This window comes from Flavonifractor plautii ATCC 29863 (genome assembly GCF_000239295.1).
GTDB classification, from domain to species: Bacteria; Bacillota; Clostridia; order Oscillospirales; family Oscillospiraceae; genus Flavonifractor; species Flavonifractor plautii.
Genome location: NZ_JH417639.1, coordinates 1 through 56,284 on the forward strand (window position 1 = coordinate 1; position 56,284 = coordinate 56,284).

48 protein-coding genes, 1 tRNA gene, 3 pseudogenes and 1 riboswitch are annotated in these 56,284 nt (G+C 59.6%); of the genes and pseudogenes, 33 read left to right on the top strand and 19 right to left on the bottom strand.

All coding sequences use genetic code 11. The annotated features are described in order from the left end of the window. Positions 1–233, top strand: a pseudogene (locus HMPREF0372_RS19930) (N-acetylmuramoyl-L-alanine amidase); the annotation flags it as partial. 1 nt (position 234) lies between these two features. Further along, positions 235–714, top strand: coding sequence for a phage holin family protein (locus tag HMPREF0372_RS01120; protein WP_007488214.1), 480 nt, complete (start codon positions 235–237; stop codon positions 712–714). 227 nt (positions 715–941) lie between these two features. On the opposite strand, the gene HMPREF0372_RS01125 is transcribed toward HMPREF0372_RS01120, so the two are convergent. From HMPREF0372_RS01125 to HMPREF0372_RS01135, 3 genes are read right to left on the bottom strand one after another with little or no spacing between them, the layout of a single operon-like run. Continuing rightward, positions 942–2,789 (bottom strand): heavy metal translocating P-type ATPase, encoded by a 1,848-nt coding sequence (locus HMPREF0372_RS01125; protein ID WP_007488215.1) that lies wholly within the window; start codon positions 2,787–2,789, stop codon positions 942–944. Positions 2,790–2,847: 58 nt separating this feature from the next. Beyond that, entirely contained in the window at positions 2,848–3,066 is a 219-nt protein-coding gene (locus tag HMPREF0372_RS01130; RefSeq protein WP_007488217.1) for a cation transporter, read from the bottom strand. Positions 3,067–3,084: 18 nt separating this feature from the next. Next, on the bottom strand, positions 3,085–3,468 hold the full coding sequence (locus HMPREF0372_RS01135; protein WP_007488219.1) for an ArsR/SmtB family transcription factor: 384 nt from the start codon (positions 3,466–3,468) through the stop codon (positions 3,085–3,087). Positions 3,469–3,616: 148 nt separating this feature from the next. Here HMPREF0372_RS01135 and HMPREF0372_RS01140 point away from each other — a divergent pair, with 148 nt between their 5' ends. Together HMPREF0372_RS01140 and HMPREF0372_RS01145 are read left to right on the top strand one after the other, a co-directional pair. After that, positions 3,617–4,078, top strand: coding sequence for a pyridoxamine 5'-phosphate oxidase family protein (locus tag HMPREF0372_RS01140; protein WP_007488220.1), 462 nt, complete (start codon positions 3,617–3,619; stop codon positions 4,076–4,078). A gap of 12 nt (positions 4,079–4,090) precedes the next feature. Continuing rightward, positions 4,091–4,948: an EamA family transporter gene (locus HMPREF0372_RS01145; protein WP_007488222.1), complete on the top strand. Its 858-nt coding sequence runs from the start codon at positions 4,091–4,093 to the stop codon at positions 4,946–4,948. A gap of 46 nt (positions 4,949–4,994) precedes the next feature. On the opposite strand, the gene HMPREF0372_RS01150 is transcribed toward HMPREF0372_RS01145, so the two are convergent. From HMPREF0372_RS01150 to HMPREF0372_RS01160, 3 genes are read right to left on the bottom strand one after another with little or no spacing between them, the layout of a single operon-like run. Further along, entirely contained in the window at positions 4,995–8,165 is a 3,171-nt protein-coding gene (locus tag HMPREF0372_RS01150) for a hypothetical protein (RefSeq protein WP_007488225.1), read from the bottom strand. A gap of 4 nt (positions 8,166–8,169) precedes the next feature. Next, positions 8,170–10,602 carry an efflux RND transporter permease subunit gene (locus HMPREF0372_RS01155; protein ID WP_007488226.1) on the bottom strand — a complete coding sequence of 811 codons (2,433 nt, stop codon included), beginning with the start codon at positions 10,600–10,602 and terminating at the stop codon, positions 8,170–8,172. 18 nt (positions 10,603–10,620) lie between these two features. After that, entirely contained in the window at positions 10,621–11,190 is a 570-nt protein-coding gene (locus tag HMPREF0372_RS01160) for a TetR/AcrR family transcriptional regulator (RefSeq protein WP_024723102.1), read from the bottom strand. 355 nt (positions 11,191–11,545) lie between these two features. Between HMPREF0372_RS01160 and HMPREF0372_RS01165 the strand changes: the two genes are divergently transcribed. The 11 genes from HMPREF0372_RS01165 to HMPREF0372_RS01210 all read left to right on the top strand — a co-directional run bounded on the left by HMPREF0372_RS01165 (position 11,546) and on the right by HMPREF0372_RS01210 (position 25,083). Then, on the top strand, positions 11,546–12,205 hold the full coding sequence (locus HMPREF0372_RS01165) for a vitamin B12 dependent-methionine synthase activation domain-containing protein (RefSeq protein WP_007488230.1): 660 nt from the start codon (positions 11,546–11,548) through the stop codon (positions 12,203–12,205). After that, positions 12,195–14,555 (top strand): homocysteine S-methyltransferase family protein, encoded by a 2,361-nt coding sequence (locus tag HMPREF0372_RS01170; protein WP_007488231.1) that lies wholly within the window; start codon positions 12,195–12,197, stop codon positions 14,553–14,555. The genes HMPREF0372_RS01165 and HMPREF0372_RS01170 overlap by 11 nt, the downstream gene beginning before the upstream one ends. Then, a complete protein-coding gene (locus tag HMPREF0372_RS01175; RefSeq protein ID WP_007488232.1) occupies positions 14,552–16,330 on the top strand; it encodes a bifunctional homocysteine S-methyltransferase/methylenetetrahydrofolate reductase in 1,779 nt (592 codons plus the stop codon). The genes HMPREF0372_RS01170 and HMPREF0372_RS01175 overlap by 4 nt, the downstream gene beginning before the upstream one ends. 397 nt (positions 16,331–16,727) lie before the next feature. Beyond that, the gene (locus tag HMPREF0372_RS01180; protein WP_007488234.1) at positions 16,728–18,017 is read left to right on the top strand and encodes an O-acetylhomoserine aminocarboxypropyltransferase/cysteine synthase family protein; all 1,290 of its coding nucleotides are present in this window, start codon (positions 16,728–16,730) and stop codon (positions 18,015–18,017) included. A gap of 340 nt (positions 18,018–18,357) precedes the next feature. Beyond that, complete coding sequence (locus tag HMPREF0372_RS01185) at positions 18,358–19,545, top strand: M20 metallopeptidase family protein (RefSeq protein WP_039996442.1); 1,188 nt, start codon at positions 18,358–18,360, stop codon at positions 19,543–19,545. Continuing rightward, on the top strand, positions 19,542–20,567 hold the full coding sequence (locus HMPREF0372_RS01190) for a methionine ABC transporter ATP-binding protein (protein ID WP_007488238.1): 1,026 nt from the start codon (positions 19,542–19,544) through the stop codon (positions 20,565–20,567). Before HMPREF0372_RS01185 ends, HMPREF0372_RS01190 begins: the two co-directional genes overlap by 4 nt. Further along, the gene (locus HMPREF0372_RS01195; protein WP_007488239.1) at positions 20,567–21,247 is read left to right on the top strand and encodes a methionine ABC transporter permease; all 681 of its coding nucleotides are present in this window, start codon (positions 20,567–20,569) and stop codon (positions 21,245–21,247) included. The genes HMPREF0372_RS01190 and HMPREF0372_RS01195 overlap by 1 nt, the downstream gene beginning before the upstream one ends. Before the next feature lie 45 nt (positions 21,248–21,292). Then, positions 21,293–22,150 (top strand): MetQ/NlpA family ABC transporter substrate-binding protein, encoded by an 858-nt coding sequence (locus HMPREF0372_RS01200; RefSeq protein WP_007488240.1) that lies wholly within the window; start codon positions 21,293–21,295, stop codon positions 22,148–22,150. Between the two features lie 4 nt (positions 22,151–22,154). Continuing rightward, positions 22,155–23,261, top strand: a complete 1,107-nt coding sequence (mnmA, locus tag HMPREF0372_RS01205) for a tRNA 2-thiouridine(34) synthase MnmA (RefSeq protein ID WP_039996443.1) — start codon at positions 22,155–22,157, stop codon at positions 23,259–23,261. A gap of 273 nt (positions 23,262–23,534) precedes the next feature. Continuing rightward, positions 23,535–23,690, top strand: a complete 156-nt coding sequence (locus HMPREF0372_RS19540) for a hypothetical protein (protein WP_155116943.1) — start codon at positions 23,535–23,537, stop codon at positions 23,688–23,690. A gap of 271 nt (positions 23,691–23,961) precedes the next feature. Then, complete coding sequence (locus tag HMPREF0372_RS01210) at positions 23,962–25,083, top strand: cysteine desulfurase family protein (RefSeq protein WP_039996445.1); 1,122 nt, start codon at positions 23,962–23,964, stop codon at positions 25,081–25,083. 421 nt (positions 25,084–25,504) lie between these two features. Here the strand turns inward: HMPREF0372_RS01210 and HMPREF0372_RS01215 are convergent, their stop codons facing one another. Next, positions 25,505–25,936, bottom strand: coding sequence for an RrF2 family transcriptional regulator (locus HMPREF0372_RS01215; protein ID WP_007488247.1), 432 nt, complete (start codon positions 25,934–25,936; stop codon positions 25,505–25,507). A gap of 119 nt (positions 25,937–26,055) precedes the next feature. Between HMPREF0372_RS01215 and HMPREF0372_RS21265 the strand changes: the two are divergent. Continuing rightward, positions 26,056–26,214, top strand: a pseudogene (locus HMPREF0372_RS21265) (pyridoxal-phosphate dependent enzyme); the annotation flags it as partial. A gap of 344 nt (positions 26,215–26,558) precedes the next feature. On the opposite strand, the gene HMPREF0372_RS18940 reads toward HMPREF0372_RS21265, so the two are convergent. Then, positions 26,559–28,868 carry an S-layer homology domain-containing protein gene (locus HMPREF0372_RS18940; RefSeq protein WP_007488250.1) on the bottom strand — a complete coding sequence of 770 codons (2,310 nt, stop codon included), beginning with the start codon at positions 28,866–28,868 and terminating at the stop codon, positions 26,559–26,561. 81 nt (positions 28,869–28,949) lie between these two features. Beyond that, a pseudogene (locus HMPREF0372_RS21270) lies at positions 28,950–30,020 on the bottom strand (leucine-rich repeat domain-containing protein); the annotation flags it as partial. A 360-nt stretch (positions 30,021–30,380) separates the two neighbouring features. Between HMPREF0372_RS21270 and HMPREF0372_RS01230 the strand changes: the two are divergent. After that, positions 30,381–31,175, top strand: coding sequence for an IclR family transcriptional regulator (locus HMPREF0372_RS01230; protein ID WP_007488253.1), 795 nt, complete (start codon positions 30,381–30,383; stop codon positions 31,173–31,175). Between the two features lie 85 nt (positions 31,176–31,260). Next, a riboswitch (cobalamin riboswitch) is annotated at positions 31,261–31,486 on the top strand. Positions 31,487–31,828: 342 nt separating this feature from the next. Here HMPREF0372_RS01230 and HMPREF0372_RS01235 read toward each other — a convergent pair. Then, a tRNA-Ser gene (locus HMPREF0372_RS01235) sits at positions 31,829–31,920 on the bottom strand. A gap of 192 nt (positions 31,921–32,112) precedes the next feature. Between HMPREF0372_RS01235 and HMPREF0372_RS01240 the strand changes: the two genes are divergently transcribed. From HMPREF0372_RS01240 to HMPREF0372_RS01260, 5 genes are all read left to right on the top strand, one after another. After that, complete coding sequence (locus tag HMPREF0372_RS01240) at positions 32,113–32,916, top strand: cell wall hydrolase (RefSeq protein WP_024723080.1); 804 nt, start codon at positions 32,113–32,115, stop codon at positions 32,914–32,916. Between the two features lie 253 nt (positions 32,917–33,169). Further along, positions 33,170–33,985: a cell wall hydrolase gene (locus HMPREF0372_RS01245; RefSeq protein WP_007488256.1), complete on the top strand. Its 816-nt coding sequence runs from the start codon at positions 33,170–33,172 to the stop codon at positions 33,983–33,985. Between the two features lie 218 nt (positions 33,986–34,203). Further along, on the top strand, positions 34,204–35,055 hold the full coding sequence (locus HMPREF0372_RS01250; RefSeq protein WP_039996447.1) for an undecaprenyl-diphosphate phosphatase: 852 nt from the start codon (positions 34,204–34,206) through the stop codon (positions 35,053–35,055). A 47-nt stretch (positions 35,056–35,102) separates the two neighbouring features. Further along, positions 35,103–37,760: an FtsK/SpoIIIE family DNA translocase gene (locus tag HMPREF0372_RS01255; protein ID WP_007488259.1), complete on the top strand. Its 2,658-nt coding sequence runs from the start codon at positions 35,103–35,105 to the stop codon at positions 37,758–37,760. Between the two features lie 5 nt (positions 37,761–37,765). Beyond that, positions 37,766–38,173 (top strand): GNAT family N-acetyltransferase, encoded by a 408-nt coding sequence (locus HMPREF0372_RS01260; protein WP_007488260.1) that lies wholly within the window; start codon positions 37,766–37,768, stop codon positions 38,171–38,173. 91 nt (positions 38,174–38,264) lie between these two features. Here the strand turns inward: HMPREF0372_RS01260 and HMPREF0372_RS01265 are convergent, their stop codons facing one another. The 4 genes from HMPREF0372_RS01265 to gltX form a co-directional block, all read right to left on the bottom strand. Then, a complete protein-coding gene (locus HMPREF0372_RS01265; protein ID WP_007488261.1) occupies positions 38,265–39,446 on the bottom strand; it encodes an iron-containing alcohol dehydrogenase in 1,182 nt (393 codons plus the stop codon). A gap of 131 nt (positions 39,447–39,577) precedes the next feature. Continuing rightward, positions 39,578–40,936, bottom strand: coding sequence for a PepSY1/2 domain-containing protein (locus HMPREF0372_RS01270; RefSeq protein ID WP_007488262.1), 1,359 nt, complete (start codon positions 40,934–40,936; stop codon positions 39,578–39,580). Between the two features lie 66 nt (positions 40,937–41,002). Next, on the bottom strand, positions 41,003–41,566 hold the full coding sequence (locus HMPREF0372_RS01275) for a CD3072 family TudS-related putative desulfidase (RefSeq protein WP_007488263.1): 564 nt from the start codon (positions 41,564–41,566) through the stop codon (positions 41,003–41,005). 12 nt (positions 41,567–41,578) lie between these two features. Further along, positions 41,579–43,063: a glutamate--tRNA ligase gene (gene gltX, locus HMPREF0372_RS01280; protein ID WP_050810467.1), complete on the bottom strand. Its 1,485-nt coding sequence runs from the start codon at positions 43,061–43,063 to the stop codon at positions 41,579–41,581. Between the two features lie 147 nt (positions 43,064–43,210). Here gltX and trpS point away from each other — a divergent pair, with 147 nt between their 5' ends. Genes trpS through HMPREF0372_RS01300 form a run of 4 tightly spaced genes read left to right on the top strand, consistent with a single transcriptional unit; the run spans position 43,211 to position 47,272 of the window. Then, on the top strand, positions 43,211–44,212 hold the full coding sequence (gene trpS / locus HMPREF0372_RS01285; RefSeq protein WP_007488265.1) for a tryptophan--tRNA ligase: 1,002 nt from the start codon (positions 43,211–43,213) through the stop codon (positions 44,210–44,212). Positions 44,213–44,231: 19 nt separating this feature from the next. After that, positions 44,232–45,326 (top strand): MraY family glycosyltransferase, encoded by a 1,095-nt coding sequence (locus tag HMPREF0372_RS01290; RefSeq protein WP_007488266.1) that lies wholly within the window; start codon positions 44,232–44,234, stop codon positions 45,324–45,326. Beyond that, on the top strand, positions 45,323–46,471 hold the full coding sequence (gene wecB / locus HMPREF0372_RS01295; protein WP_007488268.1) for a non-hydrolyzing UDP-N-acetylglucosamine 2-epimerase: 1,149 nt from the start codon (positions 45,323–45,325) through the stop codon (positions 46,469–46,471). Before HMPREF0372_RS01290 ends, wecB begins: the two co-directional genes overlap by 4 nt. A gap of 30 nt (positions 46,472–46,501) precedes the next feature. Next, complete coding sequence (locus HMPREF0372_RS01300) at positions 46,502–47,272, top strand: immunoglobulin domain-containing family protein (RefSeq protein ID WP_007488270.1); 771 nt, start codon at positions 46,502–46,504, stop codon at positions 47,270–47,272. 29 nt (positions 47,273–47,301) lie between these two features. Here HMPREF0372_RS01300 and HMPREF0372_RS01305 read toward each other — a convergent pair whose 3' ends face one another. The 3 genes from HMPREF0372_RS01305 to HMPREF0372_RS01315 are packed head-to-tail and all read right to left on the bottom strand — an operon-like array spanning position 47,302 to position 48,364. Beyond that, the gene (locus HMPREF0372_RS01305; RefSeq protein WP_007488272.1) at positions 47,302–47,595 is read right to left on the bottom strand and encodes a hypothetical protein; all 294 of its coding nucleotides are present in this window, start codon (positions 47,593–47,595) and stop codon (positions 47,302–47,304) included. After that, on the bottom strand, positions 47,588–48,058 hold the full coding sequence (locus HMPREF0372_RS01310; protein WP_007488273.1) for a hypothetical protein: 471 nt from the start codon (positions 48,056–48,058) through the stop codon (positions 47,588–47,590). The genes HMPREF0372_RS01305 and HMPREF0372_RS01310 overlap by 8 nt, the downstream gene beginning before the upstream one ends. Positions 48,059–48,085: 27 nt before the next feature. Further along, positions 48,086–48,364: a hypothetical protein gene (locus HMPREF0372_RS01315; protein WP_007488275.1), complete on the bottom strand. Its 279-nt coding sequence runs from the start codon at positions 48,362–48,364 to the stop codon at positions 48,086–48,088. Positions 48,365–48,438: 74 nt separating this feature from the next. On the opposite strand from HMPREF0372_RS01315, the gene HMPREF0372_RS01320 reads away from it, so the two are divergent. The 3 genes from HMPREF0372_RS01320 to HMPREF0372_RS01330 are packed head-to-tail and all read left to right on the top strand — an operon-like array spanning position 48,439 to position 51,080. Then, a complete protein-coding gene (locus HMPREF0372_RS01320; RefSeq protein WP_110503314.1) occupies positions 48,439–48,906 on the top strand; it encodes a metallophosphoesterase family protein in 468 nt (155 codons plus the stop codon). A gap of 17 nt (positions 48,907–48,923) precedes the next feature. After that, the gene (locus HMPREF0372_RS01325; protein WP_007488278.1) at positions 48,924–49,697 is read left to right on the top strand and encodes a type III pantothenate kinase; all 774 of its coding nucleotides are present in this window, start codon (positions 48,924–48,926) and stop codon (positions 49,695–49,697) included. Positions 49,698–49,718: 21 nt separating this feature from the next. Further along, the gene (locus HMPREF0372_RS01330; RefSeq protein WP_007488279.1) at positions 49,719–51,080 is read left to right on the top strand and encodes an MATE family efflux transporter; all 1,362 of its coding nucleotides are present in this window, start codon (positions 49,719–49,721) and stop codon (positions 51,078–51,080) included. A gap of 61 nt (positions 51,081–51,141) precedes the next feature. Here HMPREF0372_RS01330 and nth read toward each other — a convergent pair whose 3' ends face one another. Next, positions 51,142–51,780, bottom strand: a complete 639-nt coding sequence (nth, locus tag HMPREF0372_RS01335; protein WP_007488280.1) for an endonuclease III — start codon at positions 51,778–51,780, stop codon at positions 51,142–51,144. A 151-nt stretch (positions 51,781–51,931) separates the two neighbouring features. Here nth and HMPREF0372_RS01340 point away from each other — a divergent pair, with 151 nt between their 5' ends. From HMPREF0372_RS01340 to HMPREF0372_RS01355, 4 genes are all read left to right on the top strand, one after another. Then, a complete protein-coding gene (locus HMPREF0372_RS01340; RefSeq protein WP_155116944.1) occupies positions 51,932–53,158 on the top strand; it encodes a serine hydroxymethyltransferase in 1,227 nt (408 codons plus the stop codon). 146 nt (positions 53,159–53,304) lie between these two features. Beyond that, on the top strand, positions 53,305–53,661 hold the full coding sequence (locus HMPREF0372_RS01345; protein WP_007488283.1) for a DUF3796 domain-containing protein: 357 nt from the start codon (positions 53,305–53,307) through the stop codon (positions 53,659–53,661). Continuing rightward, positions 53,658–53,861, top strand: coding sequence for a helix-turn-helix transcriptional regulator (locus HMPREF0372_RS01350; RefSeq protein WP_009256741.1), 204 nt, complete (start codon positions 53,658–53,660; stop codon positions 53,859–53,861). The genes HMPREF0372_RS01345 and HMPREF0372_RS01350 overlap by 4 nt, the downstream gene beginning before the upstream one ends. Positions 53,862–53,931: 70 nt before the next feature. After that, positions 53,932–55,203, top strand: coding sequence for a replication-associated recombination protein A (locus tag HMPREF0372_RS01355; RefSeq protein ID WP_007488285.1), 1,272 nt, complete (start codon positions 53,932–53,934; stop codon positions 55,201–55,203). Between the two features lie 33 nt (positions 55,204–55,236). On the opposite strand, the gene HMPREF0372_RS01360 is transcribed toward HMPREF0372_RS01355, so the two are convergent. Next, the gene (locus tag HMPREF0372_RS01360; protein ID WP_039996453.1) at positions 55,237–56,178 is read right to left on the bottom strand and encodes a S1 RNA-binding domain-containing protein; all 942 of its coding nucleotides are present in this window, start codon (positions 56,176–56,178) and stop codon (positions 55,237–55,239) included. Positions 56,179–56,284 lie beyond the last annotated feature (106 nt).

Consider the following 56,284-nt stretch of genomic DNA (forward strand, 5'->3'; position numbering starts at 1 on the left):
ACGGCAAGGACTGTCCCAAGACCATCCGGGCCACCGCCGGGGCCTGGGAGGCGTTCCTGGCGCTCTGCCGGGGAGAGACGGCGAATGTGTCCAAGTTGGACACCGACGTGGACACGCTGGCTAATGTCGGCATTATCGACCAGCCCGACTACTGGAAAGCCGGGAACTACTCCAAGGATACTGTGGAGGCCCTGATCGGGAAAACGGCGGATTATGTAAGGGAGGACGATTGATATGGAGCATATCAACGGATTCAAGGCGGCGGTCGCCGCCGTGCTGGGCGGTCTGACGGCCCTGTGGGGCTGGTTTGGCTGGCTGGTGCTTGCTTGGCTGCTCTGTATGGCGCTCGACTACGGCACCGGCACCGCCGCCGCCCTCCGGGCCGGGGAGTGGTCGTCCAAGGTGGCAAGGGACGGCCTGTGGCACAAGCTGGGGGCCGTGGTGGCCGTCCTGGTGGCCGCTATTCTGGACGGGGTGATCGGTTTGATTCTAGCCAACATCCCCGCCCTGGAGATGCCCTTCCAGTATGAGGTATTTGTGAGTGTTCTGGTGCTGGTCTGGTATATCATGACCGAGCTGGGGAGCATTGTGGAGAACATCGGTGCCCTCGGCGCCCCCGTGCCCGCATGGCTCCGCAAGGCCATCGCCGCGCTGGAGTCCACCGTGGACGGCGCCGGGGACAAGCTGGGAGACGGACAGGACGACGAAAAGTAAATCGCCAAACGATTGTGAATATCAACGCCCCAGCCCGATTGTACCGGGTTGGGGCGTTAAGTTTTCCCTTATATTTTCCCTTACAAGGATCTGAGCGTATAATACTCTATCAAACTATTTCCGAAGAAATGTCGCTTATGAACCATATAAAACTGGCAAAACTGAAACTATATGAGCGAATCGGGAGTATCGTCCGGAACCATGTGGTTCCAGGCATTTCTTATTGCTTATTTTACCGTTTTCAGCGCCCGCATGGCGTTGAGAATGGCGATGACGGACACGCCCACATCGGCGAACACCGCCTCCCACATATTGGCCGCACCGGCGGCGCTGAGCGCCAGCACCAGGAACTTGACGGCCAGGGCGAAGACAATGTTCTGACGGACGATGGCCAGGGTGCGCCGGGCGATTCGAATGGCGTCGGCAAGCTTGGAGGGCTTGTCATCCATCAGCACGATGTCGGCGGCCTCGATGGCGGCATCGGAGCCCAGGCCGCCCATGGCGATGCCGATGTCGGCCCGGGAGAGCACCGGGGCGTCGTTGATGCCGTCGCCCACGAAGGCCAGGGCCCCCTTGGGGGAAACCTCACCCAGCAGAGCCTCCACACGGGTCACCTTGTCGGCGGGGAGGAGCTGGGTGTGTACCTCGTCCAGGCCCAGCTCCTGTGCCACTGACTCACCCACGGCTTTGGCGTCGCCGGTGAGCATGACGGTTCTGCGCACACCACAGGCCTTCAGCGCGGTGATGGCCTCCTTCGCGTCGGGCTTCACCTCGTCGGAGATGACGATGTGGCCCAGGTAGACCCCATCGGAGGCCACGTGGACGGTGGTGCCTACCCGGTGACAGGGGTGCCAGCTCACGCCGATGTCCTCCATCAGCTTGTCGTTGCCGGCGCAGATCTGGCGGCCGTCCACTGTGGCCCGCACGCCCCGGCCGGACAGCTCCTCCACATTGGATACCCGGGAGGCATCCAATTCCTTGCCGTAGGCCTCCTTGAGAGAGCGGGAGATGGGGTGGTCGGAGTAGCTCTCCGCCAGGGCGGCCAGCTCCAGAAGCTGCGCCTCGCCGCAGTGGTCGGGATGGATGGCGGTGACGTTAAACACGCCGCGGGTCAGAGTGCCGGTCTTGTCAAAGACCACCAGTTCCGTTTTGGCCAGTACCTCCAGATAGTTGCCGCCCTTTACCAGAATACCGTTTTTAGAGGCCCCGCCGATGCCGCCGAAGAAGGACAAGGGCACGGAGATGACCAGGGCGCAGGGGCAGGAGACCACCAGGAAGTTCAAAGCCCGCTGGATGGAGTCCACCCATTGGATGGAGGTAAACAGGGGGGGCAGGAGGGCCAGAGCCACGGCGGCCAGCACCACGGCGGGGGTGTAGTACCGGGCGAACTTGGTGATGAAGTTTTCTGCCTTGGCCTTCTTGCTGGAGGAGTTCTCCACCAGATCCAGAATTTTAGCCACAGTGGACTCCTCAAAGGCCTTGGTGACCCGAACCCGCAGCAGGCCGGACAGGTTGACACAGCCGGAGATCACATCGTCGCCGGGCTGGGCCTCCCGGGGGAGGGACTCGCCGGTGAGGGCCGCAGTGTCCACGTTAGAGGTGCCCTCCAGCACCACGCCGTCCAGGGGGATGCGCTCGCCGGCCTTGATGACGATGGTGTCACCCACCGCCACATCCTCGGGCTCCACCTGCCGGAGCTGACCGTCCACCTCAATGTTGGCGTAGTCGGGCCGGATATCCATCAGGGAGGTGATGGACTTGCGGGACTGGTCCACGGCATAGCTCTGGAAGAGCTCGCCCACCTGGTAGAACAGCATGACGAATACGGCCTCGGGGTATTCGCCGGTGGCCAGGGCGCCCACAGTGGCCAAGGACATCAGAAAGTTTTCATCAAAGACCTGGCCGTGGGCGATGTTGCGCACGGCCCGCCACAGGACATCCCAGGCAATGACGGCATAGGGGATCAGAAAGGTGAACAGCCGCAGCCATCCCTCCGTGGGCAGGAGAAGTGCGACCGCAAAGAGCACTGCGCTGGCGAGGACGCGGAAGAGCATTCGCTTCTGCTTCTTGGACATAGGACATCGCTCCTTTGAAAAAATCCGGGACGGCCGCCGTAGGCCGTCCCTGGTGCGGTCAGCGGACGATGGTACAGTCTGGCTCCACCTTTTTGCACACCTTGACGACCTCGTTCAGAATTTCATCGAACCGGGTGTCGTCGGCGTCCAGAGTCAGCTTCTGGGTCATGAAGCTGACGGTGGCGTCGTGGACGCCGTCCAGCTTCTTGATAGCGGCCTCCATCTTGGCGGCGCAGTTGGCACAGTCCAGATCAATGAGCTTAAAGTGCTTTTTCATGGTAAAGTCTCCATTTCTTTATAGAATATGCAGAGGCAGCAGCTCCGCCACGTGCTCCATCCCCTGGTCCAATATGGTGCGCACGTGCCCGTCGGCCAGAGAATAGAATACGGTCTTGCCCTCCCTGCGGGCCTTGACCAGCCTGCTCTGCTTGAGAGAGCGGAGCTGGTGGGAGATGGCGGACTGGGTCATGCCCAGGAGCTGGGCGATGTCGCAGACGCACATCTCTGATTCAAAGAGGACGTACAGGATTTTAATGCGGGTGGAGTCGCCGAAGATTTTGAACAGCTCCGCCAGGTCGTAGAGAACCTCCTCATCCGGCATGTTCTGGTTGACCTGGTTCACGATGGCCTCATGCACATGCATGTACTCGCAGCGTTCCACATCCTTGGGTTCCGGCATCCGATCACATCCGTTCTAAAACATATGAGCTATTGTTCATGTGTTATTATATGCTTGATTGTTCAAATGTCAATAGGTTTTGCAAAAATATTTTTATTGCCCACCAGGTGATCTGGCGGTATGATTAGAAAAAAGGAGGGAAACACGAATGAAGCGAGACGCAAATCCGGAGAAGGGGCTGGAGGCTCTGGATCAGTGTGAATACATGGTTCTGGCCATGACCGATGGAGAGGGAAAGCCCTACTGCATCCCCCTCAACGGGGTACGGGTGGGGGAGAAGATCTATTTCCACTGCGCAAAGGCGGGGGAGAAGGTGGACTGTCTGCGGACCCATCCGCAGGTCTGCCTGACCGCGGTGGGACACCAGCGGGTGATCCAGGCCATCTATGAGACGGAGTACCAGTGCGCAGTGGTACGCGGCACCGCCGGAGAGGTCACAGACGAGACGGAGATGCGGGAGGCCCTCTGGGCTCTCTGCCGCAAGTACAGCCCGGACTGCCTGGAGCGGGTGGAACAGGTGATTGACGACAGCTTTGCCCGGGTGGCCATCTGGAAAATCTGTATTGAGTCCGTCAGCGGCCGCTGGAGGGATTACAGCGGCCAGGGCTGACCAGAGGCGCGTATGTGGATTCTATATGCCTTTGCCTCCGCGTTCTTTGCGGGAGTGACCGCCGTCTTGGCCAAGCTGGGCATGGAGGGAGTCAATTCCCATCTGGCCACGGCACTGCGCACCATTGTGGTGGCGCTCTTCGGCTGGGCAATGGTTTGGGTGGCGGGCTCCAGCGGCGCAGTCGGGGCGCTTGAACCGCGGAGCTGGCTGTTTCTCATCCTGTCCGGTCTGGCCACCGGAGGGAGCTGGCTGTGCTATTTTCGGGCGCTCCAGCTTGGGGAGGTCAACCAGGTGGCCCCCGTGGATAAATCCAGCACTGTGCTGACCATGCTGCTCTCCATCCTGTTACTGGGAGAGGCGGCCCACTGGAATACGTTATTGGGGATGGGGCTGATCCTGGCCGGCACCCTGGGGATGCTCCAGCGGAAGCCCCGGGAACGGGCCTCCTCCGGCTGGGGGTGGCTGCCCTGGGCGGTGCTCTCCGCCGTGTGCGCCAGCCTGACTTCCATCCTGGGCAAGGTCGGCATGACCGGCGTGGACTCCTATGTCGGCACCGCCATCCGCAACATGGTGGTGCTGGCAATGGCCTGGGCTCTGGTGCTCGGGCTGGGGCTCCAGCGGGAGATTCCGGCGCTGAGCCGGAAAAACTGGGGGTTTCTGGCTGTGTCCGGCGTGTCTACCGGGCTGTCCTGGATGTTTTACTACCGGGCGCTCCAGGAGGGGCCGGCCAGCGTTGTGGCCCCCATCGACAAGCTGAGCATTCTGGTGACGGTTGGCTTTTCCTGCCTGGTGCTCCGTGAGCGGCTGAGCCGCCGGGCTGCCGCCGGGCTGCTCGTGCTCACCTGCGGCACCCTTCTTTTGCTGCTGTAGCATGAAACAGCGCCCCATGGCTTTTGCCACGGGGCGCTGTTTTGGCCTAAACAGAGGCAGCTGCGTTTGTTTTTTTCCGTCTGCGGCGGAGGAACAGCAGGGCGAGAAGTACCGCCGCAGCCGCGGCGGCCAGTACCCAGGGGAGAAGGGTTCCGCTTCCGGAGGCGCTGAGCAGCAGAGTACCGGCGGTGGGGGCGGTGAGCACCAGATAGCTGCCATCCCGCTCCGCCTCGATAGGGACGGCGGAGCCGTCCTGAAGCAGGGCAGCGCGCACAGAGCCCCTAAGACCGTCGGCGCATACCCGCAGCGTCACGGTGTCAGGGAGCTCCGCCCCGTCCGTGATCTGGTAGTCATAGGCGGCAGCGCCGTCTACCGGCTCCGGCCGCTGTGCCAGCTCCAGCCGTGCGTCGGGAGAGAATGCTCCCTCGGCGAGAAGCAGGGGGCGTTCTCCGCCGGAGGAGATAGTGGTCACCCAGTCCTCGTAGACTGCCTCCACCGTCAGGCTCCGGGTGATGTGGTTGTGGTCAAAGGGAGCCCAGGCGCCATAGCGCCCGCCGTCGCTGGGTACTTCCGGGAAGGCGGCGGGGTCCAGGCTGCCGCCGTAGGGCACCTCCACTGTGTCCACCACCTGCTCCCCGGCCTGGAAGGTGACGCGGAAGGTGAGAAAGTCCGCCGGAATGCCCTCCAGGGCGGAGAAGGCGCCAAAGGAGAGGGGGGCGGTCTGCCCGGCGTAGTCGATGCCGTCAATTCCGACTGCCTTCTCCTGAAGGTAATAGTTGCCGGAAACTGTGCCGTCAGCCCAGCCGGCCACCGCGCCCAGACGTTCGCCGCTGCCGTCGATGCGGGTCATGGCGATGCAGTCCGCGATATCCCTGCCCTCGCCGGCAATGCCGCCCAGGCTGCTGTCCCCGGTTACGTCGGCCTGGGCGGCACAGGAGCGGAGCACTCCCCGGGAGAGCCCCGCGATACCGCCCGCAAAGGAGCCATCGTCGGCCCCCACGGGTCCCATACTGGTGCAGGAGAGGGCAGCGCCCACCTCGCCCCGGCCCAGGACACCGCCGGCGCACTCATTCTTGGCGGTGACGGGGCCACGGTTGTCACACTGGTAGAGGATCGCTTTGAGCAGAGCGGTGGTATCCACCAGCAGATTTTCACTGTCCAGCTCCAGATTCTCCTCGGGGTCCAGGGAGAGCTCAGGGGAGACCGCTCCCGCAATGCCGCCCACGTTGGTGTCGGCCTGGATGCCGCCCTCATTCCGGCAGCCTACCACCCGGCCCGGGCCGCTCTGGGCCCCCTCGGCCGAAGTGTTCTCCTTCACCGTCTTTTCCGGAACCTCGGTCAGTTCCACAATGGCTTTCCGGGCCTCGTCAAGCTGCCCGATGATAGCAGTGGTGGTGGCATGCAGCTCCTGGTTGGTCTGGCCGGCCCCCTGGGTCATCTGATCCACCCGTTGGCTGATGTCATCCAAGTGCCCGTCCAGCTCGTCCAGGCGCTCCTGTCCCTTGTCGCCCAAGGTGTCCAGATAGCCGTTCAGGACATCCTCGATGATATCGGCCTGGCTGTTAACCACCCGGAGCTGCTCCACGCTGCCCTGGCTGAAGTCCTTGACATGGCCGTTCAGGGCATCGAGGGCCTTTTCCAGTGCCCGGGCGGCCCGGTCCATGTCACGGCGGGCGTCGCCCATCTCATCTCCGGCCTCTTGCCACAGTGTTGTCAGACGGTCCGCCAAGTGGAACGTGTCGGAGCCCATGGCCTCCAGATGGCCGCTGATGCGGCTGAGGTGCCCGTTGAAATCGATGGAACCCACATCCCAGCGCTTATAGGCATCCAGGATGCCAGCCAGATCCAGGCGGGCCGCAGCCTGGAGGGCGTCCTTGACAAAGGACTCCAGCCGGTCGGTCTCGTCCGCGATCTGACGCAGCTCCGACACAAGACCGCTGTGTTCCCGCTCCAGTGCGTCCAGCGTGGAGGAGAGACTGTCTCCGGTGTCGGACAGGCTGTCCTCCAGAGTGCCGGTCAGATTTTTCAGCCCCTTGCGTAGGGCGGTGAGCTGGTTGCCCACCTCGTCCAGATCGGCGCTGGCCCGCCGGGTGAGGCGGTCCACCTCGTCCAGCAGGCCGCTCATGGCCCCGTTGATGGTCTGGACCGCGTCGTAGACCTGGTCGGCGGCGGCTGAGGTGTCTGTGTTGAAATCGCTGCCCGTTCCGTGGATTACGTCCTGGATGGCGGAGAGGGAGCCATGGATAGCGGAGATATCGTCTACTGCATCTCCGGCTGAGGAATGGATTTGGCCGGAGAGCTGAGTCATGAGGGTGGAAAGGGAGGCCAGGGCGCCGTCCAGCCGCTCCATGGGGTCCTCTCCGTAGGTGAGGGTCACGTAGGGCTCAAACTGGCCCACGATGCCCCCTACGTCCTTACGCCCCAGGATCTCACCATCGTTGAAGCAGCGAAGCAGCGCGCCGTTCTGAATCCCGGCGATGCCGCCGGTGTTGTATCCGGTGTGGGCGTAGCCCACAGCGGCGTGATTGGTGCAGTCGGCCACGGTGCCGGTATTGCGCCCGGCGATGCCTCCGCTGTTGGTGGCGGCATCGTTTCCACCAGTGTTGACTTCCCCCAGGTTAGTGCAGCTCTGGATCATGCCCTCATTGCGCCCGGCAATGCCGCCGCTGTTGGTGTTTCCGGTGACAGAGGCCCGGTTGGTGCAGCTCCGCACCACGCCGGAGCTCCCGTTGACGCCTACCAGTGCGCCCACGTCCTCATCTCCCGTCACATCGCCAGTGACGGTGACTTGTTCCACTGTGCCGTGGTTCTCACCGGCCAGGATGCCCACCTGCGACTGGGAGCCGCCAGGGGCCACTACCCCGTCCAGAGTCAGATTTTTTACGACAGCCCCCTCGCCCAGCGTGCGGAACAGGCCTACCTTGGAACCCTTGTCCAGCCAGGCGAAGCCGGAAATGGTGTGTCCGGCCCCGTCAAAGGTGCCGCGGAACACGGGAATGGTGGAAAAGCCGGTACCAGCCAGGGAAATGTCGGCGGCCAGCACCACGGTTACCCCTTGAGACCAGGTATCCGAGGTGCAGCTTTGGGCCAGCTTGAGCAGCCCGCTGGCATCATGAATGGTGATGGTATCCCCCTCCGCGCCGGCGGGGGGCAGCAGTCCCAGGCAGAATACCAGGGCCAGCAGCAGGGCGGCGCCCCGTTTTGCATAGTTCATCATGGCGTTATTCCTCCGTTTTATCCAGATCCTGCCGCTTGCTCTCAATGAGGGCATCCACGCTGCCGTGGAGCACGCCCTTGAACTCGCCGTCAATGAAACCGGACACGTGGCCCCGGACGTGTCCTTCCAGACGCATGGTGCCGTTCTGGAAGCGCTGTTTCCGGTCCCGGTTGAGGGTAATGGCGGTGCGCTCGATAAGGGCGTCGCCCAGCACCAGGAGCTGGGGCAGCACAGTCATGACCAGGACGATGGAGGTCAGGGTGCCACGGCCCAGGGTATCGCCGATGGAGGAGATAATGGTGTCGGTGGACAGCTTGCCGATGAGAAAGCCGGCCACAGTCATGATGGAGCCGGAAGTAAGCACGGTGGGGAAGCTCTGGTTGAGCGCCTCCACGGCGGCGGCCCGACGGTCAAGCACGGTCTTGAGCTGTAAGTAGCGGTTGGTGATGACGATGGCGTAGTCAATGGTAGCGCCCATCTGTATGGCGCTGACAATCAGGTAACTCATAAAAAACAGGTTGGTACCCGTCAGGAAGGGGAAGGAGAAGTTGATCCAAATGGAGCCCTGGATGGTGAGCACCAGCAGGATGGGCAGCCCAGCGGACTTGAAGGTAAACAGCAGGATAACCACCACAAAGAGCACGGTGAGCACACTGATTTTCAGGTTGTCCCCGGTGAAGGAGGCGGCCAGATCCCGGGCGTTGGTGGAATTGCCCACCAGCACCACATCGTCTCCGTAGTATTCCGCGGCAATGGCGCGGATCTGGTCCAGGAGGGCATAGGTCTCCGCCCCCTCCTCGGGGAGATCGGCAGTAAAGACCATCCGGGTCCACTGTTCCCCTTGGAGCTGCTGGAGTCCGTCGTCCAGGGTATCCTGCAGCTCCTCCACCTGGCTGGCCTGCTCTCCGCTCAGGCGGATAACCCCCTTGTCCTTCTGCTCCAGCAGGAACTGGAACACATCCAGCAGGGGCACGGAATAGTCGTCCGTGTCCTGAAAGATAGCGCCGTATTCCTCCACGCTCAGGCCGTAAGCCTGGTAGAGCAGCCGGGCCAGCTCGATGTCCACGCCCGCCAGCTCGGCAAACTGCCGGGGGGTCAGCTTGTCGGTGAGGTAGCGGCCGTCCTCCACCTCAATGTTGGCCAAGCCGGTGGCGGTCGTCACGTTGTCCAGGGCCTCCACCCGGCGGAGCACCGCACCCTCGCTGTCGTAGTCCCCACGGGGAACCAGTACGGCAATGGTGTTGGTATAGCCGAAGGTCTCGTTGATCTTGTCCATGGCGATACGGGTCTCCGGACGGTTGCCTGAGTTGGTGGAATTGGTGGAGAATACATAGTCGCACTGGTTGGAGCAGTAAATGCCGCCGATGACGCACACGGCGAACACCGCCGGAAGCACGAAGCGCAGCTTCATGATGAGGCGGCCCCAGCCTGCGATGGAGGGCACTAGGTTTTTGTGGCGGGTCTTTTCGATGCCCCGGTTGAAAAGCATCAGCAGACCGGGCATGAGCAGAAACACCGACAGCATGGAGCAGACAATGCCCTTGGACAGGACGATACCCATGTCGAAGCCGATGCGGAACTGCATCAGCATCAGGGCCACCAGGCCGGAGATAGTGGTGAGGGAGGAGGAGGAGATCTCCACGATGGCCTTGCTCAGGGCGGCAATGTCCGCCTCTCGGGCGTCCAGACCGTTGTCCCGCTCCTCCATATAGCGGTGGCAGAAGATAATGGCGTAATCGATGGCCAAGGCAAGCTGGAGCACCACGGCGATGGCGTTGGTGATGAAGGAAACCGAGTCAAAGAGAAAGTTGGTGCCCATGTTGAGGATGGCGGAGACCACAAACACAATGAGAAAGACCAGGACCTCCAGATAGCTCTTGGAGGTGAACAGGAGTACCGCTACGATGACGGCGGCGGCAATGGCCAGAATGACCGTCATCTCCTGCATAAGGCTGTCTGAGTCGTACGGATCGCCGCTGGGGAAGACGTAGTGATCGTAGGGCGCTGCCAGCTCCTTTACGGCCGCGAGGGCGGCGTCCGCCTCCGGACTGCCCTCCTCACCGGTAAAGGAGACGGAAAAGAGGGCGGAGGAGTCCTTAAAGTGGTCGGTACTGTCGTCAAAGGCGACGGAGGACACGCCATCCAGCTCCGCTAATTGAGCGGCTACCTTTTCGGCTTGGCGGTAGGTCACATTGGAGAGCATGACCTGAGCGGAGGCGTAGGTGGTGAACTCCTCGTCCATAAGGGTCAGCCCCCGTCGGGTCTCGGTTTCGGCGGGGAGATAAGAGGTGATGTCATTGTTGACCACCACCTTGTCAATAGAGCTGCCGCAAAAGAGCACCGCCGCCAGGAAGACCAGAAAGAAGGCCTTTCGCTTGTCGACAATGAACCGCGCCAGCTTGGTTACAGGGGTTTCAGAGCTTGATGTTTGTGACATGGGTGGGATTCCGCCTTTCTAAACCGGGAGCTCGGGTTGAGGAATGAAGTGCTCTACATGCCGAAGCAGCACTTCGTCTGGAACGTCTGCACCGCTGGAGAGCCACCAGCGGATCAGGGCGAGCAGGCCGCCGGCATAGAAGCGGGCCGTCAGCTCCGGGTCAAACCCGGCGGCCGGGGCGCTCTCCGACAGCTTTCGCTTCAGGGCATCCGTAATGATCTCGTCCAGCACGTAGAACTCTGCTGCGCCCTGGACGGTGAGGAACATCCCCCTGTGGGACTTCAGGAAGGAGAGCGCGTTGTGAAAAAGGACCATAAAATACTCCCGGGGCCCGGTACGTGGGTCCAGGGAGGGGTCCACCGGCTCGAAGTATTTCTGTAGTTCGTCCACAGCATAGCGCAGCAGGGCCAGCTTGTCATCGAAATGGGCGTAGAAAGTGGTGCGGTGGACCATGGCGCGCTGGCAGATATCCACCACCGAGATTTCACTCAGCGGACGCTCCTCCAGCAGGGAGAGCAGGGCGTCGGCGAGGAGCTTCCGGGTACGGCGCTGCCGCAGATCTTCCCGGGGCTGGCTGGTTTGTTTCAATGGGATCCGCTCCTTATTCTGGGATGGGAAGAAGTGTAGCACAGACAAAAATAAATGTCAAGATAAACAACATGTGTAGATTAAGTGAAACACACGAAACTTTTTCTGTTGAGGATTATAGGGATACAAATGGAACCGAGCTGTGCGAGAGGGCGGGGAATGAGAGACAACCGCCCTCTTTATATAATTTTATAGGTGCGCAAAGTAGGTTTCGTGCAAAACAAGTAAACCGAAGCCGGATAACCCATTGACGTAGTAGGAGATTGTTGCTATACTAATTTAATCCATATTGATTGGTGGGAAAGCTTGCGCTGCATGGAAGCAGTGATAAGAGAAGAAAAAGGAGGGGAAACGTGTGAAGCTGAATGTGGACGAGGCGTTGCGTTATCTGGGCATCGGCGGACAAGCAGCCGAGTCCATTCGGGCGAGTGTGGCTGCTGTCGCAGACAAGTTAACGGCTGCTATACAGCCCAGATACACCTACCGCGTGTGTTCCCTTCAAAAAACAGAGGCCGGATTCCTGCTGCCGGAGGCCGAGCTGGTCCTTCCGGGCGCGGACGCAGCGAAAATGCTGGAGCAGTGCGATCAGGCCGTGCTGATGGCGTGCACTCTGGGGACGCAGTTTGAAGCCCTCTTGCGCAGGGAACAGGCTCGTGATATGTCCAGGGCAGTCATTCTGGCTGCCTGCGGCAGCGCCTGGGTGGAGGCCGGGTGCGACCAGGTGGAGCAGGAACTGGCGCGTTGTCTTCCGAACCGCTATAGAACGGACCGGTTCAGTCCCGGGTACGGGGATCTGCCGTTGTCTTTGCAGCCGAAGATCTGCGCCGCACTGGATACCCAAAGGCGGCTTGGACTGTATGTAACAGAGAGCTATTTGATGAACCCATCCAAGTCAGTCACCGCCATCATCGGCTTGTCCGACTGGCCCCAGATGGCCCGCATCCGTGGATGCGCATATTGTTCGATGCGTGAGACCTGCAAATTGCGCGTGGGAGGAAAACACTGTGGGAATTGAGATACCTCAAAACAAATTTTTGATCCTGGACGGCGCTATGGGCACCGTTCTCCAGCAGCGGGGACTGTCTCCCCAAGGCCGGCCGGAGCTGCTGAATCTGACGGAGCCGGAGCTGCTGGATTCCGTCTATAAAGAGTACATCGCCGCCGGAAGCCAGGTGATTTATGCCAACACCTTCGGTGCCAACGGCTTAAAGCTAGCCAAGACGGGCCACAGTGTGGAGGAGGTCGTGGGTGCGGCCATCGCTGTGGCAAAGAAAGCGGCGGCCGGTACCGGTACCCTGGTGGCGCTGGATGTGGGCCCGCTTGGCGAGCTGTTGGAGCCTATGGGTACGCTGTCTTTTGAGCGGGCATATGACCTGTTCCGCGAAATGGCGGAAGCTGGTGCAAAGGCCGGCGCGGACTTAATCGTGGTGGAAACCATGACAGACCTGTACGAGGCCAAGGCTGCCCTGCTGGCGGCCAAGGAGGCCGCCCACCTGCCGGTGTTTGTCACCATGTCCTTTGATGCCGGCGGCCGGACCTTCACCGGCTGTACGGTCGCCTCCATGGCCCGTACACTGGAGGGCCTGGGTGCGGACGCTATTGGACTGAACTGTTCGCTGGGGCCAGACCTGCTGGCGCCGCTGCTGAAAGAACTGTGTGAGAATACCCGCCTGCCGGTCATTGCCAAGCCTAACGCGGGCCTGCCGGACCCGGTGGATGGACACTATGATATGGGACCGGAGGACTTTGCCCAGGCTCTGCTGACCTGCGTGGAGGCTGGTATCTCCATCGTGGGCGGCTGTTGCGGTACATCCCCGGAATACATTCGTCGGCTGACGGCAGTTCTGGAAGGAAAAAAGCCCGTATCCCGGCACTATAACAACACCGGTCTTGTCTGTACCCCTGTGACACCCATCCGACTGAATGGTGTGCGGGTGATTGGCGAGCGTATCAACCCCACCGGGAAAAAGCGTTTCCAGCAGGCACTGCTGGAAAATGACCTGGACTATATCCTGGATGTGGGTGTCCAGCAGGAGGATGCCGGAGCGGACATCCTGGATGTGAACGTAGGCTTCCCCGGTGTGAATGAAGTGGTTATGCTGCCCAGAGTGGTAAAGAAGCTGCAAAGCGCGATCGCTGTGCCGTTGCAGCTCGATTCCTCCAACCCGGACGCACTGGAGGCAGGGCTGCGGGTCTATAACGGCAAGGCTGCGGTGAACTCTGTCAACGGAGAGCCGGAGGTTCTGGAGCGTGTGCTGCCTATTGTGAAGAAGTACGGCGCGTCCGTGGTGGGTCTGACGCTGGATAAAAACGGCATCCCCAAAACAGCGGAAGAGCGGGTCGCCATCGCCTGCCGCATTCTGCAGGCTGCTTTGGACCACGGCATCCCCAGAGAGGATGTGTGGATTGACTGCCTGACCCTGACGGTCTCGGCCCAGCAGGAGCAGGCTGCGGAGACGTTGAAAGCGGTGCGGACCATCCGGGAGGAGCTGGGGCTGCAGGTGGTGCTGGGCGTGTCCAACATCTCCTTTGGCCTGCCCAACCGCAAGCTGATCACGCAGAACTTTTTGATTCAGGCCATGCATGCCGGGCTGACTCTGCCCATCATCAACCCAAATCAAACGGAGATGATGGACGCGGTGGCGGCGTACCGTGTACTCTCCGGAGAGGACCGGGAGTGCCGAGCCTATGTTGCCCGTTTCGCGGCGGAGTCCCCTGTCGTGCAGGCAGCGCCGAAGGCGGATGCCCTGACGTTGGGCGATGCGGTCATCCGTGGGTTGAAGGCCGATGCCGGAAAGCTGGCTGCCAAAGCGCTGGAGACCGAGGATGAGCTGTCTCTGGTAGAAAACCACCTGATCCCCGCACTGGACAAGGTGGGAGAGGACTATGACAAGGGTACGGCATTCCTGCCCCAGCTGCTCAGCGCCGCCCAGGCGGCACAGGCAGTATTCGAGGTCATCCGGAGCTCTATTGCCGCCAAGGGCGGTGTGCCCGTGAAGAAGGGAAAACTCATCGTTGCCACTGTGCAGGGCGACATTCATGACATTGGCAAAAATATTGTGAAAACCGTACTGGGAAATTACGGCTACGAGGTGTTGGATCTGGGCCGGGATGTGCCGCCGGAGACCATCCTGCGGACGGTTCAGGAGCAGGGGGTGCGCCTGGTGGGCCTGTCCGCCCTGATGACCACCACACTGCCCGCCATGGAAAAGACCATCCGGTTGCTGCACACTATGGAGGAGCCCCCGGTCATCTTTGTGGGCGGCGCGGTGGTGACGCCGGAATACGCCAAACAAATGAATGCGGACTACTACGCCAAGGATGCCCACCAGTCGGTGGAGATCACCAGAAAGGTCATGGGATGATGGATATCCGCACCTATTTATCGCAGGGAAAGCCATTGCTGTTTGACGGGGCTATGGGCACTTATTTCGCCGCCCATCCGGGCCGGGCTGAGGAACGCTGTGAACGGGCCAACCTGACCCGCCCGGAGGAAATTCTGCGCATCCACCGCGCTTATTTGCAGGCCGGCTGCCGGGCCATCAAGACCAATACCTTTGCCATCAGTGGAGATCTCTCCGATGGGAACGATGAAACCGCCTGCGACATCGTAAATGCGGCCTGCCACCTGGCACGGCAAGCCGCTCAACCCTATGGGGCTTATGTATTTGCAGATCTGGGCCCCGCGCCCCGTGACCACAGCCGCGCCCCGGCAGATCTATACCAGACGCAGGCGCAGTGGTTTCTGGAACAGGGGGTGACCCATTTTTTGGTGGAAACGCTGTCTGGTGACGAGGGGCTCCCGGAATTGGCTGGTTGGTTGAAGGAAAAAAATCCGGATGCGTTTCTTATGGTTTCCTTTGCCGTGGACCATAGTGGGATGACCAGCGCCGGACGTTTGGGCAGCGAGCTGTATCGCTTTGCATCGGAACTGGCTGGGGTGGATGCAGTGGGCTTTAACTGTGTTTCTGGCCCCCGCCATTTGCTGAAATACATTCAGACCCTGGAGCTGAGCGATAAGCCTCTGACTGTCATGCCCAACGCCGGTTACCCCACCGTGCTGGGCCGCCGCACGGTATTCGGCGGTCAGCCTGACTACTTTGCAGGGCAGATTGCACAAATCGTTCAGGCTGGCGCCTCCATCGTAGGCGGCTGCTGCGGTACTACGCCGGAACATATTGCCCAGACGGCGCAGGCTTTGAAAGAGCCGCTTCCTAAGTGCACCGTTTCTGCTCCGAAAAAGCTGCTCAAACCTGCGGCCAATGCGTCCAACTCCCTTTGGGAGAAGTTGGAGGCGGGTAAGCGTGTCATTGCCGTGGAACTGGACCCACCCGTAGATGACGACAGCGCGGGCTTTTGGGAGGGGGTGCAGGCCTTGCGGGGCTCGGGGGCCGATGCGGTGACGATCGCAGATTGTCCCATCGGTCGCCCACGGGCGGACAGCAGCCTGTTGGCCTGTAAAATCAAGCGGGATATTGGTATAGAGCCGTTGCCCCATATGACCTGCCGTGACCGCAATCTGAATGCTACCAAGGCTCTGCTTTTGGGCTTGTCCATGGAAGGGGTACACAATGTGCTGGTGGTCACCGGCGACCCTATCCCTACCGAGGATCGGAACGAAGTCAAAAGCGTATTCAATTTCAACTCCCGCAAGCTGGCCCGCTTTGTCCATATGCTGAATGAAAATACCCTGCGTACCCCCTTTCGTATCTATGGCGCTCTGAATCTGAACGCCCGCAATTTTGATGTGGAACTGCGGCGGGCACAGGAGAAAGAGGCATGTGGTGTTTCCGGCTTTCTGACACAGCCGGTGTTGTCCGCCGAGGCGCTGGACAACCTGAAATTGGCACACAAGACTCTGCGGGGCAAGATTCTGGGCGGGATATTCCCCGTGGTGAGCCACCGAAACGCCTGTTTTCTGAACAATGAGATTTCAGGCATGCGGGTGTGCGATGAGATCATTCATTTATATGAGGGGAAGGACCGTGATGCAGCGGAAGCTCTGGCGGTCACCGTTTCGACGGCGATTGCCAAAGAGATCTTCCCCTACACCGACGGTTATTACCTCATGACCCCGTTCCGCCGGGTGGCGCTGATGGAGCATATTATTCAAAATATTCAGCAATCGTGCATTTCATAAGCAAGGAAAAGGGGCCGTTCGTGTGAATGGCTCCTTTTTTGCTCTGGTCGGTTCTTTAACAGGTCTTTATACCAGATCAATCAATAATGAAATTACCTATTGACATCATAGGAAATAGGTGGTAGTATAATCCCATAAACCAACTGAGTAAATTGGTTTTAGAGGGGCGTGCAAAATGAGCAATCTGTTTCAACAACTGTTGCGCAGCAATTTCCGCTGTGGACGAATGCTGAACTCCCGGGCACTGGATTTGGCCGGGTGGATCGGTATGTCCTCCACTCACTTTGTTGTGATTTAATAAGATCATTACATGGCCATATCTCTTTGTCCGGGAGCGAATAACGCCCCGGTCTTTTTGTATCTAAAATCAAACTATAAACTGAAAGAGGTATAAACCATGAATAACAATTATAAGTTTGAAACCCTGCAGCTTCACGTTGGTCAGGAACAGCCCGATCCCGCTACGGATTCCCGTGCAGTACCGATTTACCAGACCACTTCCTATGTCTTCCGCAACTGCGCCCATGCGGCGGCCCGCTTCGGGCTGACGGATGCCGGTAATATTTATGGCCGCCTGACCAACTCTACGCAGGATGTGCTGGAAAAGCGCCTCGCAGCATTGGAGGGTGGCGTGGCGGCTCTGGCTACCGCTTCTGGTGCCGCCGCCATCTCCTATACCATTCAGGCGCTGGCCCAGGCTGGCGACCACATCGTGGCGCAGAAGACCATTTACGGCGGCAGCTACAACCTGCTGGCCCACACCCTGCCCCAGTTCGGTGTCTCCACTACCTTCGTCAACTCTCATGATCTTACAGAAGTGGAAAATGCCATTCAGGATAACACCAAGGCAATTTATCTGGAGACTCTGGGCAACCCCAACTCTGACATTCCAGACATCGACGCCATTGCAGCCATCGCCCACAGGCACGGTCTGCCTCTGGTCATCGACAATACCTTCGGCACGCCCTATCTGGTCCGCCCTATTGAGCACGGCGCTGATATTGTGCTCCACTCCGCCACCAAGTTCATCGGCGGCCACGGCACCACACTGGGCGGCATCATCGTGGACTCCGGCAAGTTCGACTGGAAGGCCAACGGCAAGTACGCGCCCATTGCAAACCCCAATCCCAGCTACCACGGTGTCAGCTTTGTGGACGCTGTCGGTCCCGCCGCTTTTGTTACTTACATTCGGGCCATCCTGCTGCGGGATACCGGCGCCGCCATCTCTCCCTTCAACGCCTTCCTGCTGCTGCAGGGTGTGGAGACCCTGTCTCTTCGTCTGGACCGCCACACAGAGAACACCAAGAAGGTCGTGGAGTTCCTCGCAAACCATCCCAAGGTGGAGCATGTGAACCATCCCTCCCTGCCCGAGCATCCCGACCACGCTCTGTATGAGAAGTATTTTGCCAACGGCGGCGGCTCCATCTTCACCTTTGAAATCAAGGGTGGTCAGGAGGAAGCCCACAAGTTTATCGACAGTTTGGAAATCTTTTCCCTGCTGGCAAACGTGGCCGACGTGAAGTCCCTGGTGATCCATCCGGCCACCACCACCCACAGCCAGCTTTCTGCTGAGGAGCTGCTCGACCAGGGCATCAAGCCCAACACCATCCGCCTCTCTATCGGCACCGAGCATATTGATGACATCATTGCCGACCTGGAAAAGGGCTTTGCCGCTGTGAAATGCTGATTGCAAATTTGAAGTAAAGCACAATTTTATGTTTTGGAAAGGATTTTGACTATGATGTGTATGTGTCAAATTATGCACTGTTATAAAAATCGAATCATTTCCATACCTCGCCTGCGTTTGATACGATAGGCTGTGCTTTGTGTGCAATTAAGCGGGGTATCCATGAGAAACGGATGCCCCGCTCTTTATTTTCTCACGGAAGGAAACGTAAGATGCAGTCTATATATATTTAAAGAACTGCTATGGAAAAATTTTAGGTGCGGACGATGTACGCACGGAAGCGTCCCCAAACGTAATAATTTTTTGGACCGGAAGGATTCCAGCGAAAGAAGGTATCAGTTTGAATGAATTGCGTGAGCAGGTATGTGCTGAAAAAGAATATATGATTAACTTACGTCGGGATTTTCACCGTCATCCGGAATTGTCCCTACAGGAAAGGCGTACTGCTGGGGTGATCGAACAGGAGCTTGAGCGGTTCGAAATTTCGCATACTCGGATCGGAGCTACCGGTGTTCTGGGGATTTTGCGAGGCACTCAAAGCGGCAGCGGAGTCGTAGCCTTACGGGCGGATATTGACGCGCTGCCCATTCAGGAAACCAACGATGTGGAGTACCGTTCTCAGACAGACGGAATCATGCACGCCTGTGGGCACGATGCCCACACAGCAAGCCTCTTGGGTGCCGCGAAAGTCCTCTCCCAAAATCGTGACCGCTTTGGTGGAGAGCTCCGTTTTCTGTTCCAGCCGGCGGAGGAGACCGGCAAAGGCGCTCCAGATTTTATAAATGCCGGAGCCCTGGATGGCGCGGAGCGCATTCTGGGCCTGCACAGTGCTCCGGATCTGCCCCTTGGCACCATTGGACTTACGCCCGGACTGAACAATGCCGCAGTGGATCATTTCCGTATCCTAGTCCATGGCAAGGCGGCCCATGTCTCCACCCCGCAGTTGGGCGCGGATGCCCTGTATGCCGCCAGTCAGATCGTGGTAGCGATCCAGGGACTGGTTGCCCGGCGTTCTTCACCTGTGGAGCCAGTGCTCCTCGGCGTCGGGAAATTTGCTGCTGGAACGACCTACAATGCCGTTGCGGAATATGCGGAGCTGGAGGGGACCACCCGCACGATCTCTCAGGAGACGCGTCTGCAGGTGCGGGAGTGGATCGACCAGACCGCGGAGCAGATTGCAGCCATCAGTGGCGCGGAAGCCAGGGTGATTTGGTCGGATATTACCTCCGCTCTGATTAATGATCCGCAGGTCAGCCGTGAGGCGGCAGAAGTGGCAAAGGGGCTGGGAGACCATATTCAGGTCGTCACCAATCGCCCCTTGTCCCTGGGCGGCGATAACTTTGCTGAGTATCAACGTTTTGTACCAGGGTGCTACGCCTATATTGGCACAGCAAACACAGACTTGCCCAGCACATTGAACAGCCTCCACAACGGAAACTTTGATTTGGATGAGAATGCACTTGTCTTGGGAGCAGGCTTATATGTGGGATACGCCCTGTGGTGGCTTGGAAGGCAGGAGAAGCCATGATTCAATTAGAACATATTAGCAAACGATATGTCGGCCCCAGCGGTACGGTGGATGCGCTGAAGGATGTGTCGGTTCATGTGGAGAAAGGAGATATCTATGGGATTATCGGCTCCTCCGGCGCAGGAAAATCCACTTTGCTCCGCATGGTCAACCAGTTGGAAAAACCGGATACCGGCACAGTCACCGTGGCTGGCCGGGAACTGAGCACGCTCTCCAAAGCTGAGCTGCGGAAGATGCGCCGTAAAATTGGCATGGTATTTCAGCAGTTCAACCTATTGGAGTCCAAAACCGTATTCCAGAATGTTGCGATTCCACTGATCCTGGAGGGCATCCCCAAGGAGAAGATCACTGAACGCGTCAAAGAAGTGCTCCATATCGTGGAGCTGCACGACAAACGAGATACTTATGTCACTCAGCTTTCCGGCGGACAGAAACAAAGGGTGGGTATTGCCAGGGCGCTGGCAACAGAACCCGCAATTCTCCTGTGTGATGAAGCCACCAGTGCACTGGATCCCAAGACCACAGAATCCATCCTCGGCCTCCTAAAGCGCATCAACAAAAAGATGGGCGTGACAATTCTGCTGATCACCCACCAGATGCAGGTGATCCAGATGATCTGCAACAAGGTTGCCGTCATGGGAAACGGGCAGATCGTGGAACAGGGAACAGTGTTGGATGTGTTCAGCCAGCCTCATGCTCCAGTGACACAGGAGTTTGTCCGCACGGTTATCAACGATCAGATCCCCAAGAGCATTCTGGATTTGCTCCAGACAGAAACGCGGCACTACGTGATTGACCGGCTGAAATTTATCGGCGCCAGCGTCAAAAAACCGGTCATTTCCGAGATTTGCCAGATTGCCGGCGTGGAGGTTAATATCCTTGGTGCAACCGTTCAGGAGTTTGGGGAAAGCATCATGTGTATTTTCATCCTGCAAATGTTTGGTTCCGATGACAAGCTGCTCCAGGCCGAAGCACAGATCGACGCGACTGGAGTTCTCCGCGAAAGGGTGGTATTCGACTGATGGAAGCTCTGTTGGAAACAAAGATTTTTAAGGTATCTGTCGAGCGACTGCTGCTTAATGGCGGTCAAACACTATACATGGTGGGTATTGCACTATTGATTGGCACTGTGCTCGGTACCTTGCTCGCCTTGGTGCTGGTGCTCTGCCGCAAGGGCGGCCTTGTGGAAAATAAAGTTCTACACAGTATCGTCAGCCTCTACATCAATGTGGTACGGAGTGTTCCGTTCATCATTTTGCTGGTTACCATCATGCCGCTTACCCGCGCTATTCTGGGTACGACGATTGGCAGCACGGCCGCTTTGGTTCCGTTAGTGGTCTATATCAGTCCCTATTTAGCCCGCTTGATTGAGAACAGTTTGCTGGAGGTATCCCCAGGCATTCTGGAGGCGGCCCAGGCCATGGGAGCCACAACCTGGCAGATCATCCGCTGTTTTCTGATGCCTGAAGCGCTGGGTTCTATGGTTCTGGCCTTGACCACAGGAACCGTCGGCCTGTTGGGCGCCTCCGCTATGGCTGGTTACTGCGGCGGAGGCGGTATCGGCGATCTGGCATTGACCTATGGTTATGAAAAGATGAATACCCCGTTGATGATAGTTACTGTCATTGCTCTGGTCATCCTGGTACAACTATTGCAGATGGCAGGCAACCGTGTTTCCCGCCGTCTGCGTGAGCACAGATAATGTGTGATTCATATTAGTGTCGAGTCGTGAAAGAAGGTTAATCCTATGAAGAAGTTTTTTGCATTGGTAGTGTCCCTGATTCTGATTCTGAGTTTGACTGCCTGCGGCGGCAGTGACAGCTCCACGGACAGCGCACCGGCCTCTGGAGCATCCTCCGCCGATCCCGCCGCAAAGACGGAGATCGTCTACGGCAAGTCTCAAGGTCCCTACACCGAATTGTTCGAAGCAGCGATCGTTCCCATCCTAGAGGAGCAGGGCTACACCCTGAAAGGAGTCGACTTTTCCGACCTGCTGACTGCCGATATCGCCCTGAACGACGGCGATGTGGATGTGAACGTGGAACAGCACACGGCATACGCCGAAAACTTTAACTCCAATAACAACGGTGATCTGGTTCCCATCAGTCCCATCCCTACCGTTCCCGCCGGTATTTACTCTGGGACCCACACATCTCTGGATGAAGTGACTGACGGCGCAAAAATTGCCGTCCCCAACGATGCCTCCAACACCGCTCGGGCCTATGTCCTGCTGCAAAAGATCGGCTGGATCACTCTGGATAGCGGCGTAGATCCCTCTGCCGTGACACAGGATGATATCGTGGAGAACCCCAAGAATCTGGAATTTGTGGAAATGAAGTCTTTAACCATCCCCGCAGCCATCCAGGACTTTGACTATGTAATCATTACCGGCAGCATTGTTTACAATGCCGGGATTGACCCCTCTGCTGCACTGGCAACCGAGGACATTCTTGATCACCTTATCCTACAGGTTGTTGTCAAGGAAGGAAACAAAGATGCTGACTGGGCGCAGGCCATTGTAGACGCTTATCACTCTGACCGATTTAAGGCCTATCTGGAGGAGAACAACGACGGCCTGTGGTGGGTTCCTGAAGAACTGCAGTAGGAAGATGTCAGCTAATAGAGAAAAGAGTGCCCTGATTGCAATGAGCGGCGGTGTGGACAGCTCTGTCGCGGCATGGCTGATGCGTGAGCAAGGATATCGCTGCGAGGGAACGACCATGCGTCTTTACCGCAACGCGGACATCGGCTTGAGTCAGTTCCATACCTGCTGCTCGCAGAAGGATATCGACGACGCCAGTGGGGTGGCGTTTCAACTGGATATTCCCTATGAAGTGCTGGATTTTACCATGGACTTCAGGAACCAGATCATCGGAAAGTTCATCCGAACATATGAGTCGGGCGGGACACCGAATCCATGCATTGATTGTAACCGGTATATGAAGTTCGATAAACTGCTTCGCTTTGCCGATGAGAGGGGACTGGAGTATGTGGCCACCGGACACTATGCCCTCATTGAATATGACGAAGTGTCCGGCAGGTATCTTTTGAAAAAAGCGCTGGATGACAGCAAGGATCAAAGCTATGTGCTGTATATGCTGACACAGAACCAGCTTAGCCACATACAGTTTCCTTTGGGCGGCAAAATGAAAAAGGAAGTGAGAGAGATCGCGGAACAGTTGGGATTCTGCAACGCCTGGAAGCACGACAGTCAGGACATTTGCTTCGTTCCGAACGGGGACTATGTCAAGTTTATGGAACAGTATACCGGAAAACACTACCCGGCAGGAGCGTTTCTTGATCTGGAGGGCCAGCCGGTCGGCAGACATTGCGGGGCTGTCCGTTACACCTTGGGGCAAAGAAAAGGACTTGGTCTTGCCATGGGTGAACCTGTGTACGTTTGCGGAAAGGATATGGCTGCCAATACGGTCACAGTGGGGCCGGAAAACGCGCTGTATAGCAGTATGCTTCTTGCGGAAGATATGAACTGGATCTCCATCCCGCAATTAAAGCAGCCCATGCGGGTGAAGGCCAAAACCCGATATCGTCAGGCGGAACAGTGGGCTGCTGTGTACCCGGAGCAACACGGCCGTGTTAGGCTGGAATTCGATGCGCCGCAGAGGGCTGTTACCGTTGGACAAGCTGTGGTTCTGTATGATGGAGATGTCGTTGTTGGCGGCGGCACGATCTGCCAGGCGCCGCCAACGAAACGCTGATTCACAAAATACAGGCTCAGGCTTGGACAGCCATATGTTGAACGGCGGACATGACCACTGCGGCGCCTGCTGCTGCGGAAGTTGCGGTGCGCTGAAACTGACCCAAACAGAGGTCGATTTACGGCGTCTTTCTGCTCAGATTCCGAGTGGAAGTATGGTTCTGACCACAAAAGGTCAGGCAGTGATTGAATGAGTGGAAATACAAGAATTGAGGCATAAGCAACGATGCTGAATCAATTTTTGAGGACACAGCGTCTCTTCCACCGGGAGGACATGGAAAAACTGTATCAGGGCCGGGCTGCTGGGGGTGGTATTGGCGGCGTTGGCGAATTTGGTCTCATTGATGATGGACGGGTGTGCCGGACAAGTGTGAATCGCTACACTTTTGCAACCAGAAAAACCGTGGGGCAGAAAGCGTGGAAAAGGTGAAATCCGCTTCACTGAACGTTCCTGTAAGGAGCTTTGCGGAGAACATTTTAACGAGAGGGAGTACTTTAAATAATCTCCCGGTTAGAACCACGCTTTAAGCTGGTGATACCCAATTGAGGATTACTTAAATTGGCGGTGAGTTCCATGCAAGCTGTGTGATTTGGCGGCGGATCGGAGACAGTGTGGCGCCGGGAGAAGGTTTTCGCCATTGTTTTGCAGGAGGGGATGATTCACTCTGGAGACAAAATTATAGTTTTACCGGAGAGACGCCATGATTTACCTTGACTACTCCGCCAACACACCGGTTGATCCTGCTGTGCTAGAGGCATTTTGTAAAGCGGAGCAAACGTATATCGGAAATCCGAACTCAACGCATTGCGCTGGACGTGCAGCCTGCGAGGAGATGGCCCGAGTGACAGATCATATTGCTGGACTTCTCGGTGTGGAACCCGCCGGGATTATCTACACTTCCGGAGCCAGCGAGTCGAACAACCTGGCAATCAAGGGAATCGCCCAGGCTTCCCGAAGTACCGGCAGACATATGATCTCCACCGTACTGGAACACGCATCTGTGGGCGGCACACTTACGGCTTTACAGCAGCAGGGCTGGGAAGTAGATTTGTTGGATATCCAGCGGGATGGAACCATTGACCTGGAGCAACTGGGTGATCTGCTGCGGAAGGACACGATCCTGGTGTCAGTCTGCGCGGTGGACAGTGAGCTGGGGACAGTGCAGCCAATCCGTCAAATTACGGAGATTCTAAAAGATTTTCCAAACTGCCGTCTTCATGTGGATGCCACCCAGGCGATAGGAAAAACGGAGCTGGTGATGGATGGTGTGGACACCATGAGCATCGCTCCTCACAAGTTTTACGGTCTCAACGGCAGCGGACTTCTCCTGAAAAAGAGCAGTGTGATTATCGAGCCTCAGATTCACGGCGGTTCCAGCACAACGCTTTACCGTAGTGGTACACCGGCTTTGGCACTGGCTGTTTCCATTGAAAAAGCGCTTCAATTGACGCTGACGCAGCAGGAAGAACGGATCCGCTGTGTTCGGCAGTTGAACGAATACCTAAAGACTGCACTGCTGCACTATCCGTCAGTCCGGATCAACAGTCCGGAAGGCGCGGTACCGCATATCCTCAACCTCAGCGTTCAGGGGCTTAAAGGCACGGTATTTCAACGTGTTTTGAGTGAGCGGGGCGTATGTGTTTCCGTCAAGTCGGCCTGTTCCGCGGAGGGGACGCCATCCAAAGCGGTATTTGCCGTCAGCGGGGACCGAAAAAATGCGCTGTCCTCCTGGCGAGTGAGCCTTAGTCATTTGACAACACGAGAGGAGCTTGACGAATTTTTGCAGGTGTTCGACCAATGTTACAAAGAGTTGGTTCCATGAAAAATCCATTGGACTATCAGATTTCGAAGTATGACTGCGGTTCCACCGCTATGCTCAATGACGCGAGCTTTCGGTTCCAAGGGAAAGATATCCCCCTGTAGTTTACCAGTAATATCACCCTGTACTGTTTGGATTGTTACGGCTCAGATGGAGTTTGCGAAAAGGGTGGAACCTTTTTGCGGAGAACGGCTCAATCTGTGACAACGGAGGCGGCGGTTCTAAACGTCAGGAAAACAAAACACTGCTCTGTGGGTTAAAACGAAGCAATCCCGGCATTAAAAAGAGTATATTCAACAACATCCACGCTGTTTTCCAGATACGGTGCCCGGTTGCAAAAAAACGGTACAGAGCACTGATTTTTGGAGCAATATGAGGAAAAATGAGCCGGTAGGATATCCTACCGGCTCATTCTGTTACCTAATCAAATTACATAATTATCTCCAGCAGCACCGGACTTCATTAAATCTGCAATGGTAACATTGTCCAGATATTCGTTAATTACTTTATCTAGACCCTGCCACATATGTAAAGTGCGGCATTCCGCTGCTCTGGCACAGACCGCTGCGCCTGGTCCGAGACAAGAAACCGGCGCCAGGGAGTCTTCCGTAAGTCGTAAAATAGCGCCAACAGTGTACTGGTCAGGCGACTTTGTCAATTTATATCCGCCGCCCTTGCCCCGCAGTCCGCTGAGAATATTTGCTTTGACAAGGAGCCTGATGATGGTTTCAAGATATTTCTCTGAAATATCCTGCCGCTGAGCAACTTCTTTCAGTGGGATATAGCCGTCCGTCTGGTGCTCAGCAAGATCAATCATAACGCGCAGTGCATACCGCCCTTTCGTAGAAATCAGCATTTTAAAGTCTCCTTGCACTCATTATAACCTATTATAGCGCATGGTTAATAGGAAAATCAATAGCCTTTTTGGAGCGGCCCTATTGACAGAATGAGCAATATCTATATTTTGAGGACCAATTGATCGGGAAAACACCGCCTCTGAATCTCGTCCCTATTGAGCAGAGCGAAGGGCTGGAGGCCAACCTGCTCGGCAAACTCGAATACTTCAATCCCGCTGGCAGCATCAAGGACCGTATCGCAAAAGCCATGATCGACGATGCTGCGGCCAGCGGAAAATGAAAGCCCGGTTCTGTGATCATCGGGCCTACCTCTGGCAATAGTAAGGGGCTTGGTCAATCCGAAGGCGTTTTGGCTGGCATCTCTTCCGGTGCTGCGGTTTGGGCTGCGCTCCAACCCGCCAAGCGGCCCGAAAATAGAGGCAAGGACCATCACGGCATTGCTGCCGGATACAGGTGACCGTTATCTCTCTACTCCTCTTTTTGCGGACTAAGAAGATAAAAAAGATAGTAAGTCAACTTCATGACTTACTATCTTTTTTGTTTACCCGTACCGGCTGCGTTGTCCAGAGGTCGCATTGTGTCCCTAGAAGAATTAATCCCTGGTCCGGGGGGCTTCTGTGCTTAGTTGTGGGATTCTGTAAAGCGCATGAGAATGGCGGCCATCTCGGCACGGGTGGCGGTGCCGGCGGGGTCGAGCCAACCGCCGCCCTTGCCGGTCAGCAGACCCTCGTCCACCGCCCAGCACAGGGCATCTGCCGCGTAATCGCTAACCGCGTCTTTGTCGTTAAAGCCGTCCAGACTGCCCGTGGGCTCCGGCGTGCCCGCATAGCGGTACAGCATGGCCGCCAACTGCTCCCGTGTCACTGCGTCCTCCGGGCCGAAGGCCCCGGTGCTGTACCCGGTCACAATCCCCCGGGACGCCGACCAGTTGACCGCACCGGCGTACCACGCGTCCGACGGCACGTCGGTGAAGCCTGCCGTACCGGGGACGGCAGGGCTGTCCGCCAGGTTCCAGAGCACTTGGGCCGCCATGGAGCGGGTCAGCACTGTAGTGGGCGCAAAAGCGGCGGGGCCAGTGCCGTCCATGAGGCCGTTTTTATATACATAGACCACCGCGTCATAGTACCAGTCGCCGCTGCTCACGTCGGCAAAGGGGAGTTTGGGCTCGGTTTCAATTTTTGCGAAGCTCGCCTCAATCTCCACCCTGGAGGCGGGCATTTTAAAGGTGTATTTGCCGCCACCCTCGTTGGTGAGCTTGACTTCGCCGCCATTCTTGCCGGTGACAACCAGTTTGTCCAGCTCATAGCCCTCGTTGGGCTTCACGGTGATGGTTACGGTGTCGCCCTTTTCGGCCCGCTTGGGGCTGACGGTGACGGAGCCGTTTTTTCCGCTGTCCACGCTGACGGTGAAACGGCCGGAGCTGGAGCCTCCGCCGGAGGAGCTGGGCCACACCACAGCCGTACCTGTGGCCTTGTTGTAGTGGTCAGTATCATCTGGGGTAAAGGTCCAGGCGTAGGACTTACCGCGCTCCAAGGTCTGGTCGCCATCATCCCAGGAGAATGTACCCGCGACCTCAATACCCGCCGCGTTCTTCATGGAGCCGGACAGGGTGATGGTAGACAGCTCCACGCCGCTGCTGACCTTGTCAAAGGTAGGTTCGCCCTTGGGATTTCCCATGACGATGCTGTATCGCCGGGAGGCGTAACAGTAGGTCTTGGTGTCCTTGCTATACCCATTGATGACAAAGGAGTAGACGCCCAGCTCGGTGGGAGCGATGGCCTTGAGTGCATCGGCGGTCAGATGGGAGTTTGTCTGATTGTACAGGTGCGTTCCGCTAAAGGCGGTGCCCTCTTGTACTGCGTGGAAGTGGGCGGTGAAGGATGTGATGGAATGGTCAGTGCTTGTGCCCTTGGTGTACAGGGTGGTCAGGTTACGGGTGGTAGGAACGATGCCCTGGCCGGTGTACTCGTACACCCGGTCTCCCTCAAAGGTCTCCAGAGGCTTGTCATCTCCCTCCAGATAGAGGTCTACCTCATTCATGCCTTCCTCATAGCAGGTAACATAGAGGATGATGGTATCTCCCGGTTCCCAGTTCGTACCCACGGTGCAGAAGCGGTAGTTGGGGTTTTTCAGCTTCAATTCCACCCGGATGCTGTGGGGATTGCCGTCCGCATCGGTGGTGGGGTGGGTGGGCAGGGTGTCAGTTTGTATAATATTTCCGCTTACATCGTTCTGATAAACATAGTAGACATCGCTGTCATCACCTATGCCGGGCTTGAGGTCGATCTTGTCCTTAGCGATATCAGCCTCGTAGGTTCCGTTCTGACTGCCCTTTTTCACCGGATAGAAGCCCAGCAGGTCACTGAACTTGGGCGCGGTGCCGTCCTCATTCAGCGCGTAGGTGATGTACGGACGGCCGATGCCGCCGTCATTCTGCGTTGTGTCTGCCTTGCCGTAGATGATCCGCATGGGGGTGACTTCCACATTGACGGTCAGCGTCCCTGTGACGCCAGCCTCCGTTCTGGCGGTGGCGGTGATGGTGGTTTTACCCACCTTGTTTGCCTTGAGCTGATCGTCCTCAATAGAGACAATGGTGCTGTCACTGGACTGCCAGTTGGAGAGGGTGACGCCCTCGATGGTCGGGAGCGTCTGGGTGGAGCCGTACTCCATGGAAATAGCATCGGATTTCAGCTCGATCCACTTGGCGTAGTAGGTCTTTCCTACTGTGGAGTTGGTCACAGCGGTACCGGTACAACCCTCGTTTTCGTACCAGCCATCAAAGATGCTGCCCTCTTTGATGGGAGTTGCCAGTTTGCCAGACTCAAACTTGGTGTCCGCCGCAAAGGTGCCGCCATCGGTAACGGCCAGAGAAGTTTTATCTGAATCGAATCCATTGCTTGTTGAGGTTGGATTAGTCTTTGACTGCAACATCAAGGAAATTAAATCGCTTGAACCCAAATAAATTACACTATTATTTGCCATTCCTTTAAAAATTTGATTATTTTCTGGAATAGAGGAAAGCGATGCCGGAATATAGACACCCGCCATTAAAGATGCATCCTTAAATGCCATGCTACCAATAGTGTTAAGGTTGTTTGAAAGAACCACTCTTTTCAAATTAGTACATCCTTGAAAAGCACTCTCGGCAATTTCGGTAACAGAGCTTGAAATGAGGACTTCTTCCAGCTTAGTACACCCCTTAAAAGTCTCCTTGCTTATTTTTGTAAACTGTGGATTTTCTGGAAAAACGCAACTTTCAAGCTGTATACAGTTACTAAAGGCACCAGGAGCAATCGTCGTTACCGTATCTGGCAGAGTAATGCTTGTCAGAGAACTGCACCCCATAAAGGCATTAACTCCAATTTCAGTGACGGCTCCATTAAACTCAATGCTACTAATGCCCGTCGCTGCAAATGTATAGGATGGGATGGAAACTACGCCAACCGGAACAGAAATCGTTCCATTCAAAGAAGAACATTTATAAAATGCTTGTGGCTCAATAGTAGTCAGATTTGCTGGTAATGTGATGGAGGTAATTCCAGAACCATAAAACGAATCTTGCCCAATTTTAGTTATAGAGGCCGGAAGAACTACCGTCTTCAAATTTGTATAATTCTTAAACGATTTCGCGCCAACAGAGGTTACTCCGTCTTGAATTACTACTCGAGTAATCTTCTCGCGTGAGTAGTGCCATTCTGGCTCGCCACTACTCACATTGTCTTCCGTGATATAAGCATTTCCCATAGGACCATTACCGAAAATTGTGAGAGTATAACCATCCTCATCGTTCGCTGTAAGTGCCCATTTAACAGTATCGGTATATTCCTTGTTTATATAATCATATAGGCCGCAGTTACCGGACATCACATTGTCAGCGGGGGCGGGATCATCCTCCGTGGTCTCCGGTTCATCGGGCAGGACGCACTCACACTCATGCCCGGCCTGCAGGGTACAGCCCTCGGTCACGGCGCAGGCAACCGGCGTCTCGCTGCCCTTGTCTCTCTCGACTGCAAGGGCAGAAACAGGAAAAAGAGACGGTAACAGTACCATCGCCATTATGCTTGCTAGTAGTCGTTTTCTCATTTGCTCTATTCTCCTTTATACAAAAGTAGTACCTTTCTAAACTGTCCGCTTTGTAAAAGTGTACCTTTCTAAAGCGCAATTTTACTGTTTGTATTTGCTGAAAAAGTATTGAAAATCCTGGCAGACTTGTGTATCATACAAACAGGGATCGTTCTATCTGAAAGTTTGTAAAGGTACACCTTTTCAAACAAAGCAGCGCCTCTGGATTTCTCCAGAGGCGCTGCTGTCTTTCTGACGCGGACAAAATTATTTGCTCTTATCAACTTCGTGATGGAAAATGCTCCCTTAACTGTTGCAAATTCGTGAATTATATGGTATCATTTTACATGAAAAGACATTGGAAGTAAAGGGTGTTGCACGATGAATGCAAAACTATCCAAGGTCAATCAGTCCATTGAAAAAACCATTCAGATTGTGGAGGTTATGGCCCGCGGTAAGGGCCCTATGCGGCTGCAGGACGTTGCTAAGAAATGTGGAATGCCGGCCAGCACGGTGATGCGGATGCTTAATACACTGCAGGTGTACGGCTATGTCAATCAGGATCCCTGTACGCAGCACTACTCTCTGTCGTTGCGGTTTGCGCGCCTGGGTTGCTTGGTCAGTGAACAGACCAATATGCGGGATGTGGCGCGGCCATTCCTGGCAGAGTTGGCGCAGCGCTGTCAGGAGACTGTGTGCCTGTGGTGTGAGGCAGAAATGGAAGTGGAGTGCACCGATGTGGTGGACGGCCCGGACGGAATCCTGATGGTGAGCCAGCGGGTAGGCGCACGCGCCCCGCTCCACGCCACCGGCGCGGGAAAGCTCCTGCTGCTCAATTACAGTAACCAGAAGCTGAACGAGTACATAGCAGTTAAGGGCCTGCGGGCCCTGACGCCCCATACACTGGTCACGCGGGAGGCGCTGGTGAACAGCTTGGAGATGATACGCAGTCGGGGCTATGCCCTGGAGGACGAGGAGCGGGAGCTGGGTGCCCGCTGTGTGGCGGCGCCGGTGCGTGATTACTCGGGGCGGATTGTAGGCGGGATCAGTGTCTCAGGTCCCACCACCCGTATGTCCAGGGCGCGGCTGGAGGCGCTGGCACCCCTGGTAATGGATATGGCAGCGGAACTCTCCCGCCGGCTGGCCTATGAGGAGTGGCCTGAGGAAGGGGATTGACTTTCCCGGTCGGGCGGTATATGATGGAAGCACAGTTGAATATCGAACTCCGGCTTTTGTGGCATTTACGCGACCCCGCCTGTCCGGGCGGGACACGTATTCTTGTTCGCTGAACAAGGGAATCAGGTGAAATTCCTGAACACGGCCCAGCTCCGCTCGGTGCGGATGGGTACGTAGCTGTAAGCACGGAGCGTATCCTCTTTCCGTGAAAGCGGGTCACTGGCTTGTGCTGGGAAGGCGGGGGATATGCGCTGGCGGCATAGCCGTCTGGACGTGTGAGTCAGAAGACCTACAAGGAGCAGTTTCTCCCCGAGTGGAGGGGAGAGGCATGGTGCGTACAAAAGCGGTAACCTGAGGTTACCGCTTTTTTCGACCTGCTCCCAAGGTGGGAAAAAGCGGATACAGAGGTATCCGCTTTTTCATTTCGGGATCGACGGTTCCGCTTAACAGGTGAATTCCAGGACCGGCCAGGCGGCCGCCCGGACATTGGGGAGAATGGAACGGGGCCGCAGACTCCCGACGGAGCGCGCAGGGCCTGCGAATGGGTTGGGGCGGGGAGAACAGCTCCCGGACAGGCGCCCTGCCAGCTAAGCTGGTAGGGCGCCTGATTCATATTGAATAAAAAACTCCGCAACCGAAAGGTTGCGGAGTTTTGGCGGAGAGAGAGGGATTCGAACCCTCGAGACGCTATTAACGCCTACACGATTTCCAATCGTGCGCCTTCGACCAACTCAGCCATCTCTCCATGGTGAGTGCTCTATCCTTGCTCGCCCATCAGCCGAGCAGCAGAGATTATTATATCAGCTTTTTCGAATACGTCAAGAGGAAAATTGAAAAAAATCAAAAAAAGAGGGAAGTCAGGAAAACATTGTGCCTTGCCAAGGGGAGGGGAGAGCGGTTACAATCTGGTTACAAAACAAAGAAAGGTTGTGGAACCATGAAAAAGCTGGTACTGGCCGTGGCATTGAGTGCGGCTCTGGTGACCAACGGACAGGCGGCGTCCGCCGGCCCGCTGCGGGTCAACGGCGCACCGGTGGACGCCAGCGGCAGCTATGTCCATCAAAACACTACCTATGTCCCCCTGCGGACGATAACGGAGGCGCTGCGCCCCGATGCAGAGGTGGATTGGGTGAAAGACCGGGCTGTGGTCCGGGCGGAGGGGCTGAAGCTGACGGCCCGGCCAGGTGATGCCTACATAGAAGCAAATGGCCGTACGCTGTATGCCAAAGACGGTGTCCATTTGAAGGCGGGGCGTACGCTTGTGCCGGTGCGGGTGTTGGCAGAGGCGCTGGGCGCCACCGTGGACTGGAATCCGGCCACCGGCGTGGTGTCGGTCAACGGGGGAGGCAGCGCAACGACGCAGCCCGACTACAACCGGGAGGACAAGCTCTACTGGCTGTCCCGCATCATCTCGGCGGAGAGCCGGGGAGAGCCTCTGGAGGGGCAGATCGCAGTGGGCAACGTGGTACTTAACCGGGTGGATTCCCCGGACTTCCCGGACACCATCTACGGTGTGATCTTTGACGACCGGTGGGGTGGGCAGTTTACCCCTGTGCGCAATGGCACAATCTATCAGGAGCCCACGGAACAGAGCATTCAGGCGGCCAAGCTCTGCTTGGAGGGGGTCAACGTGGCCAAGGACAGCCTGTACTTCCTGGCGCCGGCGCTGACCAACAACCATTGGATTATGGAAAACAGAACTCACGTCATGACGATCGGCGCCCACTGGTTTTACCGCTGAACGCGGTGGAGACACATCCGGACAGCTTTCCGGACGTGTTTCTTTTTGTTATCATTTGTAGCCGAAGGAGAGCTGGAAACATCGAAAAATGTTCTGACGCACAAAGAGAAGGGTGAATTGAAACCATTGCAGCACAATGGATTGAACAGTATCGACAAAACTTCCTCTTGACTTTTTGGGGGAGAATCGGTTACAATACGGTTACAAAACAGTGAACAACAAGTAACAGATTGTAACAGGAGGAATCCTAAGCATGAAGAAACGAGCCCTTTGTGCGCTCGTCAGCCTGGCCCTTTGCGTTACCCTGGCCGGGCAGGCGGCGGCGGCTGAGAGCAGCGTCAGCTTTGTAGTCAATGGGATCACCCTTGCGGCAGATGTGCCCAACCGTGTGGAGGCGCGCACTACCTATGTGTCCTACTGGCCCATCGTGAGCGCCTTGTATCCGAACGCGACGGCGGAGTGGGTCAATGGTCAGGCAGAGGTCAAGGCCGACGGCCTGACCCTCCACATCAAGCCCGGCGCCCAGTATATCGAGGCCAACGGCCGCTACCTGTACGTGCCGGACGGAGTCAAGTGCGAGGGCTACAGCATCATGGTTCCCATCCGAACCCTGTGCCAGGCGCTGGGCGCCGGCGTGGAGTGGGACGGAACCCAGTCCACCATCCAGATCACCTCTGGCAGCGGGCCCATCCTCTCCGGTGAGCAGGCCTACCAGGCGGACGTGGTGTACTGGCTCTCCCGCATCATCTATGCTGAGAGCGGCAATCAGCCCCTGGACGGAAAGATTGCAGTGGGTAATGTGGTGCTCAACCGGGTGGCCAGCCCCCGGTTCCCCAACAGCGTCTACGAAGTGATCTTTCAGCGCAACCAGTTCACCCCCGCCGCTAACGGAAGCATCAACCGTACCCCCAGCGCTGAGAGCGTGGTTGCCGCCAAGCTGTGCCTGGACGGTGCCAACACTGCGGGCAGCGCCCTGTACTTTGTGAATCCCACCGTGGCCCCCGGAAGCTGGGCCTCCCGGAACCGCCCCTATGTGGCGACCATCGGGGCCCACGCTTTCTACGGGTAAGGTGCGGCAAAAAGCCGAGACCATTGGTCTCGGCTTTTTATTGTGTAAAAGCATAGCAAAATGGCCATGTATCGCCATATTTGCCTGTTGTCATGATATGTGCATCGTGTATGAAATGTCCCGACCGGGAACTGCGGGAGAAAAGGATGGAAATATCCACGCGCGTATGTTAATATAAATACGTATATCCAAATGATTCAGCATGGAGGGAACTGACTTTGACTTATTTTATGTCCATCTTAATGGGGATTATCCAGGGCGTGGCGGAATTCCTGCCCATCTCCAGCTCCGGCCATCTGGCCCTGTTTCAGACGTTTTTCGGGATGGAGAACATGGAGGAGAAATACATGTTCTTTACCGTCCTGCTCCACTTCGGTACACTGATTTCTGTCTGTATGGTCTACTGGCGGGACATTGTGGATATGATCCGCGAGTTCTTCCTGGGCATTGCCGCCCTGGCCGGGCGGAAGGATACCGGCGTTGCCCCGCCGCCGGCCCGACGGATGGTGATGCTCATCATCATCGCGACCGTGCCCCTGTTTGTGATGGTGTTTTTGCAGGATGCGGTGAACCAACTGTTCTCCAACTCCATCATGGTTTCCTGCGCCCTGCTGGCCACCGGGTTTATCCTGTTTTTCTCCGACCGCATGGCCCGGGGCCACAAGACCGCCAGAAATGCGACGGTGGCGGACGCCTTGATCGTGGGCTGCGGCCAGGCGCTGGCGGTTATCCCCGGCCTCTCCCGCTCCGGCACCACCATCTCGGTTGGCATGATGCGGGGCTTTGACCGGGCCTTCGCCGTGCGCTTCTCCTTCCTTATGTCCCTGCCTGCCGTACTGGGCGCCAACGTCCTGGAAATTAAGGATGCGCTGGCCTCGAACTTCCCCATTGAGGAGCTGCCCATGTACTTAGTGGGCGTAGCGGTGTCCGCTGTGGTGGGGTACTTTGCCATCCGGCTTGTTAAGAGCCTGTCCGATAAGGGGAAATTCGGCAAGTTTGCTTACTACTGCTGGGCGGTTGGCCTGGGCAGCTTGGTAGCGGGCGTCGTGAAGATGATACTGCTCAAGTGACAGAAACCCGATACAAAAGAATGACCCTGGAAAGGATTTGATTTTCAATGGCCACAGCACAGAAGAAGAACGCGGGCGGAAAGCGGACGGCCTCGGGTACGGGAAGGACCGCATCCGGCTCCCGCGCTGCCGGCAGCCGGAAGAAGGCCCCGGCGCCCAGGCCCATCCGTCGGGAGGTGGGGGCGGTGGCCTGTCTGCTGCTGGCCATTTTCTCCGCCTTTGGCTACTTCCATATTCAGGCCATCTTTATCGACTTTTTCTGCGGCTTGGTCAAGGGCCTGATCGGCTACGGCTATTGGCTGCTGCCCCCCATGCTGCTGGTGGCCAGCGGTATCTTGGTCTTCCACCGGGGCCGCCCGGTGCGGCTGCGGGTGTGGTGCGCCCTGCTCACCCCAGTGCTGGTGGGCTGCCTGCTCCACCTGATTCTGACCAGGGGCTCCTATGAGTGGAGCCTGGAGCTGGTCAAGACCCTGTGGAGCCAGGGGGAGGCTCTCAAGAGCGGCGGTGTGGTCAGCGGCTTGATCGCCCTGGGGCTGACTGCGGTGTTCAGCAAGTACGGAGCCGGTGTGATCTTCGTCCTGATCGCGGCCATCATGCTGATGGTGGTGTTCCACGTCTCCCCGGTGGATATCGTGGACCGGATCCGTGAGCGGCCCCGGGTGGAGTACGAGGAGGAGGAACTGCCCGAGCCCAAGCCCCGTGAGCGCCGCCGTGCCCCCGAGCCGGAGAGCGCTGCCCGCCGCCAGCAGGTGCCTCAGATCGATATCCCCGTGGACGATGGTCCGCTGGTGGGCAAACGGCCCGAGCCCAAGCCCATTGAGAAGAAGGAGCGCTTTTTCAACCGGAAGCCCTCGGTGCCCACGCCGGACCAGGTATTGGCCGGTGCGGCGGCTGGGGATGTGCCTGAGGCAGAACCCATCGCCGTGTCCCCGCCGCCTGAGACGCCTCAGGAGGCAGCTCAGGCGGCGAAACCGGTGCCGGAACCCATCCCGGAGCCCGCCCCTGCCCCGCCGGTGCCGGAGATTGAGCGGGAGCCCGCTGTGGCCAAGGTGAAGAGGGAGGAGGCTGCCCAGGCGGCGGCCGAGGTGGCCCAGGACATCGCCCGCAAACTGGAGGAGGGGACTCCGGCGGCCTACCAGTATCCGCCGGTTTCGCTGCTGAACGAGGGGGCAGGCGTGTCGGGCGCCGACGTGGCCAGCGAGCTCCAGGCCAATCAGGCCCGCCTGTCCGACACCATCCGGTCCTTCGGAATCGATGCTACCATCGCCAATGTGACCCGCGGCCCATCGGTGACCCGGTACGAGGTGGAGCTGGACCAGGGGGTGCGGCTTAACAAGCTGACCAACCTGGCTGACGATATCGCCCTGGCCTTGGGGGCTACCGGCGTTCGCATCGCCCCCATCCCGGACAAGATCTCCATGGTGGGCATCGAGGTGCCCAACAAGCTCGTCTCCCCGGTCTATATCCACGATGTCATCGACTCCAGTGAGTTCCGGGACAACCCCTCCAAGGTTTCCTTTGCCGTGGGCCGGGACATCAGCAACCGCAATGTAGTGGGCAATATTGCCAAGCTGCCCCACCTGCTCATCGCCGGCACCACCGGCTCGGGCAAGTCGGTATGTACCAACTCTCTGATTATCTCTCTGCTCTACAAGGCCACCCCTGAGGAGGTGCGCCTCATCATGGTGGACCCCAAGATGGTGGAGCTGGGCATCTACAACGGCATCCCGCATCTGCTCATTCCCGTGGTCACCGACCCCAAGAAGGCGGCGGGCGCCCTCCAGTGGGCGGTGGTGGAGATGATGAAACGCTACCGGGCCTTTTCGGAGATCGGGGTGCGGGATCTGGCCAGTTACAACGCCCACGCCGCCAAGACCGAGGGCATGGAGAAGATGCCCCAGATTGTGGTGGTCATCGACGAGCTGGCCGATCTGATGCTGGTGGCCGCCAAGGAGGTGGAGGAGTCCATCTGCCGGGTGGCCCAGATGGGCCGCGCCGCCGGCATGCACCTGATCATCGCCACCCAGCGGCCCTCCGCCGACGTGATCACCGGCCTGATGAAGGCCAATATCCCGAGCCGCATCGCCTTTGCGGTGGCCTCCTCCCTGGAGTCCCGCATCATTCTGGACACTACGGGCGCGGAGAAGCTGGTGGGCCGGGGCGACATGCTCTACTTCCCCCTGGGCACCGGCAAGCCCCAGCGGGTGCAGGGCTGCCTCATCTCCGACGAGGAGGTGGCCGCCGTAGTGGGCTTTATCAAGCAGAACAGCGGCTCGGCCGAGTATTCGGAGGAGATCATCCATGAGATCGAGCAGCACGCCGCCGAGAAGGAGAAGGGGAGCAAGGGCGTGGGCGGCTCCGCGCCGGACGAGGTGGGGGACGACTACGACGAGCTGCTCCCCGCCGCCATTGAAGTGGTGGTGGAGACCGGCATGGCCTCCGTGTCCATGCTCCAGCGGCGGCTCAAGCTAGGCTACTCCCGGGCGGCCCGACTGGTGGACCAGATGGAGGAGAAGGGAGTCGTGGGGCCCTTTGAAGGCTCCAAGCCCCGCCAAGTGCTCATTACCAAGGATCAGTGGCAGGAGATGCAGTTTAAGCAGGGGATGGTGGACGCTGCCCCAGAGCCCGTCCCCGACGAGCTGGAATTTGAGGGCGACGCCATCCCCCAGAGCCGGGATTTGCCCCCGTTTGATATGGAGGATTGAGAGCGATGGAGCACTATGTCATCAAGCCCGCCGGGGAGGCGGGGGAAGCGGCGGTTCACGCCGGCCTGCGGGCCTATAACCGCACCTTTGTCTCCGATACGGCGGATCTCTCCCTGGTGGTGGAGGACGAGGCCGGACAGATCATCGGCGGCTGCGATGCCTTCCGGATGGGGGAGCTGACCCTGCTGGACGTGCTGTGGGTGGCGGAGTCCCGCCGGGGCACCGGCCTGGGGGCCTGCCTCCTGGCCCAACTGGAGCAGGACGCCGCCCGCCAGGGTGCGAAGCGCCTGGAGCTGAACACCTTTGGATTTCAGGCCCCCGGCTTCTATGAAAAGCTGGGCTACCGCCGCTTCGGCGCAGTGGAGCCCGCCGTGGGGGAGTACGGCCACTACTTTTACGTGAAAGAGCTCTAACAGGACGCAGATAAGCCGGATGGGCGCGGTCAAACGACCGCGCCCATCCGGCTTATGATGTAGAAATGGAGGAAGGAAGTAGAAATCAGAATCAGAAGTCGACCTCAGTGCCGTAGTAGATGCAGGTAAACAGCTTGGCCATGGTGGCGGGATCGATGGGGCGGGGGTTGGAGCCGGTGCAGGCGTCGCCCACCGCGTTGGCGGCGATGGCATCCAGCTTCTCCTTGAACTCGTCTTCAATAATGCCGAAGTCCTTCAGGGTGTTGGGGATGCCCATGGCATCGTTCATGGAGCGGATCTTGGCGCGCAGGCCCTCCACCAGCTCGGCGGTGGTGTCGCCCACGACGCCCATGGTGCGGGCGATGTCGGCATAGCGCTCGGCCACGCCGTCGGCCTTGGCGTTGTAGGCGATGACGTAGGGCAGGTACATGGCGTTGGCCAGGCCGTGGGTGATGTGGCCGGTGGAGAAGGCCGCGCCGGTCTTGTGGGCCATGGAGTGGACGATGCCCAGCAGGGCGTTGGAGAAGGCCATGCCGGCCAGGCACTGGCCGTAGTGCATCTCCTCGCGGCAGCCCATGTCGCCGTTAAAGGAGCGGAGCAGATCCTTCTCCACGATGTGGATGGCCTTGAGGGCCAGGGGATCGGTGAACACGGTGTGGAGGGTGGACACATAGGCCTCGATGGCGTGGGTCAGAGCGTCCATGCCGGTGTGGGCCACCAGCTTGGGGGGCATGGTCTCGGCCAGGGCCGGGTCGATGATGGCCACGTCGGGGGTGATATTGAAGTCGGCCAGGGGGTACTTGATGCCCTTCTGGTAGTCGGTGATGACGGAGAAGGCGGTGACCTCGGTGGCGGTGCCGGAGGTGGAGGGGATGGCGCAGAACCTGGCCTTCTGGCGCAGCTCCGGGAAGCTGAAGGGGGTGATCAGATCCTCAAAGGTGGTCTCCGGGTACTCGTAGAAGGCCCACATGGCCTTGGCCGCGTCGATGGGAGAGCCACCGCCCATGGAGATGATCCAATCGGGTTCAAACTCCCGCATGACTGCCGCGCCGCTCATCACGGTTTCCACAGAGGGATCGGGCTCTACGTTCTCGATCAGGCGGGTCTCAATGCCGGCCTCCTTCAGATATCCCAGGGCCTTGTCCACAAAGCCGAACTTCTTCATGGAGCCGCCGCCCAGCACCAGCACCACACGGGAGCCCTTCAGATTCTTCAGATTTTCCAGCGCATTGGCGCCATAATAGATGTCTCTGGGAAGCGTAAAACGGGACATAACAGGTACCTCCGTGTATACGTGAATTTTAAATCGTTAAAAGTTTAACGATTTACCGGAACCTATTATGGCACATTGTTAATTCCCTGTCAATTGGTTTTGCAGAAACTGTACGTTCCAAACTTCGCGTTTCAGATTACCAGCGTCCCATTCTCGTCCTCCTGGAGCAGCAGAATGCGCTCCTGGCGGCCATCGGCGGCATCCACGTAGACCAGCACGTGGCCGCCGGAGGCGTTCTGACACTTGAATTCGTGGCACAGCACCTCGTACTCGCCGCCGGTGGGGATCAGGGCGAGCTGGTGGGCCAGAACGGTGAGGGAGCCGTCCACCTGGGCGGCCGCCTCCGCCTCGGAGACGGCGGGGGCGGGGAGGGTACGGTCCCCGTGGTTCATGAGGTAGCCCTCCGACTCAAAGCTCACCACATCCCCGGTGTCCAGCGCCACACCCACCTTGGCCAGATCGGGGTAGCAGTACACGCCGTCCTGGCGGGAGGCAAAGTGGACGGTGAGTATGCCGTCCTGCCGGATGGAGTAGCTGGGGTCCATATCCTGGTAGCCCCGCTCGGACAGAAACTCCGCAGCCCTCTGCCGCCCCTCCTGGGCGGAGAGGGACGCCTCGCCCACCGGCCGGGAGGAGAGTACCTGGAGCACCTGGCCGCCCTGCCGGGTGACCTCTACATAGAGCTCGCCGCCATTCACCAGGGCGGAGAAGCCCCAGGTGGGGAGCTGTCCCTCGCCCTGGGCGCTGAGGGTGAAGATGTCCTCCCGCAGCCCCAGAAAGGCTGCCGCGGCCCTGCGGGCCTCCGCCTCGGAGACCTGGGGCAGCCCCTCCAGCATCTTGGGCGTGCGGCCCGACAGGTGGTCGGAAAAGGGGCCGTCGTAGATCAGGGCGGGCACCTCGGGGAAGTCGGCCTCCACCGTCTGGAAGGCCGAGCCGGCGGGGAGTTCACCCGACTCCGTGGCGTTGGACAGCCGTGCCTGAACGGTCTCCACGTCCTCCGGTCGGATGGTGCCCGCGTCCAGCTCCGCCAGCAGGCTCTGGAGGGCGCCAGACAGGGTGGAGGCGGCCCCCGCCAGGCCGCGCAGGGTCTCCCGGTGCGCCTCAGTGCACGCCGTCTCGCCGTAGGCGTCCCGGGCCAGGGCCATGGCGTAGTCACCGGTTTTGGCCAGGAAGGCGGCGGTCTGCTCCAGCTCTACGTTGCCGTAGGGCAGCTCGCCCAGAGCCGACTGAGCGGCCAGCGCCTTGCTGTAGGCCTGGGCGCACAGTGCGGAGAACAGCTCGGGACTGGTGGCGTAGGTCACCTTTCGGAGGGCGACATCCAGCTCGCCCGCCGCCGTGGCCAGCTCGGTGAAGGCGTGCTGATAGGTGTTGTCCAGCATGCGCCGGTACTGTGCCGCCCGGGCGTGGCCCTGTACTGCAAACCCGGCGGTCACCGCGAAGGCCCCCGCCAGAAAGCTGGCGGCCAGCACCTGTTTTCTCCGTTTCTCCATGACAAAACGCCCCCTTTTACGGCTAGGTTGCGTAAAAGGGGGCGTTTTATGTGCGGTAAATATAAGCTAAAGAAGGGGGCGAAGCCGCGCAAAAAGGTTGAGCAGATCATCGGAGGCCTTCACGCCCAGAAGAGGAATTTCCAAGCCGGCCGCCCGAATCCGATCTTCCAGTGCGCCGAGGAAAAGGCCACGGCCGGGCATCTCTTGATTGCGGTCGGACGTGGTCTCCACCCCGCAGTTGGGGGAGCGGTTTGCGCCCAGAAACGCAATGATGCGAAACCCGTATCTGTGGTACTCCAGCACCTGATGCATGACAGATTCAACTAGGTCCTCCAGCATCCGGCTGGGGGCGGGCGCCTGCATGGCGGCACGAATACGGGTGTTTTCTTCTGTGACCGGGGACTGCGCGCCCTGCCTGTTTCCACGGTCCAGCCCAAGGCAGCAGAGCTCCGGGCAGGGAAGCTGAACGATTCCCACCTGATGTTCCAGAAAGAACTGCACCAGCTCCCGGAAAGCAGCCGGATATACGGCGGTTCCGTCGGAGATGGCGTTTTGGTTCAGCAGGCAGTGGGCCAGAAACACCACTTTTCTACTGCGGCCGTCGGCAAACATCTGCATGATTCTCACCATTTACGGCTGGGTTCAGCCGCCCAGCTTGTCCAGCCCAAGACGGAGGCGGCGCAGGCACTCGTCCTTCCCCAGAATGTGGCAGATCTCCACCGCGCCGCCGGGGGTGACCGCCTTGCCCGCCGCGGCAATGCGCACCGGCCACATGAGGGTGGCGTTTTTGACCTCCAGAGACTCGGCCAGGCCGATCAGAGCGTCATGAATCCCGTCCACGGTCCAGTCGGCCAGCCCATCCAGGGCGGGAAGGACGGCCTCCAGCATCCGCCGGGACACCTCCGGATTGGTCTTGGACTTCTTGTTGGTGAACAGCTCCGCGTCGTAGTCGGGCAGGGCGTCAAAAAAGTCCAGCTTCTCTGGGATGTCGGTGAGGCGCTCGCACCGGGCCTGGAGCAGCCCGGCGATCTCCTCCGTGGAGAGGGCGGGATTCTGCACCGCCTGGCGGATGTAGGGCAGGGCGGCCGCATGGAAGGCCTCGGGGCTCATCTCCCGCAGGTAGTGGGCGTTGAAGTAGGTCAGCTTTTCGATGTCGAAGATGGCGGGGGACTTGGAGATGCCGCCGATGTCGAAAATCTCCGCCAGCTCGGCCAGGGTAAAGAACTCCCGCTCGGCGTACTCGCCTCTGGGAGACCAGCCCAGCAGGGTGACGTAGTTGACCACCGCCTCGGACAGATAGCCCATGGCGATGAGATCCTCGTAGGAGGGGTCGCCCTTGCGCTTGCTCATCTTGTTGTGGGCGTCCCGCATGACGGGGGAGCAGTGGATATAGGTGGGCACGTCCCAGCCGAAGCCCTGGTACAGCAGATTGTACTTGGGGGCGGAGGACAGGTACTCGGAACCCCGCACCACGTGGGTGATGCCCATCAGGTGATCGTCGATGACGTTGGCAAAGTTGTAGGTGGGCAGGCCGTCCCGCTTGATGAGCACCTGGTCGTCCAGGGTGGAGTTCTCTACGGTAATGTCCCCGAATACGGCGTCGGAGAAGACGGTGGAGCCCTCGGCGGGGATCTTCTGGCGGATGACGTAGGGGGCGCCGGCGGCCACCTTGGCCCTGGCATCCTCCAGGCTCATGTCCCGGCAGGGGTCGGCCGCCCGGTCAAAGTTGCCGGAGTCCTCCTCGGACTCGGTCTTTTCGCAGAAGCAGTAATAAGCGTGGCCCTTCTCCACCAGCAGCTCGGCGTACTTGCCGTACAGCGCCCGGCGCTCGGTCTGGATGTAGGGGCCCACCGGGCCGCCGATGTCGGGGCCCTCATCCCAGGTCAGGCCGCACTTGCGCAGGGTGGCGTAGATGACCTCGGTGGCGCCCTCCACCAGGCGGCCCTGGTCGGTATCCTCAATGCGGAGGATGAACTTGCCGCCGCTGTGGCGGGCGATGAGCCAGGTGTAGAGGGCGGTGCGGAGGTTGCCCACGTGCATGTAGCCCGTGGGGGAGGGGGCGAAGCGGGTGCGGACGCCGTCCTTGGGGATGCGGGCTTCCATCTCCTCAAACCAGTTCAGATCCATTGAAAAGACTCCTTTTTTAAACTTCATCACATTATTCTATATTTTTCGCCTAAGGATTGTCAAGGCCATTTGGATATGATATGATAAACCAATATGGGGCATTGTACCCAATGAGCCAAAAATCACTCGTAAGAGGTGTGTTTTAGAATGGAAAACCAGAAAAAAGTCATGCTCTCCGGCATCCAGCCCAGCGGCGAGCTCCACCTGGGCAACTACCTGGGAGCCATCAAGAACTGGGGCGCCCGGGCGGACGAGTTCGACTGCTTCTACTTTATGGCCGATATGCATACCATCACCGTGCGCCAGACCCCGGCGGAGCTCCGCCGCCGCACTCTGGAGCAGGTGGCTCAGTACATCGCCTGCGGTCTGGACCCGGAGCGCAACACAATTTTTGTCCAGTCCCACGTGCACCAGCACGCGGAGCTGGCCTGGGTGCTGGAGTGCTACACCATGTTCGGCGAGCTGTCCCGCATGACCCAGTTCAAGGACAAATCCGCCAAGCACGCCGACAACATCAACGCCGGCCTGTTTACCTACCCCTGCCTGATGGCGGCGGACATCCTGCTCTACCAGCCGGACTTTGTGCCGGTGGGGGAGGATCAGAAGCAGCACGTGGAGCTGACCCGCAACGTGGCCCAGCGCTTCAACCACGTGTACGGCGACGTGCTCAAGGTGCCCGAGCCCTACATCCCCAAGATGGGCGCGCGGGTGATGAGCCTGAACCAGCCGGACACCAAGATGAGCAAATCCATACCCGAGGGCTGCGTGTTCCTGATGGATAAGCCGGAGGACATCCTGCGCAAGTTCAAGCGGGCCATCACCGACAGCGACACTGAGCGCTGCGTCCGCTTCGACCGGGAGAACAAGCCGGGCGTGTCCAACCTGATGAGCATTTATTCCGCCGTCACCGGCAAGAGCTTCGAGGCCATTGAGGCGGAGTTCGACGGCAAGGGCTATGGCGCGTTCAAGCCCGTGGTGGGCGAGGCCGTGGTGGAGATGCTCCGGCCCATCCAGGAGGAGACCCGCCGCCTGCTCTCCGACAAGGCCTATCTGGAGGGGGTCTACCGCGCCGGCGCGGAGAAGGCGTCCTACGTGGCGGAAAAGACTCTTCGCAAGGTCTACAAAAAGGTGGGCTTCCTGGCCCGGTAAAGATAAGGAGCAAATTCCCATGCCAAGAAATCTGGATCTTCCCCTCATCGGCATCGTGGCCGCCGCCCTGGTGGTGGCCCTGGTGGTGGCCCTGGTGGCCACTCCGGTGGTAAAAAACCTGGCCATTCGGGTCAAGGCGGTGGATGTACCCAAGGACGGCCGCCGCATGCACGACCACCCCATCCCCCGCATGGGCGGACTGGCCATCTTCCTGGGCTTCCTGCTCAGCGTCCTGCTCTTTCTGGACTTGAACGCCCAAATGCGGGGGATGCTGCTGGGGGCGGTCATCATCGTCGTGCTGGGCATCTTTGATGATATCTACTCGCTGCGGGCCATGTTCAAGTTTGTGGTGCAGATCATCGCCGCCCTGGTGGCGGTGCTCTCGGGCAACGTGATCGAGACGCTGTCCAACCCCAACGTGTTTTCCGCGGATCCCTACTGGAATCTGGGGATTCTGGCGGTGCCCGCCACGGTCATCTGGATCGTGGCCATCACCAACGCCGTCAACCTGATTGATGGCCTGGACGGCCTGGCCTGCGGCGTATCCACCATCAGCTCCATGACCCTGCTGGTGATCGCCCTGGTGGTCAGCGAGGGCAACGTGGCCATTCTCATGGCCGCCCTGGCGGGCGGGTGTATCGGCTTTCTGCCCTACAACATGAATCCCGCCAAGATCTTCATGGGGGACACGGGCTCCACCTTCCTGGGCTATATTCTGGCGGTGGTGTCCATTCAGGGCCTGTTCAAGTTCTATACCATTATCTCCTTTGCGGTGCCCTTCCTCATGCTGGGCCTGCCCATCTTCGACACCTGCTTTGCCTTCATCCGCCGCATTGCCCACGGACAGAGCCCCATGCACGCCGACCGCAGCCACGTGCACCACCGGCTTATCGACATGGGCTTCAACCAGAAGCAGGCGGTGGCGGTGCTGTATGTCATCAGCGCCATCCTGGGCCTGTCCGCCGTAGTGCTCACCACCAGCGGGCCGGTGAAGGCCATGCTGCTCCTGCTGGCCCTGTGCTTCGCGGGGGCGATCTCCGCCCGGATTTTCCTGGGCGCCAACGGAAAGAAAAACGACGGTGAGAAGCCGGACGAGAAGGGGGAAGAGAAATGAGGCAGGTGCGCGTCATGACCATCTTCGGCACCCGGCCGGAGGCCATCAAGATGGCTCCCCTGGTGGCGGAGCTCCAGCGCCGTCCGGGCCTGGAGCCGGTCTGCTGTGTGACGGCCCAGCATCGGGAGATGCTCGATTCCGTGCTGGAGATCTTCCAGCTCCGGCCCGATTACGATCTGAACATCATGGAGCCCCGCCAGACCCTCTCCACCATCACCTCCAAGTGCCTGCTGGGCATGGAGGGGGTGCTGGAGCAGGCCAGACCCGACCTGGTGCTGGTCCACGGGGACACCTCCACCACCTTCGCCGGGGCGCTGGCCGCCTTTTACCACCAGATCAGGGTGGGCCATGTGGAGGCGGGGCTGCGCACGGGTGACAAGTATTCTCCCTTTCCGGAGGAGATGAACCGGAAGCTGGTGGGCGATATCGCCGACCTGCATTTCTGCCCCACCCGGGCGAACCGGGCAAACCTGGAGCGGGAGGGGATCACCGACGGGGTGTTTGTCACGGGCAATACCGTGATCGACGCCCTCAAGACCACGGTTGTGAAGGATTATCACTTCACAACGGATCTCCTCAACCATTTGGACTACACCGGCCGAAAGATCATCCTCGTGACCTGCCACCGGCGGGAGAACTACGGCCAGCCCATGGCTAACATCATGACGGCTCTGCGCCGGGTGGCGGACGCCTTCCCGGAGGTGGAGCTGGTCTACCCGGTTCACCTGTCCCCGGTGGTGCGGGAGGCGGCGGGGAAGTACCTCGGCGGCCACGACCGTATCCACCTCATTGATCCGCTCTCCGCCGACGAGATGCACAACCTGATGGCCCGGGCCTATCTGGTCATGACCGACTCGGGCGGACTGCAGGAGGAGGCCCCCGCCCTGGGGCGGCCGGTGCTTGTCCTGCGGCGGGAGACCGAGCGGCCCGAGGCGGTGGAGGCGGGGACCGTGAAGATCGCGGGGACGGAGGAGAACGTCATCTTCTCCATGGCCTCCGAGCTGCTCACCGCTCCGGCGGCCTACACCGCCATGGCCCACGCCGTCAATCCCTACGGCGACGGCTTCGCCTGCCGCCGGATCGCCGACGCCATTGAGTGGAAATTCGGCCTGCGGGCCGAACAGCCGGAGGAATTCCGGGCATAACGCGGTCCGGGCGGAGAGGAGGGAACAGGCGTGGAGCGCAGAAAGCGGAATCTGCTGGTGGTACTCATCGGCATCGTCATCGTGGTGGCCATGGTGTCCAGCTTTGGACTGGGCCTCTTTGCGCCGGACACGGCGAAGATCGTGCTGCCCACGCCGGAGGTCTCCCAGCAGCCGGGGGGAGAGCCCGGCGAGCAGAGCGGTCTGGTGCTGGTGGACGTGACGCCGGAGACGGTGCAGAGCGTCATCCGGGATACCCTCTCCCGCCCGGACCGCTACACTCGCGCGGTCACGATCGAGGACTTCTGGGGCGAGGGAGAGAGCGGAACCACCCATGCGGACGTGTGGGTGGACGGCGGCTGGACCCAGACGGAGGCAGCCCTGCCAAGCGGGACGGTACGTTACTCCATCGTGGGCGGCGGGCAGTTCTGGCTGTGGTATGGAGGCGACCGCACGGCCCTTTCCGGTCCGGCGGACGGGCACTCGGCGGATCTGGAGGGCCAGCGCATCCCCACCTATGAGGACGTGCTGGAGCTGGAGCAGGATGCCATTGCCGCCGCCGGATATGAGGAGAAGGGCGGCCTGGCCTGCATTTATGTGGAGACAGGCGAGGACGCGCTGGGCTATGTGGAGAAGTACTGGGTCTCCGTGGACAGCGGCCTGTTGGTGTGCGCCGAGCAGTGGAAAGGGGAGGAGCTGACCTACCGGATGACCTCCTATGCGGTGTCGACGGACCGTACCCTCTTCGGACTCACGGAGTTTGCGTTGCCGGACGGCACAGTGCTGCATACGGTAGAGGAATAACGGGCGGCCGGCAGGGGGCCGGCCGCCCGTTATTCCAGCCCCAGCAGCAGGAGCAGCCCCAGGGTGATGACCAGTTCCATGTCGTCCCCCTCCAGAAAGAGGAACAGGAAGATGAGCAGGAGCAGGACATCGCCGGTGTCGAGGCCGTCCAGCTTGAGGCCCCGAAGCAGCTTGCCCAGTCCTGAGGCGGGCTTGGCGGATTCCGGCGCCTCGGCGTCCGGCTCCGGCGGGGGCGCGTCGGGAGGGACGGTCTGGGTGGGAGGGGCATCCTCCTCCACGACCCGGGTGTAGGAGGCGCCATTGGGTATGTAGCGGTTATACATCGTCCTTCCCCTCCTCTCGGCGGCTCTGGAAGAGCTGGAAGGCCACCCGGATGACCCGGGCCAGCTTGGCGATCTGAACGGCCTTGTCAACCTTTGCATACCGCTCCGGCTTGACAAAAGGCTTGAGAGCATTGAGCAGGGCCACCTTGCGGTCGTCAGTGGCGGAGTACTCGGAAAAGAGGCGCAGACCGGCCTGGAGAAGCTGGGGATCCAGCTCGGACAGGGCGGAAAGCGGGTTGCTGTCTCCGCCGCCGCCCAGCATGCCCAGCAGGGCGGACCAGTCGGTGGCGTCGGACTGCCCGGCCGCCTCTCCCGCGGGCCCGGCCTCCGCCGGTTCTGCGGCGGGGGGTGGAGCAGATTCTCCCGCGTGCTCCCCAGTCAGCGCCTGCGCGAGGGAAGCGATCTGGCCCATGGCCTGGGGATCGCTGAGGATCGCGTTGAGTTTCTCCTCGAATTCGGCCATGTCTCCCGCCCCCTCCCGCCGAAATGCCTACTTCTTCTCCTTGGGCACCGCCTGACTGATGTTTTGTACCAGCCGGGCCCCCTCGCTGCTCTGCATGACCTGCCGCACCATGCCCAGCAGGGCGCCGGTGTCCCCCTTGGCGGCGGCGGTCTTGAGGCCGTCCCCCGCGTTCTGACTGAGCAGCTCCATCAGGCGCTGGGTGTCCGGGGACTGCATCAGGCTCTGGAGCAGGGCCTTGTTCTTCAGCAGGCCGGCGGCCTTGGGATCCTTCATGAGTTCGTCCAGATTGGACTGGGGATTTGCCATACCATCAGCTCCATCTCAATTATTTATAAGACCGATCACTCCATTCTATGAGTGACTTTTCAGAAGGTGATACCTTGAAGCTGGTACTTTTTTCCGACTCCCACGGCAACGTGGCCAACATGGCCGACGTGGTGCGCCTGGAGCACCCGGACCGCGTCCTCCATATGGGGGATCTGGCCCGGGATGCGGAGGAGCTGGCCCGTCAGTTTCCCGATATTCCTGTGACCTATGTGCCGGGCAACTGTGACGGCCGCCGGCCGGATCTGCCGGACGAGCGGTGCTTTACCCTGGAGGGGTGTAAAATCCTGATGACCCACGGCCACACCTACCACGTGAAGATGGGGCCCGGGGCGGCCATCCGCGCGGCCCGAGAGGCGGGGGCGGGACTTCTGTGCTTCGGCCACACGCACGAGGCCCTCTGCGAGTTCCAGAACGGCCTGTGGATCGTCAACCCCGGCGCCGCCGGGAGCCTGGTTCAGCCCACCTACGCCGTGGCTGTCCTGGAGGAGGGCGGCGCGGTGTGCTATCTGTCGCATATCTGAGAAGGGAGAGGAGCAGTATGCTGCTGGTCATTGATGTAGGCAATACCAATATGGAGTTCGGCGTCTACCGGGGAGAGGAGCTGGTGGGGAGCTTCCGTCTGATGACGGACGCCAACCGTACCTCCGACGAGCTGGGGCTCTGGCTGTGCCAGTACTTCCAGCGCTTCGGCCTGGAGCTGGGGCAGGTGGAGGATGTGGTGATCGGCTCGGTGGCCCCCCAGGTGATGCATACCCTGAGCCGGGCGGTGCAGAAGTATGTGGGCAAGACCCCGCTGGTGCTGGACGAGGTGCTGGACCCCGGCCTGCCCTACGTGGAGTGCGACAGCGACGAGCGCCTGGGCCCCGACCGGGCGGCGGCGGACATCGCGGCCATCGCCAAATACGGCGCGCCGCTGGTGGTGCTGGACTTCGGAACGGCCACCACCCTGGACGCGGTGAGCCGGGAGGGGGTGTACCTGGGCGGCTGCATCACCGCCGGGGTGCAGGTGTCCATCGACGGCCTGTTCCAGAAGACCGCCCTGCTGCCCCGGGTGGAGCTGGTGAAGCCGGACACAGTGCTGAGCACCACCGCCGTGGGGCAGATCCAGGCTGGGGCGGTGCTGGGCTACATCGGGGCCATCGAGTACCTCATCCGCCACGCCAAGGAGGAGATCGGCCAGCCGGACACCAAGGTGGTGGCCACGGGCGGCCTGTCCCGGCTGGTGGCGGACAACACAGAGCTGATCGACGTGGTGGATCCCCAACTGGTGCTGGACGGCCTGCGCATCATCTATGAGCGGGCGAGGAGATAAAACGGATGGGGAGGAGAGGCAATGAGTGAGATCAAGCGGAACGGGCACGGAGCCATGGACATGACTCAGGGGTCGCCGACCCGGCTGATCGTCTTGTTCTCCCTGCCCCTGCTGGCGGGAAATGTGCTCCAGCAGCTCTACAACATGGTGGATTCGGTGGTGGTGGGCAACTATGTGGGCTCCTCCGCCCTCACCGCCGTGGGCGCGGGCTTCTCTATCATGTTCCTGATATCCTCCCTCTTCCTCGGATTCTCCATGGGCGCGACCATCATGATCGCCCAGTATGTGGGCGCCGGGGACCAAGGGGCGGTGGGGCGCACGGTGGACACCATCTACAGCGCCCTGCTGGTGATCATTGTGCCCCTGACCCTGCTGGGCGTGCTGGCCAGCGGGCCGCTGCTCACCCTGATCCGGGTGCCGCAGGAGGCCTATGAGCAGGCGCGGACCTACTGCATGGTGGTGCTGGGCGGCATCATCGGTACTCTGGGCTACAACATGAACAGCGGCATCATGCGCGGCCTGGGGGATAGCCGGACGCCCCTGATCTTCCTGTTCATCGCCTGTGTCATCAATATTGTGCTGGATCTGGTGTTTGTGCTGGTGTTCTCCTGGGGCGTGTTCGGCGTGGCCCTGGCCACCATTCTGGCCCAGATCTGCTCCTGGGTGTTCGGCATCTTCTACATCAACCGAAAGTACCCCTTCCTCCATATCCGCCTGTTCCGGATGCGGCTGGACCGGCGCCTGCTGGGGCAGGTGATCCGTCTGGGCATACCCTCCGCGATACAGGAGTGCCAGTTCGCGGTGGGCATACTCATCATGCAGGCGCTGATCAACGGCTTCGGCAACGATTTTGCGGCCGGCTTCACCGCCGCCAACAAGATCGACACCTTCGCCTTCATGCCCATCGAGTCCTTTTCCATCGCCGCCACCACCTATGTGGGACAGAACATGGGGGCGGGGAGGCTGGACCGGGTACAGACCGGGACCCGCCGGGCCCTGGTGCTGGGCACTCTGGTATGCCTGGCCATGTCGGCGGTGGTGCTGCCCCTGCGGCGGCCCCTGCTGATGCTCTTCAACCGGGAGCCCGGCGTGGTGGCCGCCGGGGAGGCATACCTGCTCCGGGCCCTCTCCCTGATGTTCATTCTGGCCATGATGTTTATCATGAACGGCGTCCTCCGCGGCGCAGGCGCCACGACAGTGCCCATGGTAGCCTCCATCATCTCCCTCTGGGCGGCCCGCATCCCTGTGGCCTATGCGCTGGCCTATTTCTTCGGCCCGGAGGAGATCTATTGGGCCTATCCCATCGGCTGGGCCCTGGGCCTGCTGATCTGCGTGGTGTCCTATTGCCGTGGAAGGTGGAAGGACAAGTGCATTGTGAGCTAGGCGCCGCAGGAATAGCACAGAGGCCCCGCCGGTCTGTCCGGCGGGGCCTCTCCTGCTGGAGTCAGGACTTTGTGTAGAAATCGCACCAGGGGCGCAGGGTACAGTTGGGGCAGTCGGGCTTGCGGGCCATACACACCGCCCGGCCGTGGAGCACCATCCGGTGGCAGAAGTCGTTGGACTCCTCCGGCGGCAGGGTGGGCCGGAGCTGCTCCTCCACCTTGGCCGGGTCCTTGGTGCCGTCGGTGAGGCCCAGTCGGCCGGTAATGCGTATGCAGTGGGTGTCCGCCACCACTACGCCGGGGGTGTGGTACACGTCGCCCAAAATCAGGTTGGCGGTCTTGCGGCCCACACCGGGCAGCTTGAGCAGCTCCTCCATGGTGTCGGGCACCCGGCCGCCGTACTGCTCCACCAGCATGCGGGAGGCGGCTACAATGTCCCGGGCCTTGGCCCGGAAGAAGCCGGTGGAATGGATATAGGTTTCCACCTCGGCGGGGTCGGCCTGGGCCAGAGACTCCAGGGTGGGAAAGCGGGCAAAGAGGGCGGGAGTGACCATGTTGACCCGCTCATCGGTACATTGGGCGGCCAGACGCACGGAAAAGAGCAGCTCGTAGGGCTTGGGGTACTGGAGCGAACAGAGCCCTTCGGGGTATAGCTTCTTCAGCTCCTCTACGATAGCCAGGACGTCCTCATGGTTTTTCATCGAATCACCTCTTAGACAATATAGCATAGAATCCGCCAAAAAACGAGAGCCTTTTTTCAAATAGGGCGATTGTAATTTAAAGTGGGATTCTGTATAATAAACGGTACAGTCAAATTTGAGAAAGGTGGAGTCGGATTTGGTCAAGGATATCATGGAGTTTCTTGCCGGACAAGACCCCGAGGTAGGGGCGGCGGTTCAGGCAGAGTACGACCGCCAGCGGCGCAACATCGAGCTGATCGCGTCGGAGAACTTTGTCAGCCCGGCGGTGCTGTCCGCGGCGGCCACAGTGCTCACCAACAAGTACGCGGAGGGCTATCCCGGCAAACGCTATTACGGCGGCTGCCAGTGCGTGGACGTGGTGGAGGATATCGCACGCAAACGGGCCTGCCAGCTCTTTGGGGCCGACCACGCCAATGTGCAGCCCCACTGCGGCGCCAACGCCAACTATGCGGTGTACGCCGCCCTGTGTGAGCACGGCGACACGGTGCTCGGCATGGATCTGGCCAACGGAGGCCACCTGACCCACGGCTCACCGGTCAACTTCTCGGGAAAAAACTATAATATCGTGGCTTATGGCGTCAACGACCAGGGCTACATCGACTACGACCAGGTGCGCGATCTGGCCAAAAAGCACAGGCCCCGCATGCTCCTGGCCGGCGCCTCCGCCTATCCCCGCACCATCGACTTCAAGACCTTTGCCGATATCGCCCACGAGGTGGGGGCCTATCTGTTTGTGGATATGGCCCATATCGCCGGCCTGGTGGCTGTGGGGCTCCACCCCTCCCCGGTGCCCTATGCCGACGTAGTGACCACAACTACCCACAAGACCCTCCGCGGCCCCCGGGGCGGCATGATCCTCTGCAAGGAGGCGCTGGCCAAGAAAATCGACTCCGCCATTTTCCCGGGCAGCCAGGGCGGCCCCTTGGAGCACATCATCGCCGCCAAGGCCGTGGCCCTGGGGGAGGCGATGAAGCCGGAGTTCAAAGCCTACCAGGAGCAGATTCTCAAAAACGCCGCCGCCCTGGCGAAGGCCCTCATGGCCGAGGGCTTCGATCTGGTCAGCGGCGGCACCGACAACCACCTGATGCTGGTGGATCTCCGCCCTGCCCGCCTCACCGGCAAGGAGATGGAGAGGCGGCTGGACGAGGTGAACATCACCGTCAACAAGAACGCCATCCCCAACGATCCGGAGAAGCCCTTCGTCACCAGTGGTATCCGGGTGGGTACGCCCGCCGCCACCACCCGCGGCTTCAAGGAAGCGGACATGGAGGTCATCGCTTCCATCATGTGGCGTACCGCCACCGATTTTGAGGGCAAGCAGGACGAGCTGCGGGACCAGGTGGCCCAGCTTACCGGCAAATATCCCCTGTACGAATAAACAAAACGGAGTACGCATGAGCAGAGACGGCGGCCTGTCGAAAAATGGCTTCGGCAGGCCGCCGTTTTTCTCTTGACAAACGCCTTTGATGTGGTATATTTATAATATAAAGAGCGAAATACACCACATAAAAGGAGTGTATCTGAATGGCTGACAAACGATGGTATGGGCTGATTGGCCTGCTGTCCCTGTTGGGGTTCGTAGGGGTGTTCACCGGGGAGAAATACTTCCTGGGCTTTTTTGCCTTTGCGGTGGACTTTCAGTACTTTTTTGCCAAGGCTGACGAGATGCAGGAGGGCCAGATTCTCCGCTCGGCCGCACGGGGCTTTTTCGTGGGCATGGGAGTGACGGCGGCGGGGACGCTGCTGCTCCTGGCCCTTGGCGGAGGGACGACGGAGGCGCTGTACCTCAGCAGCGGGCTGGGCTGGGGAGTGGGAGTGATGGTATATGCCCTCTCCAGCTTCCTGTGCGGCTGCCGGGAATGGTGGAACGCGCGGGCATGATTACCAATCGCATCAAGGAGTACCGGGCCCGCTTCGACCTGAAGCAGGAGGAGCTGGCCAGGCGGGTGGGAGTACGCCGGGAGACCATCGGCAACCTGGAGAAGGGGCGCTATAATCCCTCGCTGGTGCTGGCCTGGAACATTGCCAAGGTATTCGGCGTACCGATTGAGGAGATCTTTACCGTGGAGGGGGATGAATAGTATCCGCCGCTCTTTACGGGGGCTCGAACATGTGTTAGAATAGGGGCGACCAAACGAGGAGGGATGCCCAATGTCATACCGGCCCCTGGCCGACGAGATCCGCCCCCAGAGCCTGGACGAGGTGGTGGGCCAGCGCCACATTTTGGGGGAGAACGGCCTGCTGCGCCGCATCATTGAGGGGGGACACATCCCCAATCTGGTCTTTTATGGCCCCTCCGGTACCGGCAAAACCACGGTGGCCAACATCATCGCCAGGCGCACCAACCGGCCCCTCCACCGGCTCAACGCCACCACGGCCTCCATCTCGGACATCAAGGACATCATCAAGGACATCGGCACCATGCTGGCCCCCGATGGGGTGCTGCTCTATCTGGACGAGATTCAGTACTTCAACAAGAAGCAGCAGCAGTCTTTGCTGGAGTTTATGGAGAACGGCAAGATCACCCTGATCGCCTCCACCACGGAGAACCCCTATTTTTACGTGTATAATGCGGTGCTCAGCCGGTCTACCGTGTTTGAATTCAAGCCCATCGAGGCCGTCGACGTGCTGCCCGCCATCGACCGGGGCATCCGGCTCATGGGGGAGCGCCTAGGTGCGGAGGTGGACTGCGAGGATGGCGTGCGGGAGCACATTGCCACCGCCTGCGGGGGCGATGTGCGCAAGTCCATGAACGCGGTGGAGCTGCTGCTCAGCTCCGCCCGGCGGGAGGGGGAGCGGCTGGTGGTCACCCTGGCCGATGCCCAGACGGTGGCGCAGCGCTCCGCCATGCGGTACGACCGGGAGGGAGACGATCACTACGACATCGCCTCTGCCCTCATGAAGTCCATGCGGGGCTCCGACCCCGACGCGGCCCTCCACTATCTGGCCCGCCTGCTGGAGGCGGGGGACATGACCACCGCCATCCGGCGGATTCTCTGCTCCGCCAGCGAGGACGTGGGCATGGCCTACCCCCAGGCGGCCCTGATCGTCAAGGCCTGCGTGGACAACGCTCTCCAGCTCGGGCTGCCGGAGGCCCGCCTCCCTCTGGCCCAGGCGGTGGTACTGCTGGCCACCGCCCCCAAGTCCAACTCGGTCTACGAGGCCATCGCCGCCGCTCAGGCCGATGTGCGGGCGGGCAAGACCGGCGACTACCCCCGCCACCTCCAGAACGTCCACGCCGACTCGGCGGGGATGGAGCGGGAGCAGGGCTACCTCTACCCCCACGACTTTCCGCGCCACTGGGTGCGCCAGCAGTATCTGCCCGACCTGCTGGCGGATAGGTGTTACTACCACTACGGCGACAACAAGAATGAGCAGGCCGCCAGGCGGTACTGGGACGAGATCAAAGGCCCCGAGGCATAAAACAGGAGCGCGGCATAGCCGCGCTCCTGTTTTTCAGGCGAATATGGTCTCCGCGCCCACCTTGACACAGCCCTCGGGGGCGTATTTCCACTTTTCAATTTGTCCCTGGGTGAGAAAATACTCCAGCGGCGCGGGGACGTTCAGCGGGGGCAGGGTGTCGATGGCCAGCAGCTTGATCTTCATCCGCTCAGGCAGGATAGCCTTGATGTAGACGGACACACGGTCCCCCTCCCGCAGGCCGTTTTTCCGCTCCGCCAGGCCGGACAGATTCGGGGTGAGCTCCACAAAGGCCCCATACTCCTTGAGCCCGCGGACGATACCGGGCACCGTCATGCCCGCCTGAAAGCGGGCGGCGTTCTCCGCCCAGGTGCCCAGCAGCTCCCGGTGGGTCAGGTACACCCGCCCCAGCTTGGGGTCCAGCTCCTGTACCACGGCGAAGATGGCCTGCCCCACCCGGAACCGCTGGTCGGGGTGGGGGATGCGGGAGACGGAGATGTTTTCAATCCCGATCAGGGAGGGAACGCCGCAGCCGATGTCCACAAAGGCCCCGAAGGACTCCAGGTGGGTGACCACAGCCGGGAGGATACAGCCGGGATGCAGCCCGGCAAGCATGGCGTCCAGGGCGGCCTGCTGGGCCCGGCGGCGGGAGAGGCGGGGCCGGAGGACGCCCTCAGATTCCTCCAGAGCTGTGATCTGAAAACAGACCGGCTTGCCCACCCGGGAGAGAATGGCGATCTCCCGGGTGGTGCCCTCTGCAATGCCCAGCGCGGCCTCCTCCCGGGGGAGAAAGCCGGTAAACGGCCCTACGGACACCAGCAGGTTGTGGGCCCCGTCGCAGAGCTGGGCAACCCCCTCCAGCACCGTCTCCTCCTCCATGGCCCGGCGGAGGCCGTCGCGGGAGGCGCAGGCGGCCTCGTTTTCCGGTGTATGTAACAGACGCCCCTCGGGCAGGAAGCGGCTCCTCAATGTGACCAAATCCTTTCGTTTCCACAGTCATTTTTTTCCGATAGACTACTATATGCACTTGCCGGTCCTGAATTGACAGGGTATAATAGGCGTTACGAAGGAAACGGGAGGGACG

Excerpts from the sequence above, each read along its gene's own strand:
- HMPREF0372_RS01290 (WP_007488266.1), top strand. The coding sequence starts at position 44,232 with ATGCCAAGAAATCTGGATCTTCCCCTCATCGGCATCGTGGCCGCCGCC.
- HMPREF0372_RS01200 (WP_007488240.1), top strand. The coding sequence starts at position 21,293 with ATGAAGAAGTTTTTTGCATTGGTAGTGTCCCTGATTCTGATTCTGAGT.
- HMPREF0372_RS01240 (WP_024723080.1), top strand. The coding sequence starts at position 32,113 with ATGAAAAAGCTGGTACTGGCCGTGGCATTGAGTGCGGCTCTGGTGACC.
- HMPREF0372_RS01350 (WP_009256741.1), top strand. The coding sequence starts at position 53,658 with ATGATTACCAATCGCATCAAGGAGTACCGGGCCCGCTTCGACCTGAAG.
- HMPREF0372_RS01180 (WP_007488234.1), top strand. The coding sequence starts at position 16,728 with ATGAATAACAATTATAAGTTTGAAACCCTGCAGCTTCACGTTGGTCAG.
- gltX (WP_050810467.1), bottom strand. The coding sequence starts at position 43,063 with ATGGATCTGAACTGGTTTGAGGAGATGGAAGCCCGCATCCCCAAGGAC.
- HMPREF0372_RS01135 (WP_007488219.1), bottom strand. The coding sequence starts at position 3,468 with ATGCCGGAACCCAAGGATGTGGAACGCTGCGAGTACATGCATGTGCAT.
- wecB (WP_007488268.1), top strand. The coding sequence starts at position 45,323 with ATGAGGCAGGTGCGCGTCATGACCATCTTCGGCACCCGGCCGGAGGCC.
- HMPREF0372_RS01275 (WP_007488263.1), bottom strand. The coding sequence starts at position 41,566 with ATGGTGAGAATCATGCAGATGTTTGCCGACGGCCGCAGTAGAAAAGTG.
- nth (WP_007488280.1), bottom strand. The coding sequence starts at position 51,780 with ATGAAAAACCATGAGGACGTCCTGGCTATCGTAGAGGAGCTGAAGAAG.
- HMPREF0372_RS01120 (WP_007488214.1), top strand. The coding sequence starts at position 235 with ATGGAGCATATCAACGGATTCAAGGCGGCGGTCGCCGCCGTGCTGGGC.
- HMPREF0372_RS01260 (WP_007488260.1), top strand. The coding sequence starts at position 37,766 with ATGGAGCACTATGTCATCAAGCCCGCCGGGGAGGCGGGGGAAGCGGCG.
- mnmA (WP_039996443.1), top strand. The coding sequence starts at position 22,155 with ATGTCAGCTAATAGAGAAAAGAGTGCCCTGATTGCAATGAGCGGCGGT.
- HMPREF0372_RS01245 (WP_007488256.1), top strand. The coding sequence starts at position 33,170 with ATGAAGAAACGAGCCCTTTGTGCGCTCGTCAGCCTGGCCCTTTGCGTT.
- HMPREF0372_RS01190 (WP_007488238.1), top strand. The coding sequence starts at position 19,542 with ATGATTCAATTAGAACATATTAGCAAACGATATGTCGGCCCCAGCGGT.
- HMPREF0372_RS01325 (WP_007488278.1), top strand. The coding sequence starts at position 48,924 with ATGCTGCTGGTCATTGATGTAGGCAATACCAATATGGAGTTCGGCGTC.
- HMPREF0372_RS01345 (WP_007488283.1), top strand. The coding sequence starts at position 53,305 with ATGGCTGACAAACGATGGTATGGGCTGATTGGCCTGCTGTCCCTGTTG.
- HMPREF0372_RS01215 (WP_007488247.1), bottom strand. The coding sequence starts at position 25,936 with ATGCTGATTTCTACGAAAGGGCGGTATGCACTGCGCGTTATGATTGAT.
- HMPREF0372_RS01255 (WP_007488259.1), top strand. The coding sequence starts at position 35,103 with ATGGCCACAGCACAGAAGAAGAACGCGGGCGGAAAGCGGACGGCCTCG.
- HMPREF0372_RS01315 (WP_007488275.1), bottom strand. The coding sequence starts at position 48,364 with ATGGCAAATCCCCAGTCCAATCTGGACGAACTCATGAAGGATCCCAAG.
- HMPREF0372_RS18940 (WP_007488250.1), bottom strand. The coding sequence starts at position 28,868 with ATGTTGCAGTCAAAGACTAATCCAACCTCAACAAGCAATGGATTCGAT.
- HMPREF0372_RS01140 (WP_007488220.1), top strand. The coding sequence starts at position 3,617 with ATGAAGCGAGACGCAAATCCGGAGAAGGGGCTGGAGGCTCTGGATCAG.
- HMPREF0372_RS01175 (WP_007488232.1), top strand. The coding sequence starts at position 14,552 with ATGATGGATATCCGCACCTATTTATCGCAGGGAAAGCCATTGCTGTTT.
- HMPREF0372_RS01340 (WP_155116944.1), top strand. The coding sequence starts at position 51,932 with ATGGAGTTTCTTGCCGGACAAGACCCCGAGGTAGGGGCGGCGGTTCAG.
- HMPREF0372_RS01270 (WP_007488262.1), bottom strand. The coding sequence starts at position 40,936 with ATGGAGAAACGGAGAAAACAGGTGCTGGCCGCCAGCTTTCTGGCGGGG.
- HMPREF0372_RS01230 (WP_007488253.1), top strand. The coding sequence starts at position 30,381 with ATGAATGCAAAACTATCCAAGGTCAATCAGTCCATTGAAAAAACCATT.
- HMPREF0372_RS01195 (WP_007488239.1), top strand. The coding sequence starts at position 20,567 with ATGGAAGCTCTGTTGGAAACAAAGATTTTTAAGGTATCTGTCGAGCGA.
- HMPREF0372_RS01330 (WP_007488279.1), top strand. The coding sequence starts at position 49,719 with ATGAGTGAGATCAAGCGGAACGGGCACGGAGCCATGGACATGACTCAG.
- HMPREF0372_RS19540 (WP_155116943.1), top strand. The coding sequence starts at position 23,535 with ATGGAAAAACTGTATCAGGGCCGGGCTGCTGGGGGTGGTATTGGCGGC.
- HMPREF0372_RS01310 (WP_007488273.1), bottom strand. The coding sequence starts at position 48,058 with ATGGCCGAATTCGAGGAGAAACTCAACGCGATCCTCAGCGATCCCCAG.
- HMPREF0372_RS01155 (WP_007488226.1), bottom strand. The coding sequence starts at position 10,602 with ATGTCACAAACATCAAGCTCTGAAACCCCTGTAACCAAGCTGGCGCGG.
- HMPREF0372_RS01265 (WP_007488261.1), bottom strand. The coding sequence starts at position 39,446 with ATGTCCCGTTTTACGCTTCCCAGAGACATCTATTATGGCGCCAATGCG.
- HMPREF0372_RS01150 (WP_007488225.1), bottom strand. The coding sequence starts at position 8,165 with ATGATGAACTATGCAAAACGGGGCGCCGCCCTGCTGCTGGCCCTGGTA.
- HMPREF0372_RS01355 (WP_007488285.1), top strand. The coding sequence starts at position 53,932 with ATGTCATACCGGCCCCTGGCCGACGAGATCCGCCCCCAGAGCCTGGAC.
- HMPREF0372_RS01145 (WP_007488222.1), top strand. The coding sequence starts at position 4,091 with ATGTGGATTCTATATGCCTTTGCCTCCGCGTTCTTTGCGGGAGTGACC.
- HMPREF0372_RS01210 (WP_039996445.1), top strand. The coding sequence starts at position 23,962 with ATGATTTACCTTGACTACTCCGCCAACACACCGGTTGATCCTGCTGTG.
- HMPREF0372_RS01305 (WP_007488272.1), bottom strand. The coding sequence starts at position 47,595 with ATGTATAACCGCTACATACCCAATGGCGCCTCCTACACCCGGGTCGTG.
- trpS (WP_007488265.1), top strand. The coding sequence starts at position 43,211 with ATGGAAAACCAGAAAAAAGTCATGCTCTCCGGCATCCAGCCCAGCGGC.
- HMPREF0372_RS01125 (WP_007488215.1), bottom strand. The coding sequence starts at position 2,789 with ATGTCCAAGAAGCAGAAGCGAATGCTCTTCCGCGTCCTCGCCAGCGCA.
- HMPREF0372_RS01130 (WP_007488217.1), bottom strand. The coding sequence starts at position 3,066 with ATGAAAAAGCACTTTAAGCTCATTGATCTGGACTGTGCCAACTGCGCC.